We start from the raw sequence: 42079 nt of genomic DNA, 5'->3' as shown, positions 1-42079 counted from the left end.
ATCGAAGAACCCCGCATCCGGAGCCACCGACTCCAGCCCCAACGTCCGGGCGAACAACCCCGACACCGCGGTCAACGTGTCCGAAGCACCAGAGGTCTGCGGCGCGGCGGCGGGGGACGTGGCGACGGCTGCTTCGACCAGGGCCGCGAACTCGGCCGGGGTCTGCGCGTCGTACAGCACCGACGACTCCAGCTCCACCCCGAACGACTCACGCGCCAACGCCACCAACTGCGTCGCGACCAGCGAATCCCCACCCAGATCGAAGAACCCCGCATCCGGAGCCACCGACTCCAGCCCCAACGTCCGGGCGAACAACCCCGACACCGCGGTCAACGTGTCCGAAGCACCAGAGGCCAGCGGCACGGCGGCGGTCGGGGCTTCGGGGGCCGGGGATGCCTTGGGCGCGGCGTCCGGGGAGGCGGGGCCCGCGGGCTCCACGATGTAGCGCCGGCGCTCGAAGGGGTACGTCGGCAGTGCGACCTTGCGGCGCCGCCCGGCCCCGTGCACGGCGCTCCAGTCGACGGACAGACCGCCGAGCCAGAGCCGGCCGAGGGCGGTCAGCAGGGCGGCGCGGGCGCCGAGTGCACCGGCCTCCTCGGGCAGGACCGGCAGGACCGGCGGGACCGTGGTGCCGCGGTCCTCGGCCGGCGCGTCGGCGCCTGCCGCGCGGACGCGGATGTCTTCCGCGCGGGCGGGGGCACCCGCCGTGCGGACCGGGATGCTCGGGTCGCGGCGGGTGACGCCGCTGTGGCCGTCGGCCTGGGCCGCGGGATCGGCTCCGGCTCCGGCTCCGGCTCCGGCTCCGGTCAGGATGAGGCGCACCGCGTCCTCGACTGTGTACACCCCCGCCACGGTCTCGGCGACGAGCGTGCCGGTGCCGTCTCCCGCGACCGCCGCGGCACGGACGCCCCAGGACTGCCACAGCCGGCCCAGGGCCAGCTCGGTGGCGAAGACGTCGAGGGCCTCCGGGACCTCCGCCTCCGGGTCGGCCAGGGCCAGGCACTCCTCGACGGTGCGCCGGTACAGGGGGTCCGCGCGCAGGTCGCGGGTGGCGGCGAGGGTCGCGGTGCCGGGGAAGAACAGGGTGACGGGGCCGGCGGGGGCGGCGGCCGCGGAGTCGGCGAGGCGGCCGCGGTCCAGGCCGTCGAGGACGCGTACGGCGTCCGCTGGGCCGTCGACGACCGCGCAGCGGCGCACGGGCAGTTCGCGGCGACCGGTCTGCAGGGTCCAGGCCACGTCGGGCAGCGCGAGTCCGGGGCGGTCGCGCAGGTGGGCTGCGAGTCGGCCGGTCAGCGTGTCGAGAGCCGTTTCGGTGCGGGCCGACAGGACGAGCAGCTGGGGTCCCGGCTCCGCCGCGTCCGGTTCGGCGCCGGTGCGCGCCGGTTCCGGTGCCTGCTCCAGGACCACGTGCGCGTTGGTGCCGCCGATGCCGAAGGAGCTCACCCCGGCGCGGCGCGGGACGCCGCCGTCCGGGCGCCACTCGCGGACCTCGGTGACCACCTCGAAGGGGCTCGAGGCGAAGTCGATCCCGGGGTTGGGCGCGGTGTAGTTGAGGCTCGGCGGCAGGACGCCGTGCTCCAGGGCGAGCACGGTCTTGATGAGTCCGGCGGCCCCGGCGGCCGCGTCGGTGTGCCCGATGTTGGTCTTCACCGCGCCGATGCCGCAGAACCCGGTGCGGTCGGTGTCCTCGCGGAACGCCCGGGTCAGGGCGGTGATCTCGATGGGGTCGCCGAGCGGGGTGGCCGTGCCGTGCGCCTCGACGTAGGTGACGGTGTCCGCGTCGACGCCCGCGACGAGCTGGGCCTCGCGGATCACGGCGGCCTGTCCTGACACGCTGGGCGCGGTGAAGCCGACCCGGTCGGAACCGTCGTTGTTGACCGCGGAGCCGCGTAGCACGGCACGGATCCGGTCGCCGTCGGCCCGCGCGTCGGCGAGCCGCTTGAGGACGACGATGCCGACGCCGTCCCCGCCCACCGTGCCGCCCGCGGCGGCGTCGAAGGTGCGGCAGACGCCGTCCGCGGAGATGATCCCGCCCTCGATGTACGGGCTCTCCTTGGCCGGCACGCGCACCGCGACGCCTCCGGCGAGTGCCAGGTCGCAGTCGCCGGACAGCAGCGCCTGCACGGCGGTGTGCACGGCGACCAGGGAGGTCGCGCAGGCGGCCTGCACCACGACGGCGGGGCCGCGCAGGCCCAGCTTGTAGGCGACGCGGGAGGCCAGGTAGTCGGGGGCGTTGGCGACCAGGATCTCCATGTCGGTCACGGAGGGCAGTTCGTCCCGGCGCTCCTTGAGCAGCTGCGCGTACCCGGTGTCGGTGCTGCCCGCGTACACGCCGACGCGCCCGGACTGCCGGTCCGGGTCCTGGCCCGCGTCCTCCAGCGCCTCGACCGCGCACTCCAGGAACACCCGGTGCTGCGGGTTGAGCAGGCGCGCCTCGCGCGGCGAGAAGCCGAAGTAGTCCGCGTCGAACCACTCGGGGTCCTTCAGCAGGCCGCGCGCGGGCGTGTACTCGGTACCACCGCGGGGCGCGGGACGGCGCGGGAATCGGGTGACGGTCTCCCGCCCCCGCACGAGGTTGTGCCAGAACTCGTCGGCGTTCTCGGCTCCCGGGTACCGGCAGGCCAGGCCGACGACGGCGACCAGGCCGTCGTCCTGCCCGGCGTCCGCCCCGGCGCCGTCGATGCGGTCACTCGCCACGGCCGGGCCCTCCGAGTCCGGTGCGGGCGCGGCGCGCCGCGAGCCGGGAGCGGCCGCCCCCGGGGCGTCGTGCCGTGCGGCCGAGCGGCTCCCCGGCGCCGCCGTCCCCGTCCAGGTGTGCGGCGAGCCCGCGCACCGTGGGGTACTGGAACAGGTCCACGAGCGGCGGGGCCGCGCCGAGGCGGGCGGTGATGCGGTCCTGCACCATGTGCAGCAGGACGGAGTGCCCGCCGAGGTCGAAGAAGTTGTCCTCGGCCCCCACCTCGGGCAGTTCGAGGACCTCGCACCAGATGCCGGCGAGGACACGTTCGGTGTCCGTGGCCGGGGGATGGGAAATCACCGGTCTTCTCCCCTGTGTCGCGCGGATGTCTTGCGCCGGATGACGGGGGACGGCCGTGGCTCCGAGGGCCGCGCCGCCGTGCGACTGACGCACATCCTCGGTTGAACGCGATCCGTCACCGAAAGCATCGTCCGGCGGCCCTCTCCAGGAATTCCATTCCCGGTCTCATGAGCGGTCTATAGAACGCCCAAGGGGCGCCGCCCTCATGCACGACCGCGGGATTGACTCCTTCTCAGGAGGAGCGATCCGGTGGGCAACTGCGGATCGTTGCCGATGGTTGAAATAGGCCCGTACTGTTCCGGGCGCTGTCTTCCAGGGGAGGAAACTCATGACCGCGCAGACCATGACCGGCAGGCAGTTGCCGGAGTTCCCGCTCCGCAGCGTCGAACGGCGCACGGACGCGGCCGAGGAGTACGCGAGGCTGGCGGCCGGGGCCCCGGTCACCGAGGTACGGCTGCCCAGCGGCCGCCCCGCATGGCTGATCGTGGGCTATCGGGAGGTGCGTACGGCGCTCACCGATCCGCGGTTCTCCCGGAACGAGGCGGTCCGCGACCCGGGCGGGCACCTGCTGGCCGTGGAGGCGGTCGGCACGTCGATACTCAACCTGGACCCGCCCGCCCACACCCGGCTGCGGCGCGTGGCCGCACGCGGCTTCACCGAGGCGCGGATCGCCGCTCTGCGGCCCCGCATCACCGAGTTGGTGGGTGAGCTCCTCGACGACCTGGCGCAGCAGCACCCCGACCCCGTGGACCTGTGCGAGGGCTTCTGCAAGGTGCTGCCGGTGCGGGTCATCGGCGAGATCCTCGGGGTGCCGCCGGCCGACCGGTACCGGATCGAGAAATGGCGCGACGGCCTCGACGCGCCGATCACCGGGACCGGCGCGCCGGACACCTCGGCGCACACCGAACTCCTCGAGTACATCGACGAGTTGGTGGCCGAGCGGCGCGAGCGGCCGCAGGACGACCTGCTGAGCGTGCTGGCCCGGGCGGGCGAGGACGGCGAGGAGGAGGACGTCCTGACCGACCGGGAGATCGCCGCGCTGGGCGGCACCCTGCTGGTCGCCGGCTTCGAGAACACCGTGGCGCAACTCGGCCTGGTGCTGCGGGAGGTGCTGACCGGACCGAACGGGCCGCGCGGCCTGCCGCAGGACGACGAGGCGCTGGCGGCCGAGGTCGAGGAGCTGATCCGGCGGCTGCCGATCGGCGACTACGGCGGCACGCTGGCCCGCAAGGCGACCGAGGACGTCGAGCTGGGCGGAGTGTCCATCAAGGCCGGCGACATCGTGATCGCCGCCGTGCAGGCCGCCAACTTCGACCCGGAGGCCTTCGCCGACCCGCGTCGCCACGACCCGGTGCGCGACACCGTCGCCCACCACCTGGCGTTCGGCTACGGGGTGCACCGCTGCCTCGGCGCGCCGGTGGCCCGGATCGAACTCCAGGAGTCCCTCAAGGCGTTGCGTGACCGGTTCCCCGGAATGCGGCTCGCCGTGCCGGCCGAGGAACTGCGTTTCCACGAGGCCGCGATCAACCGGCGTCTGGTGTCCCTTCCCGTCGTCTGGTGATCACGCTCGTCACCGATTCCGGTCCACGGACAATTCGATGCCCGTCCGTGGCCGGTGAAATACGGCGATGCCCGTCCCCATGCCGGGACGGGCATCGCCGCTTGGGCATCGGCGGGATCATCCGCGAATGACGCCTTTGGTCCGCATCAGGAAATGCGCGAGATAGCCGTCGTGCGGAATTCCGGTGTCGGTCCAGTACGTGGGATGGTCGCCGATGTACACGTTCGCGATGCTCGGCTCGTCGAGGAACGCGTCGATCAGTTCGGTGTCCTGCGTGTACGCGCCGAGGATCAGGGTGTCGCGCAGCGGGGCCACGCCCTGCGCGCGCGACCAGGGGGCCACCCACACGCAGGGGAAGGGCAGTTCGGTGCCGGCGCGGTCGTCGTCGGCGCTGTCGAGCTGGTGGACGACGGGGCGGAGCACCGCGCTGCCGTCGCCGAGTTCCTCGACGAAGCCGTCGCCGCCGAGGTGGCAGCGGGCGTCCCCGGCGCGGTCCCGTACGTACTTCTCCAGGGCGCGCGCGGCGACCGCGGACTGCACCGGCAGGACCGCCCTCTCGTCCTCGGGCGGCAGGGCGGGCAGCGCCGCGAGCCGCTCGGCGATCGCCTCGGCGACCGGGGTCGGGTCGCCCTCGACCAGGACGGCCGTCGCGTTGACGCAGCCGGTGCCGCCGTGGTGGGCGATGGAGTCGACCACGGTGTCCAGGTGGGCGCGCCAGTCGGTGTCCGCGGTCAGCAGGATTTTGGACCGGCCGGGGGTCAGCGGCAGTACGGCCGGGTCGTCGGCGTACTGGCGGATGACCTCGTCGCTGCCGTACGCGAGGTCGGCGCCGCTCAGCAGCGCCTCGGCGGCGGCGTGGTCGGTGGGCAGCAGCACCACCTGGTCCTCGCCGAACCCGGCCATGCGCAGCGCGCTCACCAGGCGGTGCGGGGTGAACGGCTCACGGCGTGAGGGGCGTACGGCGACGCGGTAGCCGAGGGCGAGGGCCTCGGGCCACAGGGTGTGTGTGCCGGGGTGGTTGCCGGCGGCGTGCACGGCGAACACCTCGCCCCTGCGGGTCCACACGGCGCGCCCGGAGCGGGTCAGCGGGTCGCGCCAGTCCCCGACCGCGCCGTGCGGGCGGGCGTGCTGGAGGCCGCGGTGGAGCTGGGCGGTGCGGTGCAGTGCGGTGCGGGTGGCGGCGCGTACCACGGTCAGGGGGACGCCGGAGACCCGGCTGACCGCGTGCTCGTAGCCGTCGACGGTGAGGCCGCCGATGGTCTCGGTGGCGAAGATGCGTCCGGCGCGCACGATCGCGGCGATCCGCTCGTCCGCGGGCAGCGGGCGTGCGCGGCGCAGCGCGGCCATGGCCCGGTCGACGTAGACGGCCGGGGCGAGGGAGAGCTCGGCCACCGGCTGTCCGGAGACGTCGGCGACCGGGGCGCGGGTGCGGGAGCGGTACGGTCCCGAAGGCCCGAGGACGTCCAGCTGGATCGGTCCGCCGTCCGGCGCCGGCGCGCCGGGCGCCGCTGCCGGGGCCGTCGCGGGCGCCGCTGCCGGGGCGGTCGCGGGCGCGGGTGCCGTCGTCCGGGCGGGTGCGGTCGTCATCAGTAGACCCCCTCGATGACGGTCTCGTTCTCGAAGGTGGCGACCGGGGCGATGTCGGCGGCCGCGTCGCCGACCCGGCCGGGCAGCGCCTCGACGCGGGTGGCGAGGTCGCGCTCCAGGTTGTTGGGCAGGAACAGCGCCTTGGAGACGTGGTTCATGACCACCTGGCCGCGCTCCCCGTACGCCACGGGGCGGCGGGTGGCCGGGTCGACGACGGAGAAGGTGACGTAGGGCGAGAAGGTGTCGAAGACGCAGGCGTCGCCGGTGTCCCCGGCCCGCTGGCCCGCGATGCCGAGGATCATCGTGCTGCCGTAGTGCCCGTACAGGACGGTGTCCGGGAAGATCTCGGTGCGGTACAGGTGCAGGGTGTCGGGGTCGAGCTGGGTGCCTCCCCAGCGGATCGCCCGCACCTTGTCGTTGACGAGCTTCACCAGGTCGTCGCGGCGCACCAGGCGCTCCAGCAGGGCGGGGGTGATGGTGAGCACCCCGATGTCCTGGGTGCGCAGCACGAACGCCGCCTGGTCGATGACGTGTTCGGCGTATGCGTCGGCCTGGTCCTTGCGGCCCTCGGCAATGAGCTTCTTCACCCATCGCGGGTCGAGGTCGACCTGGAAGCCGTACCGGCCGTGGGTGGCCGCGGACCGGCGGAAGATCTCACCGACGATGTGCGGCCCGGAGGGAGTCAGGCCCAGCCAGTCCACTCCGCGCGGGAAGCCGTGCTCGTCCAGGTTGGCGTTGCTCCACTCGACCAGCCGGTCCAGCCAGTCGCGGGGGCACACCACGCGCTTGGGCGCGCCGGTGGTGCCGCCGCTCTCGTAGATGCCGACGATGTCCGGGCGGGGGCCGTAGCCCTTGGGGATCAGCTCGTGCACGGGGACCTTGCGCATCTCGTTCACGACGTTCGGGAACAGGTGCAGGTCGGCGTGGCTCTTGATGTCCCTGCGCGGGTCGAAGTCCAGGGCCTTGGCCCGCTGAAGCCAGTAGGGGGAGCCGGTCTCGGGGCTGAAGTGCCATTCCATCGCCGCCTGGACGAACTCGTCCGGGTCGGGGCGGCTGTCGAAGGGGAGCTCCAGCAGGGGGTTGACTGCGGTGGGCACGACGTCTCCTTGATCGTCTCACGGTGGGTGGGCGGGCGCGGCGGGACCGGTCAGCCGGGGGTGTGGAAGGCGCGGTCGTACCAGACGAGGGCCTTGCCCGGGGCGCTGGCCCGGGTGCCGCAGATCGCGCCCAGGACGAGGACGTGGTCGCCGGCCTCCACCACCTGGGTGAGCCGGCAGTGCAGCGTCATCAGGGCGTCCGGCAGGTACGGCAGTCCGGTGCCCGGCCACTCGGCGAAGGTCCCGTGGGCGAACCGGTCCTGGCCCTGCCGGGCGAAGCCGCGGGCGACGTCCTGCTGGTGCCCGGCGAGCACGTTGACCACGAACTCGGGTGCGGCCAGCAGGTCGTCGTGGCAGCTGGAGGTGCGGGCCAGGCCCACCGACAGCAGCGGCGGGTCCATGGACACCGAGGAGACGGCGCTGGCCGTGAACCCGCGCCGCCGTCCCACCGCGTCCACGGTGGTGACGATCGTGACGGGGGCGGCGAGCAGCGCCATCGCGTCGCGGAACTCCTGGTTGCCGATGAGGGAGGGCCGCGCGAGTGCCTCAACAGTCATGATTCACCTTCCGTCGCAAGCGGTCCGGGGCCGTCAGAAACGGTCCGGAGAGAGGAAGCCGGCGTCGATCGCCGCGAGCTTGTGCTGCACCAGGTCGGCGAGGAGCTCGCCGATGCCCGTGGCGTGCTTGAACCCGTGGGCGTTGCACCCGCCGGCGACCACGAGCCTGCTGTCCCCGCCGGGGCGTCCGATGACGAACTGGCCGTCGGGGGTCTTCGCGTACATGCAGACCGCGACCTTCGACGGCACGTCCGCGAGGCCGGGCAGCTTCTGGGGGAGCAGGGAGCCGAGTTCCGTCCAGTCCTCGGGGAGGACGGCGCGGTCGTCGGTCAGCGGGTCCAGCGGGGTGGGCACCCGGCCGTGCTCCTCCAGGCCGAGTTTCACGTCGTGCCCGTTCTCGGCGCCGTTGCCCCACAGCACCCGGCCGCCCTCGATCTCCCGCATGAAGACGGGCAGGTCGGCGAGGCCGAAGCCGTCCTCGTGGCCCGGCCGGGGGCGGAACCAGGTGATCGGCATCCGGTACGTCTCCACGGGCAGGCCGGGCACCAGGGAGCCGAGCCACGCGCCGGCCGCGACGACGACCTGGCGGACCCGCAGTTCGGTCTGGGCCGTGCGCACCAGCGCGCCGCCGGGCACCAGTTCGATCGCGTCGACACGGGTGCCGGTGTGGACCCGGGCCCCGGCGGCCCGGGCCAGGCCGACGGCGGCCCGCACCGACTCCTCCGGGCGCAGGATGCCGGCGGACGGCTCCCACACGCCGATGTGGTCGGCGGGCAGCGCGGCCTGCCGGGGGTAGCGCTCGCGCAGCCGGGCCGGGGTCAGGGTCTCCACCTCGATGCCGTGGACGCGGGCCGCGCGCAGGGTGCCGCCGGCGATGAGACCGTCCTCGGGGCCGATCAGCAGACCGCCCGCGGGAACGAACAGCTGCTGCCCGTGGGCCTGCTCCAGCTGGTGCCACAGCTCCAGGGAGCGGCGGGCCAGGGGGACCAGGTGGGGGTGTTCCAGGCAGGTGACGCGGAACATCCGGGAGCCGCCGTGCGAGGAGCCGAACGGGTGGCCCGGCTCGTGACGGTCGAGTCCCACGGCTTCGACGCCGCGCGCCGTCAGTTGCCACAGGGCCGAGGCGCCCCAGGCTCCCAGGCCCACGACGGCCACTTCCGCGTCCCACCCGGCCATGTCCCCTCCTCCTTCGGGCCGGCCACGGTCCGGCCGGCCGACGGCGTCCACCACACCACCCGGCGCGGGCGCCGGGCCTGAGTAGCCACCACTCATCCGGGTCTCCGGCCGGGAGGGCCGGGGGTGAGTACCGCCTGACGACCGCTCAGTTGAGTACCGCTCACTCACGCTGCCCGGGCGGGGCGCATGGTCCGATCGGCCCGGCGGGAGACACCCGCGCGTCGAACACGGGGAACGGCCCGCGACGGCGGAGCGGTCGCGGACCGGACGGATCGAAAGAGGGACCGCATGGAATTCCGGATCTTGGGCGCCCCGGAGGTGGCCGCCGGACCACGCGCACCGGGCGTGGCGCTCACCAGCCCGAAGCAGCGCACCCTGCTCGGTGCGCTGCTGACCCGGCCGGGCGTTGTCGTCCCAGCGGAGCGGCTGATCCGCGAGCTGTGGGGCGACTGCCCGCCCGGCAAGGCGGGCAACGCGCTGCAGGCGCACGTGTCGCGGCTGCGGCAGGCGCTGATCTCGGTCGAGCCGGAGCGGGCCAACACCCCGCGCCTGGTGGCCCGGGGCGCCGGATATCTGCTCCAGGTCCGCCCCGAGGAACTGGACCGCACCCGCTTCCGCAACGCCGTGGAGCGCGGCCGAGCCCTGGTGGCACGCGATCCGCGGGCCGCCTGGCGGCAGTTGCGCGACGCGCTGGCACTGTGGCGGGGGCCCGCCCTGTACGGCAGTGCGCGCGGACCGCTGTGCTCAGGGGTCGCCCGGCGGCTGGAGGCGGAGCGGCTGGACGTGCTGGAGCTGTACTTCGACTGCGGGCTGCGCGCCGGGCGCCACGCGGAGCTGGTTGAGGAGATCGACGCGGTCGCCCTGGCGCACCCGGGCCGCTCCCGCTTCCAGGAGCAACTGGCCCTGGCGATGCGCCGCGTCGGCGGCTACGACCTCCCCGCCGACGAGCCCGCTCCCGGCGAGGCCGTGACGCTCCCGGGCGGCCTCGCTTCCGGGCCGGAGGAGCCCGTAGCGGGCCTGCGGCAGCCCGACACCGCTGCCGGTGGCTTCGGGTACGGCGTGCGGGAGCCCGGGCCAGGGGCACCGAAGCCCGAGCCGCTCCTGGGCGCCGACCTCGGTTACAGCCGGGAGGAACGTGCACCGGACGTACGGGAATCCGAAACCGCCACTGGCGACTTCGGATTCGGTTCGCAGGAGCCCGGGCTGGGGCGGCGGGTTCCCGGGACCGTCCCGGGCGGCTCCGCGTTGGCACCGGGGAGGCCCGGGCCGGCCCGCTATGGCACCGGCCTCGGATCCGGTTCGCAAGTCCAGGCACCGGGCCGACGGGATGATGACCCCGCTCCGGGGAGCTCTTCGCCGGGTCGGCACGGTCGTCAGGCGGAAGCGGAATCCCCTTGGCCGGGCCCCGGCGGTCATCGGCCCGATCCCACCGCGGCGCGGCCGGACCTGCCCGGTCGGCAGCCCGACCCCACGGCCCTCCACCCGGACCCCAACGGACGTCGGCCACGTCCCACGGCCCCCCGACCGGGCCCCAGCGGTCGTCGCCCCGATCCCACGGGGTCCCGACCGAGCCCGAACGGCCACCGGCCCGATGCCACCACCTCCCGACCGAGCCCGAACGGCCACCGGCCCGATGCCACCACCTCCCGACCCAGCGCGAACGGACGTCGGCCCGACCCCTCGGCGCACCAGCCTCACTCGAACGGCCGCCCGTCCCAGCCCACGGGCGCTGGGTCGGACCGGCGGCAGCCGGCGCCCGATGCCGAGGGGCGCCGGCCGGTCGAGGCCGTCGGCAGCCCGGAAGCGCCCGCACGCGGCCCGGTCCCGGCCGGTCGGCGACCAGGCGTCCCGGGCGCACATGGACCGGCCGGAGCCGCTCACGGTGGCATCGGCGCCCGCTCCGTCGCCGTCGGCGGCGACGGCGACGGCGACGGCGACGGCGACGGCGAGAACGGGCGCTCCTCCACCACCGGAACCACCGCTCGTGTCCCGAGGGACCCCGGCGGCACGGACAGCCGTGCTCGGCGCACCGGCCACGGCATCGACCGTGCTCTCGGTGCCGTCCCGGGGTCCGGCACCACCGGGTCGGGCACCGCGGGCCGCTCCCCCGGTCACGTCGGCCCCCTGGCCGCCACGAGCAGCGGCACCGGGCGCGGGCTCGGAGGCGGAGGCGGACTCGCCGCTCCCGGCCCCGGTCGACCGCGAGCCGTGCCACGGCCCCCGCGGGAGCTGGCGACGGCGGGGCCCGGAAGTCGGGGTGTGTGGCTCAGCAACGGGCCGGAACCGGAGCGGGCCGCGGAGCGGCGGGAGCTGATCCGGCTGCGCGAGCGGGTCGCGCTGCTCGCCTCGCAGCAGAAGGAGTTGCAGGCCCAGGTGGAGCACCTCACCGCGCTTCTCGGCAGCCGGCTCCCGGCGCCCGTCCAGACCGACGCCCCGGGCGCGGCGCGGCAGCCGACCTGACCACCCGCACCACCGCACCACCGGCACCACCCGGAGCAAGCCCTCACCGCGGCACCGGCACCGGCGCCGCCCGGGGGCCTCCCCGAAGGGGCCCCAGCGCCCGCCCGTGCCGCCCTGGGGCCCCAATGGAGGGAGCCGCTCACCGCGTTCCTCGCCAGCCGGCTTCCGGCTTCCGGCGGCCGGCTTCCGGCGTCCGGCGACCGGTCAGGCCGGCACCGCGAGTGCGGTGCGGCAGCGGATCTCGGCGCCCGTGCCGTCCTTCGGCGCATCGTCCTGGAACGCCGGCATCACCTCGGCCGCGAACAATTCCATCGCGGCGGCCGCCCGGCCGTATTCCATGGCGCCCGGGTTGAACTGAAGGCTGAAGGAGAGATCCGTGCCGAACTGCTCGCGCACCGTCTCGATCTGGGCGAGCACGTCGGACGGATTTCCCGCCAGCACCTTGTTCGCCCCGAGCGCGGCGCGGAAGTCGTAATTCCGCGCCTTCTCCAGGAACTTCTCGTACCCGGGATAGTCCGCCGATCCCTTCTCGGCGAGCGGGGCGACGGCCTTCGCCATGTGGTTCACGTAGTTGCGCTCGTAGAATTCGCCCTGCTGGTACGCCGTTTCCCGGTCGGCGTCCACATAGCAGGTGAATTTGATCTGGATGCGGCGGGCCTTCGGGTCGTGCCCCGCCGCGTCCCAGGCCCGGCGGTAGTGGACCAGCATCGCGGCCAGCTGCTCGGCGGAGGTGACCGACGGCACGACCTGCAGGTGGTGCCCGGCGGTGCCGGCCGCCGCGCAGGACTCGGCGCTGGACGCCGAGGCGATGTAGATCGGCGGGTGCGGGTCCTGGTACGGCCGGGGCAGCATGGTGACCGGGCCGAACCGGTGGAAGCTGCCCTCCCAGACCAGGTTCTCCTCCGTCCACAGCCTGCGGATCGCCTCGACACCCTCGGCGAACCGGGCCCGGCTCTCGTCCATGGACACGCCGAACGCCTCGAACTCCGTGGGCAGGAAGGCGCGTCCGAAGCCGACGTCGAGCCGGCCGTGCGAGAGGTGGTCGAGCATGGCCAGCTTGCCGGCCAGCTTCACCGGGTGGGTGAAGGCCGGCACGCACGCCCCGGTGGCCAGCCGGATCCGCGTGGTGCGGGCGGCGGCCGCCGTGAGCAGCGTGATCGGGTCGGGGCAGTAACCGCCGTAGCCAGAGAAGTAGTGTTCGACGGTCTGCGCCTGGGTGAAACCGAGGGACTCGGCCAGTTCGATGAGCCGCAGCGTCTCCTCGTAGTAGGCCGTCGCCGTTTTCTCGGCCGGGTCGATGACCGGAAAGAAGTTCACACCGAATTCCATGACGACTCCCTGTGGTCGTGTATGCGTCCTCGTTCTTGGACTCGCCTTGCCACGCACCCCACATTGCCCCCGACACGTCATCAACTGTCAAGGAAGGAACGGTCGCTGATGTCAGGACGTCAGCCTGGAGTCAGCAAAGGCCCGGATTCCTTCCCCCACTCCCCCGCATCCCTAAGCTTCGAATGCAGTACGCGATCGGCGAGCAAGTCGAGCTGGCAAGAAGGGGATGACCATGCGGGGAAGTTATTCCGTGCCGTACGCGAAACGCGGAACCATACTCGGCGCGGCCGAGGTCGCGGCTCTCGAGGACGTCGTCGCCTCTGACGACGCGCTGACGATGGGCGCCTGGCGGGAACGCTTCGAGGAGCGCTTCGCCCGCCATGTGGGGGCCCGTCACGCCCTGTCGGTCACCAGCGGCACGGTTGCCCTGGAACTGGCCATCCATCTGCTGGACCTTCAGCCGGGCGACGAGGTCGTCGTCACCCCGCAGACGTTCCAGGCGACCGCCCAGCCGCTGCTCGGTTCGCCGGCCCGGGTGCGCTTCTGCGACGTACAGCCCGAGTCCCTGAACATGGACCCGGTCGTTCTGAAGTCCCTGGTCAACGAGCGGACGCGGGCGATCCTGCTGGTGCACTACGGCGGCTGGCCGGCCGAGATGGACGAGATCATGGCGATCGCCCGCGAGCGCGGCATCACCGTGATCGAGGACTGCGCGCACGCCCTCGGCGCCCGGTACGACGGACGGCGCCCCGGTTCGCTCGGCGACATCGGCTGCTTCAGCTTCCACTCCGCCAAGAACATCAGCACCCTGGGCGAGGGCGGCATGCTGACCTTCGACCGGGACGACTGGGCGGAGCGGATCGACCGGCTGCGGTCCAACGAGATCGACGGGGTCCTGACGGCGGTGCCGGAGCCGACCGGCCCGGCCCCGGAGCTGCTGCCCTGGATGAAGTTCACCTCCGGCGCCTACGAGCGGGTGGTCTCCGAGTTCCGCAGGCCGGGCACGAACGCGACCCTGTCGGAGGCCGCGGCCGCCGTGGGTCTCGTGCAGATGGACCGGCTCGACACCCTGGTGGCCCGGCGCCGCGCGATCGCCGCGCGCCTCGACGAGGTCGTCGCCGCCCACCCGTACACCCGCGTGCAGCGGCCGAGGCCGGGCATCCAGCACGCCCAGCACCTGTACACCTGCTTCCTGGACGGCCCGGAGGGCGCCCGGGAGCGCCTGGTGCACGGCCTCAACGCCCGTGGCGTGGAGGTGCAGTTGCGCTACTTCCCGCTGCACCTGCTGCCGGAGTGGCAGCAGCGCGGCCACGGTGCCGGCGAGTGCCCGGTCGCCGAGCACCTGTGGTTCCACGAGCACGTCAACCTGCCCTGCCACCCGGGGTTGTCCGACGCACAGGTCGACCACCTGGTGAACGCACTGGACGAGGCCCTGACAGAGGCGCCGGCCCCGGCGGCCGCCGCCCAGCCGGTCGGCGCGGCGCGCGGCTGACCCCTTCCCACCTCCCCTTCTTCCCGAGGAGCCCACCATGCCCTTCATCGACGTGAAGCTCTACGAGGACCGCCTCGACGAGCAGACCGAGGCCGCGCTCATCGCCCGCCTCACCGAGGCCGTCGCCGACGTCTTCGGACCCGGCGCCGCCGAACAGACCTGGATCGCCGTGCAGGGAGTGCCCCGCAGGCGCTGGGGCATCGGCGGCAAGCCCGGCTCCGCCGACCAGTAGCCGCCTGCCGAGCGTGCGCGGAAGGAGGACCGTGAGGTGAAGGTCGACGACATGTACCTGGCCGGCGTGGGCACCTATCTGCCCCCGGCCGTCCCCACCGAGCAGGCCGTGAAGGCCGGCTGGTGGGACGCCGACGCCCGGGAGGCGTCCGGCATCGAGTCGGTGACGGTGGAGAGCGAACTGCCCGCCCCCGAGATGGCGGTGCGCGCCGCGCGCACCGCGCTGCGCCGCTCCGGCCACCGCCCCGAGGACTTCGCGTCCCTGCTGCACACCGGCACCTTCAGCCAGGGCCAGGAGGGCTGGTCCGCGCAGCACTACGTGCTGCTGCACACCCTCGCCACGCCGATCAGCGCGGTCGAGGTGCGCCAGGGCTGTCTGGGCATGCTGTCCGCGCTCGGCATGGCCGCCGCGCAGCTGGCCGCCGCCCCGGGCAAGGACGCGGTGCTGCTGACCGGCGCGGACACCTTCTCCACTCCGCTGGTGGACCGCTGGCGCGCGATGGACCTGTTCGTCCTCGGCGACGCGGGCTCCGCCCTGGTGGTCTCCCGCCGCTCCGGCTTCGCGCGGCTGCTGGCGGTCGGCTCGCTGTCGGATCCGCACATGGAGTGGCGCCACCGCGACGGCCGTGTCCAACTGCCGCCGCAGCAGCCGCAGGAACGGCTGATGGACTTCCAGTCCCGTTCCGACTACTGGCGGCGCAAGTGGGCCGAGGGGCACACCCCGCCGGGCGGCAGCTGGCAGGAGCTGTGCGAGGAGGCCGTGCAGCGCACGCTCGCGGAGGCCGGGACCGGCATCGAGGACATCGCCCGCGTGGTCACCGTGTCCTTCACCCGGGACGCCCTGGAGGCGATGTTCCTCGAACCGCTCGGCATCGACATCTCCCGCAGCACCTGGGAGATGGGCCGCCGTACCGGCCACGCCAGCGTCAACGACCTGGCGATCGGCCTCGAGTACCTGTGGACCACCGGCCAGGTGGGGCCCGGGGACCGGGTCCTGCTGGTCGGGGCGACTCCGGGCATGGAGTGCGGCTGCGCCGTGGTCGAGATCACCGCGCCGTTCACCGGTGGAACGGACGCCGCGTCCGGGTGATCGCCGCCGACCGACCCACATCGAGTACGAGTTGAAGGAGACGACCATGCTCGACGGATGCACGCCCTGGCCGCAGGACGTCGCCGAGCGCTACCGCACCGAGGGCTACTGGCGCGGTGAGACGCTGCTGGATCTGCTGGACGAGTCCGTCCGCCGGGGCGGTGGCAGGACCGCCCTCGTCGGGCCGGGCACCCGGCTGACGTACGACGAACTCGACCGCCGCTCCCGGCGCATGGCCGCGGGCTTCCGGGCCCGCGGCATCAGGGCCGGGGACCGCGTGGTGGTGCAGCTGCCCAACACGCCGGAGTTCGTCGTGGTCTGCTTCGCACTGTTCCGCCTCGACGCAAAACCGGTGTTCTGCCTGCCCGCGCACCGCGCGGCCGAGGTCCGCCACCTGTGCGAGCTCTCGCAGGCGGTCGGCTATGTCTTCCCGGCCGAGCTGAACGGTTTCGACCACCTGGGGCTCGCCCGCCGGGTCCGCGACGAACTGCCCGCGTTGCGGCACCTGTTCGTGTACGGCGAGGACACCGCCGGCGTCGGCGCGGTGCCGCTCGCCGAGGTGGACGCCGAGCCGGAGGAGCTGCCCGGGCCGGACCCGTCGGACGTGGCGTTCTTCCTGCTGTCCGGCGGCACCACGGGCCTGCCGAAGCTGATCCCGCGCATCCACGAGGAGTACGCGTACCAGGCGCGGGCCGCCTCCCAGGCGTCCGGCCTGGGCGAGCGGGACGTGTACCTCGCGGTGCTGCCGGTCGAGTTCAACTTCACCTGGGGCTGCCCGGGCGTGATCGGAGCCCTTCAGCAGGGCGGCACGGTGGTGTTCGCCGAGGAGCCCACGCCCGACGTGTGCTTCGCGCTCATCGAGCAGGAGGGGGTGACGATCACCTCCGTCGTGCCCAGCGTCGTGCAGATGTGGCTCGACGAGGCCGAGTGGCTGGACAACGACATCTCCTCGCTGCGCACCCTGCAGATCGGCAGCGCCAAGCTGCACCCGGAGGTCGCCGCGCGGGTCGAGCCGGCGTTCGGCTGCCGCCTGCAGCAGGTGTTCGGCATGGCGGAGGGCCTGCTCACCTTCACCCGCGAGGGCGATCCGCAGGAGACGGTCCTGACCACGCAGGGCCGCGCGATCTCACCCGCCGACGAGATCCGCATCGTGGGCGAGGACGACCGCGAGGTGCCGGTCGGCGAGACCGGTGAGCTGCTGGCCCGCGGGCCGTACACGCTGCGCGGCTACTACCGGGCGCCGGAGCACAACGCGCGCGCCTTCACCGAGGACGGCTTCTACCGCAGCGGTGACCTGGCCCGGCTCACCGAGGACGGCAACCTGGTGATCGAGGGCCGCATCAAGGACGTCATCATCCGCGGCGGCGACAAGGTCCCGGCCGACGAGGTCGAGCGGCATCTGCTGACCCTGCCGGCGGTGGCGCGGGCCGCGCTGGTGTCCGTACCCGACACCTACCTGGGCGAGAAGACCTGCGCCTTCGTCGTGCCCCAGGGCACTCCGCCGTCCCTGGTCGAGCTCAAGGAGGCGCTGCGGGCCAGGGGCCTTGCCGAGTACAAGCTCCCGGACCGGGTCGAGTACCTCGGCAGCCTGCCGCTGACCGGGCTCGGCAAGGTCGACAAGAAGCGGCTGTCCGCGATCGCCCGGGGCGAGGACGCGCCCGAGGCCGCGAGCCTGCTGCCCGCCGGCTGACCACCGGCCCGCCGTCCCACCACCGAGAGGGAGGAACTCCCATGAACAGCACCACCGCAGCCGAGGACGAGGTGCGGGCGGCGGTCGCCGAGCTGCTCGGCACCGCCCCGCAGGAGGTCCCCGGCGACGCCCGTCTGGTCGACCTCGGGCTGACCTCGCTCCAGGTCATGCGGCTCGGCTCGCGCTGGCGCCGCGCCGGGATCCGGGTGAAGTACCAGGACCTGGCCGCCGAGCCCACCGTGAAGGCCTGGGCCCGGCTCGTCTCCGAGAACTGGAACTCCGGGAACTCCGGGAACTCCGGGAACTCCGGGAACTCCAGGAACAGGGAGAGGTGAGGACATCATGGCCACCCGAGTACGGAAATTCCGTGTCGACGGAACGGCTGCCCGGCTCGCCCGGCACCTGCTGGACGCCGACGTGGAACAGCTCGTCCGTTTCTCCTGCATCGGGGACGAGGTGACGCTCGACATCCCCGACACACATTTCCACGTACATCTGCGGGAATCCGAGGACTCCTTCCAGCTGCACTTCCGGATGACCCATGACGGTCCGGCGAAGGCGCGTTCCTGGTCCCGCCGGCTGCCCGTGTCGGCCGGGCTGCCCGGGATAGCCCGGTGCATCGCGGGCGACGTGCGCACCATGGCACGCGAGCTCGCCCCGCTCACGGCCGCGGCGGGGGTGTGAGCGCCATGACGACGGCTCTCTTCCCCCGCGCGCGGCGCGGCGAACTGCTGGTCGTGGGGCTCTGCTTCGCGGCGATCGTGTGCGAGGGCTACGACCTGATCGTGTACGGCGCGGTGGTGCCGGAGCTGCTCCACTACGAGCCGTGGCACCTGACGCCCACCGAGGCGGGCGCGATCGGCAGCTACGGGTTGTTCGGGATGCTGGTCGGCGCCCTGTGCGCGGGCGCGGTCGCGGACGTCCTGGGGCGCCGCCGCACCGTCCTGATCAGCGTGGCGTGGTTCTCCCTCGCCATGGCGGCCTGTGCGCTCGCCCCCTCACCCGGCTGGTTCGGGCTGTTCCGGGCGCTCGGCGGCCTGGGCCTGGGCGGGGTCATGCCCACGGCGATCGCCCTGACCGTGGAGTGCTCGGCGCCGCACCGGCGCAGCCTCAACAACGCGCTGATGTTCTCCGGTTATTCGGTCGGCGGGATCCTCGCCGCGGTGCTGGCGATGCCGCTGCTGCCGCGCTACGGCTTCCGCGTCATGTTCTGGATCGGGGTGCTGCCGCTGGTACTGGTGGTGCCGCTGCTGTGGCGGTACCTGCCGGAGTCGGCGGCGTTCCTGCGGGCCGAGGGCCGTCCGGCCGAAGCGGAGGAGGGGGCACGGCGCTTCACCGCCGGCCGGGCCGCGCCCACCGCGCCGGCCGCGGGCCGGGCCTCCGCGCGGGCGGTGACACTCGCCCTGTTCTCGCCCCGCCACCTGCGGGCGACCCTGCTGTTCGCGCTGACGAGCTTCTTCGGACTGCTCCTCGTGTACGGACTGAACACCTGGCTGCCCGAGATCATGAAGGGGGCGGGATACCCGCTGTCGGGGTCGCTGCTGTTCCTGGTCGCGATGAACGCGGGCGCGGTGGCCGGCTCAACTCTGCTCGCTCCGCTCGGCGACCGCATCGGCATGAAGCCGGTCACCGCGCTCTCCTTCGGCGCCGCCGCGGTGTCCATCGCCCTGCTCAGCCGGGCGACGTACGCGCCCGCGCTGTATCTGCTCGTCGCGGTCGCCGGGTGCGGCACGATCGGCACCCAGATCCTGGTCAACGCCTATGTGGCGCTGCACTACCCGCCGCAGATCCGGGCGACCGCGCTGGGCTGGGCGCTCGGGATCGGGCGGTTCGGGGCGGTGGCCGGGCCGGCCGTCGGCGGGCTGCTGGTCGCCGCGGACGTCGGTGCGGCGGTGAACTTCTACGCCTTCGCCGTGCCCGCCGTGCTCGGTGCCGGCTCGGTCCTGCTGCTGCCGGGCCGCCGCCGCACCCCGGCCGCGGCGCCCGCCGCGCCGTCCTCCGAGCCGGTGAAGGCGGCGGCTTGACGGCCCCGCCTCCCGGCCCCACGCGCCGGAACTCCTCGCCCGCCCGCCGTACCTGGCGGGCGGGCGGAGCGGGAGAGCTGACGGTCGGTGGGTGGAGGCCTCCGCCCGGGGTGCCGGGGACGGCGGTCCGGGCGGAGGCCCTCGTTCAGTCCGTCGGCGGCAGGGCCGGTACGGCCGCCGGTGCCGTGGCCTCCCTCTGGTCCGCCGCTGCGGCGGGGGCGGGCTGCCGGGCCGCCGCCGCGAGCAGCACCCCGAGCGCCATGGCCCCGCAGACCACGAGCAGGGCGGGCACGAGGGCCGCCACGAGGGAGTGGGACAGCACGGTGGACGCCAGGTCGGTGATCCTCCGGGCCAGTTCGGGTGAGGCGTCGCGGGCCAGCGCGGGAGCGGACCGGCCACCTCCGGCCGCGGCACCGGCCGCTGCCCCGGTCATCTCGTCCACGAACCGCCCGCGCAGCGGAGCGGGCAACGCGCGGGCCGCGTCGGCGGCTCGCGGGGTCACGTCCGCCAGCAGCCGGTTCTGCAGCACGGCGACCGCGACCAGACCGCCGAGCACGGAGCCGAACTGGCGGTTGCTGTTGAGGACTCCGGACGCGGCCCCGGCGAGCCGGTGCGGGACGTCGTACGTGGCCAGGGTCTGCATCGGCCCGAAGGTGCAGCCGACGCCCGCGCCCGCGACGGCGAACCCGGGCAGGAAGGCGTACCAGGGCGTGTCCACCTCGGCGATGAACGCCACCGAGCCGATGCCGGCGATGAACAGCACGAGCCCGGCGACCAGGATGTACTTGCCGCCGACCCGGTCCACGAGACGCCCGGCGACCGGGGCCACGGCGACGGAGACGACGGCGATGGGCGCCATCGTCAGACCGGTCTTGAGCGCGTTGTAGCCCAGCACCGACTGCAGATAGATGTTCAGCGGCAGGAAGACACCGACCGTGCACAGCGACACCAGGACGTTCACGCCGTTCATCAGCGTGTAGTTGCGGTCCTTGAACAGCTCGAACGGGACCAGCGGGGAGCGGCCCTGCTTGCGTCGCTGGTCGAGCAGGAACAGCAGCAGCACCACGGCACCGGCGGCGAGCACCCCCGGGATGGTGATCCAGCCGTCGACCGTGCCCCAGTCGTAGCGCTGGCCCTCGGCGAGGCCGTAGGTGAGCAGCACCAGGCCGACGGTGAGCAGCAGCACGCCGACTGGGTCCAGCGAAGCCCGGCGGCCGGGGCGCACGTCGGTCAGCAGCAGCGGGCCGAGCACCAGGACGGCCACGCCGATGGGCAGGTTGATGTAGAACACCCAGCGCCAGTCGGCGACGGTGATCAGCAGCCCGCCGAGCGTGGGGCCCGCGACGGTCGCCACGCCCGCGATCGCCCCCCACACGCCGAGCGCCGAGCCGCGCCGCTCCGCCGGGAAGACCGCGATGATGAACGTCATGGTCTGCGGCAGCAGCAGCGCCGCGCCCAGGCCCTGCACGAACCGGCCGGCGATCAACTGCTCGGTGTTCTGGGCCAGGCCGCACGCCATGGACGACACGGTGAAGAGCACCACGCCGCCGAGGAAGAGGTTGCGCGGCCCCCAGAGGTCGCCGAGGCGTCCCGCGGTGATGAGGAACGCCGCCACGGCGATGACGTAGCCGTTGATCATCCAGGCGATGTCGGCGAGGGACGCGTGCAGATCGCCGGAGATGCTCGGCACGGCGACGTTGATGATCGTCATGTCGAGCATGGTCATGAAGTAGCCGAGGGACAGCACCGCCAGCATGGCCCAGGGGTTGCCGCGCAGCTTCGTGTTCATGTGACTCCTTGGGAAGCGGTCCGGTGCGGGCGGCAGCGGCCGGACGCGTCGCCGCCGCCCCCGGCGGACCGAGTCAGCCGAAGAACGGCCGGTCGATGATCCACAGCCAGGTGCCGTCGGGCTGGCGGTGGGCCACCTCGGCACGGGCGCCACCGTCGTCGGTGCGCGCCGTCGTCAGGGCGTAGTCGCCGCTGCGCAGCACGGGCAGCACCGTGCCCGCGTCGAACTTGGGCTTCTTCGCCAGCAGTTGGGTGTAGACCGCGCGCAGCGCCTCGTGGCCGGTGGTCTCACGGCCCGGCGGGACGGCCACCACGGCGTCCGGCTCGTACAGCGCCAGCAGGCCCTCGACGTCCCCGGCGTTGCCGCGTTCGATGAAGAGCCGCAGCAGGTCCTCCGGGCTCTTGGCGGTTTCGCGTTCAGTCATCCGCGTACTCACTTTCCACATCGGTGTGCGAACGGCAGGCGGCAGCGGTGCGCGTGCGTGCCGGTGCGCACGGACCTGCCGTCCGGGAATTGTGACAGTGCATTCCGTTTCGGGGGCAGTGCGAAGTACTCACTTGCACAGCGGACTTGCACACGGAATAAGTCCGGCCGGGCGTTCGACTGCGTACATTGTCCGGGGACCCGGACGGGTCGTACGGTGCCGCGGATCCGAATGGCCTCCACCGAAGGAATTTCACCGCGATGACCGAAACCGTCACCTCGGAAGACACGGCTGAATTGCTTCCCGAATTCCCACTGCGTTTCGGCGAGGAGGAGTCCCGCACGGACGGAGCCCTGGCCTACGCACGCCTCGCGACCGGCGACCCGGTGACCCGGGTGCGGCTGCCCAGCGGCCGTCCCGCCTGGCTGGTCACCGGCTACCAGGAGGTCCGCGCCGTCCTCACCGACGCGCGGGCCTCGCGGCAGGCAGCCGCCCGCTCGGAGGGCGCGCAGGTCCTCGCCGTGGAGCGGGTAGGCACCTCGATCCTCACCCTCGACCCGCCGGACCACACCCGGCTGCGCCGGATCGTGGGCCGGGGCTTCACCGCGCGCCGCAGCGAGGCGCTGCGGCCCCGCATCGCCGAGATGGCCGGCGAACTGCTCGACGACCTCGCCGCCGGGCCGCGCCCCGCGGACATCAACGAGCGGTTCTGCATGCTGCTTCCGGTCCGCGTCATCTGCGAACTGCTCGGCGTGCCGCTCGGGGACCGGCACCGCTTCGAGGCGTGGCGGGACGCGCTGATCGCCCCGACCGGACCCGACCGGCCTTTCGACGCCGGTGCGCACCAGGCCCTGCTCGCGTACATCGGCGAGCTCGTGGCGGCCAAGCGCAAGGAACCGGGCGACGACCTGCTGAGCATCCTCGCCGCCGCCGGGCAGGGCCCCTCGGACAAGGACGACGCCCTGACCGATCAGGAGATCGTCGCGCTGGGCGGCACTCTGCTGGTCGCCGGGTTCGAGACCACCGTCGCTCAACTCGGCCTGTGCCTGCGGGAGATCCTGGCCCGCCCGGAGGGGCTGCTGAGCGTGCCCACGGAGCGCACGGAGCTGGCCGCCGAGGTCGAGGAGCTGGTCCGCCGGCTGCCCATAGGCAACTTCGGCGGCACGCTGGCCCGGCAGGCGACGGAGGACATGGAGGTGGGCGGCGTCCTCATCCGCGCGGGCGAGGTGATCGTCGCCGCCACCCAGGCGGCCAACTTCGACCCGGCCGCCTTCCCGGCCCCACTGGACCACGACACGGCCCGGGACAACGGCAGCCACCAGATGGCCTTCGGCTTCGGAGTGCACCACTGCCTGGGCTCCCCCGTCGCCCGCATCGAGATCCAGGAGGCGCTGCTGGCGCTGCGCACCCGCTTCCCGGAGATGCGGCTTGCCGTGCCCGACGAGGAGCTGCGCTTCGTGCCCGGCGCGGCCAGCAGGAGGCTGGAGCGGTTCCCGGTCACCTGGTGACCGGCAGTCCCCACCGGCGCCGGGCCCGGGAGGCTTCCTCCCGGGCCCGGTGGCCTGCCGGAGCACAGGGGTGGGCCCTGCCGCCCCCACGGACCCGCCAAAGCACGCCCTGCCGCGCCGAGCCCACGTGAGCCGTCCACCCCCACGGGCCCGCCGACGCGCACGCGTTGCCGGGCCGAGCCCGCGCGAGCCGTCCGACCGCCCGCACGGGCCGCCGACGCGCACGCCCTGCCGCGCCGAGCCCGCGCGAGCCGTCCGGCAGGGGGCCGGGCCGGCCGACGCGCACGCGCTGCCCGGCCGGCCCTGCGTGCGCCGTCCGACCGCCCGCGCGGGCGCCCACGCGCACACCCTGCCGCGCCGAGCCCACGTCAGCCACCCGACCGCCCCCACGGGCCCGCCGACGCACACGCGTTGCCCGGCCGGGCCCGTGGTTTGTGAGTGACGTCCACTCAAGAGACGGGCACTGCCCACGTGTTGTGCTGCTCTCCGCCGGTCACCGCACCGAAAGGAGGGCACGGGGTGAGAGCCGGACACATTCATCTCGCGGGCATCGGCACCTGGCGCCCGGCCACCGCGCACATTCGCCCACCGGGCGCCCTCGCCCGCCCCGGCGTCGCGCCCGCGGCCGGACCCGGGGCGACCTCCGGGTCCTGGAGGGCCACCCGGTACGACTCGGCGGCCCGGTCGTCCCAGACCGACCGCGACGACCCCATGGCCTGGCCGAAGACCGACCACGACAACACCGCAGCCTGCCCCGAGGCCGAACTCGGCGACACGGCAGCCCAGCCCGAAGCCGCCCACGCCGGCACGGCAGCCTGCCCCGGGGCCGACCCTGTCGACACGGCGGTCTGGTCCGGGGCCGGCCCCGTCGACACCACGGCCTGGTCCGGCCCCGAGGCCGCCGTGCGCGCCGCCCGGACCGCACTGAGGCGCGCGGGGCTGCCGTACGAGCGGTTCGGTGCGCTTCTGCACGGCGGCACCCTTCCGGCCGGCCCCGCGCATCTGTCGGTGCCGCACTACGTCCTGCACCGCACCCTCGGCCGCGCCGTCACCGCGGCCGAGCTGCGCCAGGGGCACCTCTCCCTGCTGTCCGCCCTGGGACTGTGCGCTCATCTGCTGCGCGCACCGGGCGGCAAGGACGCCGTCCTGATCACCGGTTCCAACCCGGCCGCCCCCGTGCCCGACACCCCGGACGACCTCGATGCCCGGGACGACCCGCACGCGCCGGCCACCGCCCCGGCCGCACCCACCGGCCACGCGCTCGTCGTCTCGCGGCTCGGCGGCTTCGCCCGCGTGCTGTCGGTCGCCGAGAACTGCGACCCCGGCCACTACGACCTGCGCATCCCGCCCGGCACCGGCTGGGCCGCGCTGCGCACCCGCACCGAGGACCAGGTCCTCGCCGAGGCCGGGGTCGCCCGGGGCGACCTCGCCGCGACCCTCACCGGCGCGTCCGGCGCGGGCGACCTGGTGCCGGCCCTGGAGGAGCTGTGCGCCACGGGCCGCGCGGCGCCCGGCGACCGGCTGCTGCTCACCGCCGCCACGCCGGGGCTGGAAGCGGGCGCCGCCGTCCTGGAGATCACCGCGGCCCTGCCCTGAGACCACTCCCGTGCCCGCACGGGCTGCGACCCACCTGAAGTTCCGTTCCCTACCCAGGAGGCCCGGACCATGGCGAACACCATTCCGCCGGTACCGCCCTATTCCCTGCCCACCCGCGCCGACCTGCCCGAGAACACCGTCTCCTGGACGGTGGACCCGCGCCGGGCGCTGCTGCTCGTCCACGACATGCAGCACTACTTCCTCAGGTGCTTCGGCGACCGCTCCCCGGGACCCGAACTCCTCGCCCACGCCACCGCCGTACGGCGCGCGGCGGCGGTCGCCGGGGTGCCGGTGGCGTACACCGCACAGCCCGGCAGCATGACACCCGCCGAGCGCGGCCTGCTCAAGGACTTCTGGGGCGAGGGCATGCGCGCGACCGCGGCTGACCGGGACATCCCCGCGTCCCTGGCGCCGGACCCCGGCGACACCGTCTTCACCAAGTGGCGCCCCAGCGCCTTCTTCCGCACCGGGCTGCTGGACCTGCTCCGCGACAGCGGACGCGACCAGCTGATCCTGTGCGGCGTGTACGCACACGTGGGCCTGCTGCAGACCGCCTGCGAGGCCATGGCGCACGACATCCAGCCGTTCTTCGTGGCGGACGCCGTCGCCGACTTCAGCGAGCGGGACCACCGCATGGCCGTGGAGTACGCGGCCAAGCGCTGCGCCATGGTCGTGACCACGGCCGACGTGTGCGACGCCCTGGCCCTTCAGACCACCGGAGCCCTGCGATGACGTACCCGGACCTGCTGGACGCGCTGACCGGTCCGACCCCGCCCGCGGCGTTCGCGCTGCTGCACCGCCCCGAGACGGCCGCCGAGCGGATCGACCTGCTCACCGGCACCCTGCACGAGGCGGACACCCTCGCCGAGGTGCCGCTGCCCGCCCCGGGCGGGCGCGCGCGCCACGAGGCGCTGGTGCTGCTGCCCTACCGGCAGATCGCCGAGCGCGGCTTCGAGGCGCCCGACGACGGGGCGCCGCTGACGGCGATGAGCATCGAGCGGCAGGCCTCGGCACCGGTCGGCGAGGTGCTCGACCGGCTCCCCGACGTGCCGCTGAGCGCCCGCGACCTGGGCTTCGACCTGGACGACGACGCCTACGCCGACGCCGTGCGCCGCGTCGTCGACGAGGAGATCGGCACCGGCGCCGGCGCCAACTTCGTCCTCAAGCGCACCTTCGTGACGCAGTTCGACCACTGGTCGCCGCAGGCCGCCCTCGCACTCTTCAAGCGGCTGCTGCGGCACTCGGCGGGCGCCTACTGGACCTTCCTGATCCACACCGGGGAACGCACCCTGCTCGGCGCGAGCCCCGAGCGGCACATCACCCTCGACGCGGGCACCGCCGTGATGAATCCGATCAGCGGCACCTACCGCTACCCGGAGTCCGGCCCGTCCGCCGACGGCCTCCTTCAGTTCCTGGCCGACCGCAAGGAGGCCAACGAGCTGTACATGGTGGTCGACGAGGAACTGAAGATGATGAGCCGGATCTGCGAGGGCGGCGGCCGCGTGGTGGGCCCCCGGCTGCGCGCCATGGACCGGCTCGCGCACACCGAGTACTTCGTCGAGGGGCGCTCCCGGCTCGACGTGCGCACCGTCCTGCACGAGACGCTGTTCGCGCCGACCGTCACCGGCAGCCCCCTGGAAAGCGCCTGCCGGGTGATCTCCAAGTACGAGCCGGGCGGCCGGGGTTACTACGCGGGCGTGGCCGCGCTGATCGGCCGGGACGCCGCTGGTGAGCGCGCCCTGGACACGGCGATCCTGATCCGCACCGCCGACGTGGACGCCGCGGGCACGCTGCGGCTGAGCGTCGGGGCGACCCTGGTGCGGGACTCCGACCCGTACGCGGAGGCCGCCGAGACGCGGGCCAAGGCGGCGGGCCTGCTGGCCGTGGTGCACGGCGACCCGGGCGCCACCGCGGCGGAGCCGGGCGAGGTGTCTCCGGCCGCGGCGGCCGCCCGCCGGCTGAGCCTGCTGCCCGCGGTCGCCCTCGCCCTCTCCGCCCGCAACGAACCGCTGGCTCCGTTCTGGCGCGCCGACCCGCGGCGGCGGCGGACGGCCGGCTCGCCGCTGGCCGGGCTGCGGGCCCTGTTCGTGGACGCCGAGGACACGTTCACGGCGATGGGCGCCGACCTGATGCGGGCCCTGGGGCTCGAGGTCGTGGTGCGCCGGTTCGACGAGGCGTACGACCTCGACGGCAACGACCTGGTCGTGGTGGGGCCGGGACCGGGCGACCCCCGGGACACCGCCCATCCGAAGATCGCCCACATGCGGGCGCTCACCGGGGAGTTGCTGCGCCGGGGCACGCCGTTTCTGTCGGTGTGCCTGGGCCATCAGATCCTCAGCTCGGTCCTCGGCCTGGAACTGGTCCGCAAGGACGTGCCGAACCAGGGCGTACAGCGCACCATCGACCTGTTCGGGCACCGCGAGGACGTCTACTTCTACAACACGTTCACCGCGGTGAGCGCGGCGGACGCGTTCCCCGGCCCGGCCGCCCGCCCCGGGCCCGTGGAGGTCGCCCGGGACCCGGCCACCGGCGAGGTCCACGGGTTGCGCGGCGCGGGCTTCGCGTCCGTGCAGTTCCACCCCGAGTCCGTCATGTCGCGGGCCGGCGTGCACACCTTCGAACGCCTGGTCAGCGGCCTGTTCCCGGCCCGTCTCCGTACGCCCCTCCCCTACTCGGAACGCGAGGAAGTCGCATGAGCGCCCTTCTGCCCCCGTCGTCCCTTGCCGTGCCCGAGGCCCTCCAGCAGCCGGTGTGGCCCGACCCCGAGGCCCTGCGGACCGTCCGGGAGCGGCTGCTGACCGCGCTGCCGCTGGTGCTGCCGACCGAGTGCGACGTCCTGCGCCGGCGGCTCGCCGCCGTCGCGGCCGGCAAGGGATTCCTGCTGCAGGGCGGCGACTGCGCGGAGACCTTCCGCGACCTGTCGCTCGGCACGGTCTCGCGCAAGATGGACACCCTGTTCGGTACGGCCGACGAGCTGAGCGAGGCGATGTTCCTCCCGGTCGTCGTCGTGGCGCGCCTCGCCGGCCAGTACGCCAAACCCCGCTCCCAGCCGGTGGAGACCCGGGACGGGGTGACCCTGCCGTCCTACCGGGGCGACGCCGTGAACGGCCCGGAGTTCACCGCCGAGGCCCGCACCCCGGACCCGCACCGGATGCTGCAGGTGTACGCGGCGGCCGGGGCGACGCTGAACGCCGTGCGCTCGCTGCTCACCGAACGGCGCACGGCCGTCGGGCAGCGGGAGATGTTCGTCTCGCACGAGGCGCTCCTGCTCGACTACGAGCGCCCGCTGACCCGGCCGGACGCCCGCACCGGCGACTCCTACGCGGGCTCCGGGCACCTGCTGTGGGTCGGCGAGCGGACCCGGCAGACGGACGGGGCGCACATCGACTACCTGTCCCGGATCCGCAACCCGGTCGCGGTGAAGGTCGGCCCGACGGCCACGCCCGCCGAGGTGCTGGCCCTGGTCGAGCGGCTCGACCCGGACCGGGAGCCGGGCCGGCTCACGCTCGTCGCTCGAATGGGCGCCGACCGGGTGCGGGACGCGCTGCCGCCTCTGGTGGAGAACGTCGCCGCGGCGGGCGGACGGGTGGTGTGGATATGCGACCCGATGCACGGCAACACCTACAACGCGCCGTCGGGGCACAAGACCCGGCACTTCGACGCGGTCCTCGACGAGGTCACCGGCTTCTTCGAGGTGCACCGGTCGCTGGGCACGCACCCGGGCGGCCTGCACCTGGAGATGACCGGCGAGGAGGTCACGGAGTGCGTCGGCGCCGGCGTCTCCCCGGCCGACCTGCCGCTCCGCTACGAGACGGCCTGCGACCCGCGGCTCAACCGCAGCCAGACGCTGGAACTGGCCCGGCTGGTCGGCGAGTTGGCGACCCCGGTGGCCGGGTGAGGCAACAGGCCCCAAGGGCCCCGGCCGGACGGCCGGGGCCCTTCATGGAGAGGACGGACGAGAGGGAGGGCTCACAGATGGTGGGCGAGCTCCGTGCGGGCGGTGACGCCGAGCTTCCCGTACACCCGGTGCAGGTGGTTCTCCACCGTGCGCACGGAGACGACGAGCCGGTCGGCTATCTCCTGGTTGGACAGCCGGGAGGCGGCCAGCGAGGCGACCTCGCGCTCCCGGGCGGTCAGCCGGGCCGTGCCCTGGGCGGGTTCCGTCCAGGACGCCGATGCGGGCGCCCAGGGCGGGAGTTCACCGTCGTAGGCGGCGAGGAGCTCCGCGCACCGCACGCGTGCGGCGCGGCCCCGGCGACGGCGGCCGGCCGCCTGGTGCGCGCGGGCGGCCTGTGCGGACGCCTCGGCGGCGAGCGGCGGCGCTCCGAACGAGGCGAACCGGTCGGCGACCGTGTCCAGCGCGTCGCCGTCGCGCCGGGCCAGGGCCCGGACGTGGGTGGCGAGCAGCGCCGGGTACCCGCCGTCGTCCTCGCGGACCAGCCGGGCGAGGTCCGTGGCGGATGCCGCCGCGTCACCGACCCGTCCCGCCAGGTGCAGGGCCGTGACCGCCTGCTGCAGGCGCCCGGCCGCGGCCGCTCGGGAGGCGACCTCGCGGGCGCGGCGCGCGGCGCCCGCGAGGTCGCCGGTGTACGCGAGGACGAGGGCGTGCTCCAGGGCGGCGCCGTCCACGGCGAGCGGGTAGGACACGGACCGCCGCTCGACCGCGCGGGCCTCGACGACGGTCCGTACGGCCTCGGTGTGCTCACCGGCCTCGGCGAGCGCACCGGCCAGCTGGGAGAGCGTCCAGGCGGGGGTGGTGAACCAGTCGGCGCGGTCGTCGCGGGCGCAGGCTCGCCGCAGCAGCGCGACGGCCTCGTCGTAGCGCCCGGCGCTGCGGTAGGTGCGGGCCCGCACCACCGCGCCGCGGATCTCGCCGCGGCTGCCCGCGCTGTCGTGGCGGATCCCGTCGAGTGCGGCGGCCAGCTCGGCGGTCCGGCCGGCGTGGAACGCGGCGCGGCTGGTCAGCAGCCGGGCCGCCAGCCGGTGTTCGGCGTCCCACCCGTCCATCCGGTCGCGCACCTGCCGCAGCAGCGCGAGCGCGCCGGCGGCGTCGCCGCGTTCGATCCGTGCCAGCGCCACGGGCGGCACGACCAGGGCGGCGGCGTCCGGGTCCGGGAGCCCGGTGCCGGCCGCGCCGCCGGTGTCGTCCCGCAGCAACTGCAGGACCGCGCGGGCGCCGAGCAGCGCGGGGTCGTCGGGGCGCCTCGCGGCGGCCGTCTCCACGAGCGCGGCGGCCTCGGGGACCCGGTGCAGGCCCCAGGCCAGGTTGAGCGCCCGCGCCGCCTCGTCCCCGGTTCCCCGGGCGAACTCCTCCTCCGCCTCCTGGTGCCGCCCCTGCCCGGCGAGCGCCCGCGCCAGCAGGGCACCGGGACCACCCCCGCCGTGGTCCCGGTCGCCCTGCGCCGCGAGTCCCAGGCGGCCGAGGCGCTCCGCGAGGGCGAAGTCCCGGCGGCGCAGGGCCGCGTCGGCCGCCGCGAGCAGCCGGTGCGGCGGGAGCTCGTCGCCCGCGGCGAGCCGCAGCGCGACCGTGCGCGGACCGTCGTCGGTGCGGCGGGCGCCGGTCGCCTCGATGGCCTCGGCCAGCCGCAGCCGCAGCCGCCGGGCGGTCAGATCGGGCAGCCCGGCGGTGAGCACGGGCGCGTACAGCGGATGGGCGAGGCGCAGCCGTAGCCGTTTGCCGTCGCGTTCGGTGACCACGATGCCGCGCCGGTTGAGGGACTCGGCGGCGTGGATGAGCTCCTCGACCGGTGCCAGACCGGCCTCCAGCGGTCCGGCGAGGGCGATCATCGCGGCGAGTTCCGCCTCCTCGTCGGCGAGCGGACCGAGCCGCAGCCGCACCATCTCGGCGAGCCGGTCGGAGGGCTCGCCGGCGAAGCCGTGCCACTGCCAGGTGTCGCCGTCGAGCCGCAGGCCGCCCTCGGCGAGCGCGGATTCGACGATCTCGCACAGGAACTGGGCGTTGCCCAGGGTCAGCGACCACAGCCCGTCCAGGCCCGGCCGGGCGATCCGGCCGCCGAGCCGGGCCCGCAGCAGGGCGTCGGCCGCGGCCGGGTCGAACGGCTCGACGGGGATCCGCTCGACCCGGCCCTCGACCCACAGCCGGGAGACGCCGTCCGGCAGCGGCATGCCGGACGGGGCCGCCCCGAGCAGGGCGGCCCGGCCGGCGCGGACCAGCGTGTACAGCCGCTCCGCCGCGCGCGGTACCAGCAGGTGCACGTCGTCGGCCCCGACGACGGTCCGACCCCCGCCGTCCGCCTCGCCGAAGTGCCGGTCCAGGTCGGTGGCGCGCGGGTCGTGCAGCCACACGGTGGTGTGCCCGGCGTGCCGTGCCGCCTGCATGGCGGCGGCGAGCAGCCGGCTCTTTCCGGTGCCGGGCTCTCCGACGAGGAGGGCGCCGCCGCGCTCCACCGCGGCGGCGACGTCCGCCAGTTCGGTCTCCCTGGCCGTGAGGGGCCATGCGGCGCCGGCGTACGGCGTGATCGGCATGGTGCGGTCACTCCTTGTCCGCTGGGTGCTCCGGTGCGGGCGCCGGCCGGGTGCCGGGCGCCCGTGGCGTCGTTCACGCCGGGTGTCAGGCCATGAGTCCGGCGCGGGCGACGATGACCGCGGAGCCGCCCACCTCGATCGACTCCACGTGGTCGGCCCGGCCGGACGCCGTGGCGAGCATGGTGGACAGGCGCCCCATCTCGACGCCCTGCTGGATCTCGATCTGCCGGCCGAACTCGACCAGGCCGTGCCGGGCCAGGTGCAGGGCCAGCGGGCCGGCCGCGGAGCCGGTCGCCGCGTCCTCGACGACGCCGTAGGCGGGCGAGAACATGCGGTTGCGCCACTGCGTGCCGGATCCGGCGAAACAGTTGGCGGCCATGTCCGGGAACTTGGCGAGCGCCTTGTGGTCGGGTTCGAGGGCGGAGAGCGCCTCGATGCTCTCGAGGCCCACGTAGACGTGCCGGGGGCCGTTGCGGTACGCGGTCACCGGCAGGGTGGAGGAGTCGAGGCCGAGGGCGGCGAGCAGTTCGTCGGCGTGCTCGTACACCTCCCAGGTCGGGATGGGCTGCCGCATCCGTGCCGAGACGATCCTCCCGTCGTCGCCGCGGTCGAAGACGAAGGGGATCACGCCCATCGCCGTCTCGAGCCGGAGGCGGTTGGCCCGGACCGACTCACCGAGCACGATGGCCGTGCCCAGCAGCGGATGACCCGCGAAGGGCAGCTCGTTGACCGGGGTGAAGATACGGATGCGCGCGTCGCCGCCCTCCTGGGGCGGCAGCACGAAGGTGGTCTCCGACAGGTTCATCTCCCGGGCGATGCGCTGCATCCGCGGGCCGGGTATGTCGGCCGCGTCCAGAAAAACGGCCACCGGGTTGCCCTCGAGACGCGTACTCGTAAAGGCGTCAGCCACCATGTAGGCGTGCATCATCCGTCCAATCGCGCGGGCGCCGGAGCCATGTCCGTCACCTTTCTGTCGTAGGGAGGGGGACGGCCCCGCACCCCGAGGTGCGGGGCCGGGGCGCGTCACGGCTGCAGGCGGCTCGTCGTCCAGCCCCGGTCGGTCCGCTGGTAGACCAGCCGGTGGTGCAGCCGGTCGGTGCGGGCCTGCCAGAACTCCACCGCGTCGGGGGTCAGCAGGTACCCGGCGAAGGACTCCGGCCGGGGCAGGGCGCCGAGCCCGGTGAGCCGGGCGGCCTCGGCGCGCAGCCGCTCCTCGTCGTCGAGGGGTTCGCTCTGCCGGGAGACCGTGGACATGGCGTGCGTGCCCACCGGGCGCACCGCCCACAGGTGGTCCGCCTCGGCGTCCGGCAGCCGCTCGACGGGGCCTTCGAGGACGATCTGGCGGCCGTTCTCGCGCCAGTACAGCACCGCGGACGCCCATGGCCGCCGGGCGAGTTCGCGGCCCTTGCGGCTGCCCGCGTGGGTGGTGAACACCAGGCCGCGGTCGGTGATCGTGTTGATCTGGACGGTACGGCTGGAGGGGCGGCCGCCCTCGTCCGCGGTGGCCAGCGCCATGGCTCCCGGCTCCCGCACCCCTTCTTCGGCGGCCGTGCCGAACCAGGTTCTGAGCAGCCCGATGGGGTCGTCGGGGAAGGGCGGGTCCACGGGCGTCTCGGTCACGTGCGCCTCCGTCGTGCTCATACCTGCAGCGCGCGGCCGAGGCCCGCGAGGCTGGAGATGCCGGCCAGCTCGTGGATGCCTTCCGCGACGGCCTCGATGTCGAACACCGCGCGCTGCGTGGGCGGGTAGCCGATGAGTTCCGCGGCGCTGCGCGGGTGCGGGGGCGCGGACGCGTCGGCCGATTCCCAGATGAAGACGGCGCCCCAGCGGTTGTGCTCCTGGTCGGCGATCCAGAATTTGTAGATCAGCCCGGGCTGGCGGTTCCATGCGTCGACGGCCTCGTCGCGCAGGAAGTTCCGCAGGGTTTCGATGGTCTGGTCGGATTCGCTCAGATCCCACCAGGCGACCATGGCCCTCATGACATGTGAACCTTTCTCGGGTGAGGCGGCGTGGGCCGCCGCCGTCAGTCGATGCCGCGCAGGATGTGCGTCTCGTGCGGCACGTCCTCGCAGCCGGCGAGCCTGATCGGCGCGCAGCGCGCCCAGACGTCCAGGCTCCGCGGCAGGCCGTACCGAGTGGTGCGCCGCGTGCGGCCAAGGGCCCGGCGGCGTGCAGCCTTTTCCTTCGGGGACACCACGACTCCTCGTCGCCGGGAACTCTTCGACGCGAACTCTTCGACGTTGGACTCTTCGACGCGGGCTGTCCGGCACGGACCTTCCGGCACGGGCCGTCCAGGGGGACTAGGTGGGAATTCCCTCCCGCCTGATCTGCGGGACGTCGATGCCGAGTGCGCGGAGCTGGTTGAACGGGTTCATGAATTCCCGGGCCTGCTTGATCTTTCCGTTCTCCAGCAGGAACGAGTGAATGAAGTGGTTCTCGTAGTAGCCCTCGGGATAGCCGGGGAACAGAATCTTCCCCTTGCCGTCGCACTCGACCCAGAAGCGGTTCGGGTCCTGCGTCTCGTAGATCTCGATGTTGTACCAGACCCAGTCGGGGAAGCACCGCAGTGACCAGACGGCGTGCTCGCCCAGGCGGTCGCGGCCGTGGATGGCGATGGGGCCCGGGGTGTCGGCCGTCCACAGACCGCCCACCCCGTCCTCCGTGAACAGGTGATGCCGCGTCAGGCGGTCCTGGCCCAGCGTGTGCATGTACGTCTCCACGGCGGCGCGGTTGGCGCGCCGCAGTTCGGCCTCGTCGGCGAAGACCGCGGTGTCGGCGGTGCCGTTCAGCTGTGCGGTGTCGGACACGGTGTCCTCCGGCGTCGTACGGACGGATGGGTGCTGCCGCCCGCCACCGTGGGACGGGTGTCTATAGCCGGGGAGCGCGCCGCCATATTTCGTCTATACGCGCGTGGCAACGTCCTGCCCACGCAGCTTCCTGACGCCCGGCCCTGCTGAATCCGGGCCGACCGTTCGCGCAGAATGCCGGAACGGAGACGACTCCGCCACGGGGCAAGGAGAGGGCAATGGAATTCCGGCTGCTGGGAAATGTCGAGGTGCTGGGCGAACGCGGCGCGGTCCCACTGCCGGGCGCGAAGGTGCGCACGGCGCTCGCGGCCCTGGTCCTCGCCCGCGGCTGGCCCGTGCCGGACTCCGCGCTGACCTCGGCGCTGTGGGGCTGGCACCCGCCGGACACCCGGACCGCGCAGCTGTACACCTACATGTCGCGGCTGCGGCGGCTGCTGGGTCCGTCGGTGCGGCTGGAGCGGCAGCAGTCCGGCTATCTGCTGCACGCCCAGGACGCCGCCGTCGACGTACTGGAATTCGAGCAGTTGGCGGCCGAGGGGGCGCGGGCGCTGCGCCAGCGGCAGTTCGAGCGGGCGAGCCGGCGGCTGGGGCAGGCGCTGCGGCTGTGGCGGGGGACGGCGCTCGCCGATGTGACGGAGCATCTGGCGGACGCGGAGCGCCCCCGGCTCGAGGAGGCCCGGGCGCTGGCCCTGGAGGACCGTCTGGAGGCGGATCTGTCGCTGGGCAGGCACCGGGAGCTGATCGCGGAGCTGACGGGCCTGGTGCACGCGTTCCCGCTGCGCGAACGGCTGCGCGCCCAGCTGATGACCGCGCTGTACCGCTGCGACCGGCAGAGCGACGCGCTCGCGGTGTACCACCACGGACGGCAGCTGCTCGCCGACGAGCTCGGTGTGGATCCGGGGCCGACGCTCAGCGCCGCGTACCAGACCGTCCTGAACAACGCCCCGGTCCTGGCGGTGCCGCCGGCCGGGCGCACCGCCCCGGTGCCGGCCGCGACGGCGAACGCGCCGGCGGACGCGCCGGCGATGCTGCCGCCCCCTGCGGACGACTTCACCGGTCGGCAGCGGGAACTGGCCGAGCTGGCCCGCCTGTTGCCGCCGTGGGACGAGGGCGAGGGGACGCCGCAGCGTCCACGGCGCTTCCTGCTGACCGGCATGGCGGGCGTCGGCAAGTCGACGCTGGCCGTGCAGGCGGCGCACACGGTCGCGGCCTCCTTCCCCGAGGGACAGCTGTACGCCGACCTGCGCGCGCCGGACGGCGCGCCGCGGGACCCGCGCACGGTGCTGTCCGAGCTGCTGCGGGCGCTCGGCGACGGCGCCGAGGACCTGGCGGGCGCCGCCCTGCCCGCGTATGTGCAGCGGTACCGCGCCCGTACGGCGGGCAAGGCGCTGCTGGTGGTCCTCGACAACCTGGTGGCGGAGCGGCAGTTGGAGCCGCTGCTGCCGGGCGGGACCGGATCCGCGGTGGTGGTCACCGCCCGGACGCATCCGGCGGCGGTCTCCGGCATACGCACGGTGGTCCTCGAACCGCTGCGCCCCGGCGAGTCGTTGACGCTCCTGGGGGCGATGGCCGGGGCGTCGCGACTGGCCCGCGAGCCGGAGGCGGCACGGGACCTGGTGGCGTTCTGCGAAGGGCTGCCGCTGGCGCTGCGTGCGGTGGGCGCCCGCCTGGCCGCCCGGCCGCGGCTCCCCCTGTCCTGGCTGGCCGACCGTCTGGCGGAACCCGACGTGAGACTCGGGGAGTTGCGGTACGGCGAGCTGTCCGTGGCCGCGAGCCTGGCCCACTCGCTGCACGGTCTCGACGACACCGCCGTCGCGGTGCTGCGGAGCCTCCCCGCTCTGGGCGGGCGTCCGTTCACCGCGGCGGAGGCCGCCGGGCGGGCCGGGAGCGCGGACCCCGTGTCGTTCGAGCAGGCCCTGGATCGGCTCGCCGACGCCCGCCTGCTGGACCTGTCGGCGATCGACGACCGGGGACAGCCGCTGTACCGCTGCCCCGGTCTGGTGCGGCTGTTCGCCCGCTCCCTCGAGGCACCGGCGACCGGCCAGACCCAGACCGGGACCGGGACCGGGGCACTGGGTCAGGCCCAGGCCCCGGCCCTGGCAGGGGCACCCCGTCAGGCACAGGCCCCGGCAGGGGCAGGCGCACCCGGTCAGGCCCTGGCAGGGGCAGGGGCACCCCGTCAGACCCAGGCTCTGGCCGAGGCACCCCGTCAGGCACAGGCCCCGGCCCTGGCCGAGGCACCCCGTCAGGCACAGATCCCGGCCCTGGCAGGGGGACCCGGTCATACCCAGACCCCGAACCTGACAGGCGCACCCCGTCAGATGCAGACCCCGAACCTGACAGGCGCACCCCGTCAGATGCAGACCCCGAACCTGACAGGCGCACCCCGTCAGGTGCAGACCCCGGCAGGGGCAGGCGCACCCGGCGCGGCCTGAGGGCGGGCCTGCGGGCGGTCCGTCCTCTCCTCACGTCCCGCCACGGTCGCTCCTCCCCCGCCGTCCGGGGGCCGCCCGCCCGGGCGACGGCGGCTGCGGGACGGGGGTGAGCCAGCCGCGGGCGGCGGCGAGGACACCCGCCTGGAAGCGGCTGCGGGCTTGCAGGCGTTCGAGGAGGTGCGCGGTGACACGGCGGCCGGTGCGCACCGATATCCCCAGCTTGCGGGCGACGACCTCGTCGGTGTGCCCGGCCGCGAGCAGTTCGAGGACCGCGCGCTCCTGGCCGGTGGGGCGTTCGTCGTCGGCCGGCTCCGGCTCGGGGTCGAGCGGCTCGGAGCGCTGCCACTGCAGCTCGAAGAGGGCGTTCAGGGCGGTGACGGCGGGGCCGCCGTCCAGGACCAGGATGCCCTCGTCCAGCTGGTCCGGATCGCGCAACAGCACGGCGGTGCGGCCGTCGAACAACGCCATGCGCAGCGGGAGTTCGGGCACCACGCGCACCTCGGCCCCGCTGCCCCGCAACCAGCGGGCGTGGGCGAGGGCGTCCCGGTCGCCGGCGAGGCCCGTCACGCAGAGGTAGCGGGCGCGCAGGCGGCGGCCGACCACTCCCTGCTCCAGCACGCGGGAGGCCTCCGGCGAGCTCTCCAGCCGCGGGCCGCGCGGCGCGAACAGCGCGAACTCGCGCTCGCAGCCGTACGCGTACCGCTCCAGCCGGGAGCGGACCGCGTCCTCGCCGGTGAACTGCCTCACCCCGCTGGGCCCGGTGCCCGGGGCCTCGTCCATGAGCTCGATCAGCATGCGGCTGATTTCGAACCGGGCCTCCGCGACGGCCTTCTGCCGCTCCAGCAGCCGCTGTTCCTGGCGGGCCAGCAGGCGCTGCAGGCTCAGCTCGGGGTCGACCAGCCGCATGCGTCCGGGCCGCTCCTCGGAGGGCCGCAGCAGCGCCAGGCGGATCAGCTCGTCCCACGCGTCCTCGATGCGGTCGGGCGCCCAGCCCAGGATCCCGGCCAGTTCCTGCCGTCCCAGCTGCGGAGTCCTGAGCATGACGCCGTACACGGCTGCGGCGTCCGGGCCCAGTCCGAGTTCGTCAAGCATCGTCGGTTCCTCGTCGGGGGGTGCGTCGGGTCGGAGGATTCGCGGAGGGGACGGAACGCGCGAGGGGCGCGGTCCGGGGGTGTGCGACCGCGGGGGTGCGGCAGTTGCACGTGCGGTGCGCCGACGGGCGCTCCGGCGGGTGGGCGGACCGCGCCTCCCGGTGTCCGTCGGGGACGCTTCGGCCGGGCGTCATCCGGCCCGGCCGTCCAGGCTGCGGGCCAGGTCGAGCCAGGCCTCGGCGCACTGCCGGGCCAGGCCGGCGGCGATGCCGGTGCAGTGCGGCGGGACGCTGTCGGCGAGCTGGCGGCGGCGCTCGGCGGGGACGGCGTGGGTGGCCATCAGCCGCAGCAGGTAGCGGCCGTTCTCGGTGAGCCGTACCGACGGGTCCCGGCTGAGGACCCGCAGCAGCTCGTCCCGCTCCTCGGCGGCCGGGCGTCCGGCCGCGCCGCGTCCGCCGCGGGTCCGCGCCGGGCGGCCCGCGCGGTCCGTGTCCCCGTCGACTCCCTCGGCCCCGTTGACCGTCCGGTCCTGCCCGGCCGTCTTGGCGGCCCGCCGCTCCCGCTGCCCGGGGGGCACGGGGTCCTCGCCCCGCAGCACCCGTTGGCGTACGTCCCTGACCGTGCCCGGCGAGATGCCGACCGCGGCGGCGACCGCACGCAGGGACGCCTCGGGGTGCGCCGCGATGAACGCGCCGGCCTGGCGGCGGGCCTCGGCGGTGCTCAGCGGGCGGACCCGCCCGTCGCGGCCCACGCGGACCGCGGCCTGCGGCTCGGGGCCCTCCATGCGCTGGCGGATCGCGCACACGGTGCGGGCGGACAGGCCGACCACCGAGGCGATGGCCCGGTCGGACCACTGGGGATGGGTGCGCAGGATGCGGTGGGCTGCCGCGGTCCGGTCGGCCGTGGACAGCGGCAGGCCGTGTTTGACGTTCAACTCGACGGCGAGCACGAAGGCGTCGTGCTCGGACCCGTCGAAGAAGCGCACCGGCAGCCGTTCCTCGCCGCGCAGGCGCGCCGCGCGCAGCCGGTGCATGCCGTCGACGACCCGCATCGTCGCACGGTGCACGATGACGGGCGGCAGGGTCGCCCCGGACCCGGCGAGCGTCCGCGCGTGCGCCGCGTCCTCCCCGCCCAGCCGCGGGGACGCGGCGGGGAGCAGCGACTCGATCGGGACGAGCTCCACGGGGGAGAGTCGGTTGTGGTGCGCGGCCTCGGGATCGGCCGTGTCCAGGAACAGGGCCGCGGAGTCCGCGAGGGTGAGCGGTAGCCCGCCGCCCGAGGATCCGATGGTCATGGCGCTGACCTGGACGGTGGTCCCGGTCTCCCGGATCGGTGCGCCTGTGTCGGTGGAGTCGGTGCTGCTCACGTGGCTGTCCCCCCGGTTCGGTCGGTCGTGCGGGGTCGCATCCAAGGAGGCGTACGGCGCCGGACGGGAGGTGCGGTCCCGGCCGGTGACAGACGTGTGGCGTTCCGCATGGTGCGTGTCCCCCTTCGGGGCGGCGGGGCCGCTCGGGGTTCGGGCCGTCCGCCAAGTCCCCGCATCCAGCATAATACCTTCGCGAAGGAATTTTATTGGAGCCGAGTGGCGCCCGGTAGGCGCGCGGCGAGTTCCGGGTCGTTCCCGACGATGACCGGGTGGCCGACCTCGGTGAGCATCGCCAGGTCGGAGACGTGGTCGCCGTAGGCGAAGCAGTCCCGCGGGTCGGCCCCGGGGTACCGGTCCAGCAGCAGCCGGACCAGTCGCCGCTTGCCCTCCCCGATCACCGGCCCGTCCTGAAGTTCGCCGGTCAGCACCCCGCCGCGCTCCTCCGGGCGGGCGCACAGCAGGTGCCGGGCGCCGACCGCTTCGGCCACGGGGTCGAGGAGCGCCGGGAACGACCCGGAGACGAGCGCGAGGACGGCGCCCCCGGCGCGGTGCGCGTCCAGGGCCGCGCGGGTGCCGGGGAGGAAGAACCCGGCCCGGCGCGACCGTTCGCGATACCAGCGGCGCCCCGCCTCCGCGACGGCGGCGGCGCTCTCACCGGCCCAGGCGCGGTAGTACCGGCGGTTCGCCTCCTCGCGGGACACCCCGGCGCCCGCCGCCGCGGCCAGTTCGGCGGCGAGGCGCCGGGCGTGCCGGACGCCCTGTGCGCCGTACCGCTCGCCCCAGTAGAACCCCAGGAAGTCGATCAGGCTCTTGCAGGCGACGAGCGTCTCGTCCACGTCACTGAACACCACCACCCGCACGGCGACGGCCCCGTCCGGCCGCTCCCGCCCGGGGTGCCCGAGCGGACCGGACGGCACCGGGTAGGTCGCGGGCCCACACGGGGGCGGAGACACCGGTGCGCTGCGGGGCGGCGCAGCGACCGCCGACTCCCTCGTCCCGTACGCGCCGCGGGCGCGGGCCTGCCCGACGGCGGTCCGCGGGGCCGGGCGCCCGCCACGCTCCGGGGCTCGCGTCCCCGTTGCCCGGTCGACCGTCTTCGCGGCAGCTCCACCCGTACGGCTCCCGACCGCCGCCACCGCCGGCGTCCGATCCCCCGTGATCATGCCTTCGTCACCTGCCCTCGGCCGCCAGAGCCGCCGTGCCGACGCGGGCATAGGCCTCCGCCGCGGGGCCGAGCCGCAGGGCGGCGTGCCCGGTGGCGGTGTGCACATCGCGCCAGGCGCGCTGGAAGTCGCCCGCCGCGTCGCTGCCGTGCGAGCCGCCGGTCCGGAACAGGCGGTCCACGGCGGCCACCACGAGTTCGGCTCCTACCGCGGCGTCCCGCTGGCCGTGCGCGACCGCGCCCTCGGCCCGCGGGTCCACGTCCGCCCGGCGCGCCACCTCGCGCAACAGCAGCCCGGCGGCGTCGAGTTCGGCGGAGGAGCGGGCGAACGCCTCCCAGACGGGAACGGCGGCGGAGGCCGCGCCCGTCGCCGCCTTGCCCAGCACCAGCTCGCTCCACAGGCGCAGGGCCCGCCGGGCGGCGCCCAGCGCCACCGCGACCAGCAGGACTCCGCCGACGAGCTGGGCGGGGGCGGCGTAGGGGGCGGGGCGTCCGGGTGTGGCGTCGCCGCTCATCATCGCGGCCATCTCGAAGGAGCGCCGGCGCGGTACGAACACCCCGTCCAGCGCGATCTCGTGACTGCCCGTCCCGCGCAGACCGACGCTGTTCCAGGAGTCGATGACCTCGACCTCGGCCCGGGGCACGGCGAAGACGAGCGCACGCGCGCGCCTGCCCGCGTCGGCATCCGCCGGCCGCTCCGGCGCGGCCACCAGCACCCAGTCGGCATGGTCCACTCCGCTGGCGAATCGCCATCTGCCGCGCACCCGCCAGCCGTCGGCCTCGGGCTCGGGCTCGGCGCTGCCCGTCGGCGGGATGACCGCCGCAGATATGCGCACGTCGGGCGTTCGGCCCCAGAGGTCCCGTTGCCCCTCCTCGGGCAGGAACGCGGCGAAGCGCCCGTGGCCCGCCCACAGCACCCCGCACCATCCGGCGGAGGCGCAGCTCCCGGCGACCTCGACGGTCGCGTCGAACAGCTCGGCGAAGCCGCCCTCGCCGCCGCCCCAGGTCCGGGGCACGAAGTGGCGGGCGAATCCCGCTTCGGTCAGCGCCCGCGCGGTCCGCGCGGAGATGTGCCGTTCCCGCTCGGCGTCGGCCGCGCCGAGCGAGGCGACCGCGGCGGCCGGGGCCGGAGCGAGCAACCCGCACCGCGGAGCGTCCGCCGCGATCAGGTCAGTGAGCTCGGTCATCCCTTGAACTCCTCGGATCAATGCGATTGTTTGAGACGGCCCGGACCATGACGAGGGCGTTCGGGCTACTAAAAATTCCTTCGCGAAGGTATCTTTAGCATGAACCAGCAGCCCTCGGAAGGGAAGAGGGATGACCGGAAAGCAAGCACGGTCACGGCTGACGTACGAACGCGTCCTGGACGCCGCGGCCGAGGAGTTCGCCCGGCAGGGGTACCCGAACACCAATCTGCAGCGGGTCGCGGAGCGCACCGGGCTCACCAAGGGCGCCCTGTACGGCCACTTCCCCTCCAAGGAGAAACTGGCCAGGGCCCTGGTCGAGCAGTTCGACGCGGCCCTGAGCACACCGGTCCATGACGAGGCGGAAGGCGACGACCGCACGGACACCTCCGGCGGCCCGGACGGCACCGCGCTCGGCAAGCTGCGCTCGCTCACCTTCTCGCTCGCCGACCGCCTCGAGAACGACATCCGCACCGCCGCCGCCCTCCGCCTCGTCATGGACCGCGCCCGGCGGACCGGGGAGCCCCCGACGATGCTGTCCCGGCTGCGGGCGCACGCCGTGGAGCTGGCACGGGAGGCCCAGCGGGAGCGGGACGTCGACCCGGAGCTGCCCGCCGAGCGCGTCGCCGACCTGCTGCTCGCCGTGCTGTTCGGCGCACACTGCACGGCCCCCGTCGTGAACTGGACGAAGCTGCCGGACCGGATCCGCGAGATGTGGGACCTCCTGGACCCGGCCCTGCGCGGACACCGGGCGGAACCCGGCTCCTGACCGGGAAGGGACGCCATCGTCCCGGGCCGGCCCGGGGCAGGCGGGCACGGCGGTGGCCGGCGTACGAGCGGAGGGAGAGCCAGAGGTCACCCTCCGCCCGCACCACCGCCCGGAACGTCACCCCACCTCCG

The 42079-nt window shown here is 74.4% G+C and carries 35 protein-coding genes; 16 read left to right on the top strand and 19 right to left on the bottom strand.

The genetic code is table 11. The features are described from left to right. Both ACIRC0_RS23765 and ACIRC0_RS23760 read right to left on the bottom strand, forming a co-directional pair. Positions 1 to 2697: type I polyketide synthase (locus ACIRC0_RS23765; protein ID WP_403618810.1), on the bottom strand; the 2697-nt coding region annotated here is incomplete at its 3' end. After that, a complete protein-coding gene (locus ACIRC0_RS23760) occupies positions 2687 to 3037 on the bottom strand; it encodes a phosphopantetheine-binding protein (RefSeq protein WP_200417448.1) in 351 nt (116 codons plus the stop codon). The genes ACIRC0_RS23765 and ACIRC0_RS23760, both read right to left, overlap by 11 nt. 328 nt (positions 3038 to 3365) lie before the next feature. Between ACIRC0_RS23760 and ACIRC0_RS23755 the strand changes: the two genes are divergently transcribed. Further along, complete coding sequence (locus ACIRC0_RS23755; protein WP_403618807.1) at positions 3366 to 4598, top strand: cytochrome P450; 1233 nt, start codon at positions 3366 to 3368, stop codon at positions 4596 to 4598. Positions 4599 to 4715: 117 nt separating this feature from the next. Here the strand turns inward: ACIRC0_RS23755 and ACIRC0_RS23750 are convergent, their stop codons facing one another. Genes ACIRC0_RS23750 through solA form a run of 4 tightly spaced genes read right to left on the bottom strand, consistent with a single transcriptional unit; the run spans position 4716 to position 9015 of the window. After that, on the bottom strand, positions 4716 to 6185 hold the full coding sequence (locus ACIRC0_RS23750; RefSeq protein ID WP_403618804.1) for an aldehyde dehydrogenase family protein: 1470 nt from the start codon (positions 6183 to 6185) through the stop codon (positions 4716 to 4718). Then, positions 6185 to 7282 (bottom strand): phenazine antibiotic biosynthesis protein, encoded by a 1098-nt coding sequence (locus tag ACIRC0_RS23745; RefSeq protein WP_403618801.1) that lies wholly within the window; start codon positions 7280 to 7282, stop codon positions 6185 to 6187. The genes ACIRC0_RS23750 and ACIRC0_RS23745 overlap by 1 nt, the downstream gene beginning before the upstream one ends. Before the next feature lie 50 nt (positions 7283 to 7332). Beyond that, on the bottom strand, positions 7333 to 7839 hold the full coding sequence (locus tag ACIRC0_RS23740) for a flavin reductase family protein (protein ID WP_403618798.1): 507 nt from the start codon (positions 7837 to 7839) through the stop codon (positions 7333 to 7335). A gap of 33 nt (positions 7840 to 7872) precedes the next feature. Then, on the bottom strand, positions 7873 to 9015 hold the full coding sequence (gene solA / locus ACIRC0_RS23735) for an N-methyl-L-tryptophan oxidase (RefSeq protein ID WP_403618795.1): 1143 nt from the start codon (positions 9013 to 9015) through the stop codon (positions 7873 to 7875). A gap of 288 nt (positions 9016 to 9303) precedes the next feature. Between solA and ACIRC0_RS23730 the strand changes: the two genes are divergently transcribed. Next, positions 9304 to 11475: a BTAD domain-containing putative transcriptional regulator gene (locus tag ACIRC0_RS23730; RefSeq protein ID WP_403618792.1), complete on the top strand. Its 2172-nt coding sequence runs from the start codon at positions 9304 to 9306 to the stop codon at positions 11473 to 11475. Positions 11476 to 11679: 204 nt separating this feature from the next. Here ACIRC0_RS23730 and ACIRC0_RS23725 read toward each other — a convergent pair whose 3' ends face one another. After that, a complete protein-coding gene (locus ACIRC0_RS23725; protein WP_403618789.1) occupies positions 11680 to 12804 on the bottom strand; it encodes an LLM class flavin-dependent oxidoreductase in 1125 nt (374 codons plus the stop codon). 232 nt (positions 12805 to 13036) lie between these two features. Between ACIRC0_RS23725 and ACIRC0_RS23720 the strand changes: the two genes are divergently transcribed. The 7 genes from ACIRC0_RS23720 to ACIRC0_RS23690 are packed head-to-tail and all read left to right on the top strand — an operon-like array spanning position 13037 to position 19331. Beyond that, on the top strand, positions 13037 to 14296 hold the full coding sequence (locus tag ACIRC0_RS23720; RefSeq protein WP_403618786.1) for a DegT/DnrJ/EryC1/StrS family aminotransferase: 1260 nt from the start codon (positions 13037 to 13039) through the stop codon (positions 14294 to 14296). Between the two features lie 37 nt (positions 14297 to 14333). Then, the gene (locus tag ACIRC0_RS23715) at positions 14334 to 14528 is read left to right on the top strand and encodes a 4-oxalocrotonate tautomerase family protein (RefSeq protein WP_403618784.1); all 195 of its coding nucleotides are present in this window, start codon (positions 14334 to 14336) and stop codon (positions 14526 to 14528) included. A gap of 36 nt (positions 14529 to 14564) precedes the next feature. Next, positions 14565 to 15617 (top strand): ketoacyl-ACP synthase III family protein, encoded by a 1053-nt coding sequence (locus ACIRC0_RS23710; RefSeq protein ID WP_403618781.1) that lies wholly within the window; start codon positions 14565 to 14567, stop codon positions 15615 to 15617. Positions 15618 to 15663: 46 nt separating this feature from the next. Then, positions 15664 to 17307 (top strand): (2,3-dihydroxybenzoyl)adenylate synthase, encoded by a 1644-nt coding sequence (locus ACIRC0_RS23705; RefSeq protein ID WP_403618778.1) that lies wholly within the window; start codon positions 15664 to 15666, stop codon positions 17305 to 17307. 41 nt (positions 17308 to 17348) lie between these two features. Next, entirely contained in the window at positions 17349 to 17642 is a 294-nt protein-coding gene (locus tag ACIRC0_RS23700) for a phosphopantetheine-binding protein (RefSeq protein WP_403618775.1), read from the top strand. A 7-nt stretch (positions 17643 to 17649) separates the two neighbouring features. After that, the gene (locus ACIRC0_RS23695) at positions 17650 to 17991 is read left to right on the top strand and encodes a hypothetical protein (RefSeq protein WP_403618772.1); all 342 of its coding nucleotides are present in this window, start codon (positions 17650 to 17652) and stop codon (positions 17989 to 17991) included. A 5-nt stretch (positions 17992 to 17996) separates the two neighbouring features. Continuing rightward, positions 17997 to 19331: an MFS transporter gene (locus ACIRC0_RS23690; protein ID WP_403618770.1), complete on the top strand. Its 1335-nt coding sequence runs from the start codon at positions 17997 to 17999 to the stop codon at positions 19329 to 19331. Between the two features lie 145 nt (positions 19332 to 19476). Here the strand turns inward: ACIRC0_RS23690 and ACIRC0_RS23685 are convergent, their stop codons facing one another. Further along, positions 19477 to 21120 (bottom strand): DHA2 family efflux MFS transporter permease subunit, encoded by a 1644-nt coding sequence (locus ACIRC0_RS23685; RefSeq protein WP_403618767.1) that lies wholly within the window; start codon positions 21118 to 21120, stop codon positions 19477 to 19479. A 73-nt stretch (positions 21121 to 21193) separates the two neighbouring features. Beyond that, positions 21194 to 21544, bottom strand: a complete 351-nt coding sequence (locus ACIRC0_RS23680) for a nuclear transport factor 2 family protein (protein WP_263229980.1) — start codon at positions 21542 to 21544, stop codon at positions 21194 to 21196. Between the two features lie 260 nt (positions 21545 to 21804). On the opposite strand from ACIRC0_RS23680, the gene ACIRC0_RS23675 reads away from it, so the two are divergent. From ACIRC0_RS23675 to ACIRC0_RS23655, 5 genes are all read left to right on the top strand, one after another. Beyond that, on the top strand, positions 21805 to 23052 hold the full coding sequence (locus tag ACIRC0_RS23675) for a cytochrome P450 (protein ID WP_403618764.1): 1248 nt from the start codon (positions 21805 to 21807) through the stop codon (positions 23050 to 23052). Positions 23053 to 23571: 519 nt separating this feature from the next. Continuing rightward, a complete protein-coding gene (locus ACIRC0_RS23670; RefSeq protein ID WP_403618762.1) occupies positions 23572 to 24648 on the top strand; it encodes a hypothetical protein in 1077 nt (358 codons plus the stop codon). A 69-nt stretch (positions 24649 to 24717) separates the two neighbouring features. Then, entirely contained in the window at positions 24718 to 25380 is a 663-nt protein-coding gene (locus ACIRC0_RS23665; RefSeq protein WP_403618759.1) for an isochorismatase family protein, read from the top strand. Then, positions 25377 to 27344 carry an anthranilate synthase family protein gene (locus ACIRC0_RS23660; protein ID WP_403618756.1) on the top strand — a complete coding sequence of 656 codons (1968 nt, stop codon included), beginning with the start codon at positions 25377 to 25379 and terminating at the stop codon, positions 27342 to 27344. The genes ACIRC0_RS23665 and ACIRC0_RS23660 overlap by 4 nt, the downstream gene beginning before the upstream one ends. After that, on the top strand, positions 27341 to 28546 hold the full coding sequence (locus ACIRC0_RS23655) for a 3-deoxy-7-phosphoheptulonate synthase (RefSeq protein WP_403618753.1): 1206 nt from the start codon (positions 27341 to 27343) through the stop codon (positions 28544 to 28546). Before ACIRC0_RS23660 ends, ACIRC0_RS23655 begins: the two co-directional genes overlap by 4 nt. 71 nt (positions 28547 to 28617) lie before the next feature. On the opposite strand, the gene ACIRC0_RS23650 is transcribed toward ACIRC0_RS23655, so the two are convergent. The 6 genes from ACIRC0_RS23650 to ACIRC0_RS23625 all read right to left on the bottom strand — a co-directional run bounded on the left by ACIRC0_RS23650 (position 28618) and on the right by ACIRC0_RS23625 (position 33941). Further along, a complete protein-coding gene (locus ACIRC0_RS23650) occupies positions 28618 to 31134 on the bottom strand; it encodes a LuxR C-terminal-related transcriptional regulator (protein WP_403618750.1) in 2517 nt (838 codons plus the stop codon). 85 nt (positions 31135 to 31219) lie between these two features. Further along, positions 31220 to 32062, bottom strand: coding sequence for a PhzF family phenazine biosynthesis isomerase (locus ACIRC0_RS23645; RefSeq protein WP_308437742.1), 843 nt, complete (start codon positions 32060 to 32062; stop codon positions 31220 to 31222). Positions 32063 to 32157: 95 nt separating this feature from the next. Continuing rightward, positions 32158 to 32754, bottom strand: a complete 597-nt coding sequence (gene phzG / locus ACIRC0_RS23640) for a phenazine biosynthesis FMN-dependent oxidase PhzG (RefSeq protein ID WP_403618746.1) — start codon at positions 32752 to 32754, stop codon at positions 32158 to 32160. Between the two features lie 17 nt (positions 32755 to 32771). Next, entirely contained in the window at positions 32772 to 33113 is a 342-nt protein-coding gene (locus ACIRC0_RS23635; protein WP_403618744.1) for a hypothetical protein, read from the bottom strand. Positions 33114 to 33157: 44 nt separating this feature from the next. Beyond that, positions 33158 to 33328 (bottom strand): hypothetical protein, encoded by a 171-nt coding sequence (locus tag ACIRC0_RS23630; RefSeq protein WP_403618741.1) that lies wholly within the window; start codon positions 33326 to 33328, stop codon positions 33158 to 33160. A 106-nt stretch (positions 33329 to 33434) separates the two neighbouring features. Next, complete coding sequence (locus ACIRC0_RS23625; protein ID WP_403618739.1) at positions 33435 to 33941, bottom strand: PhzA/PhzB family protein; 507 nt, start codon at positions 33939 to 33941, stop codon at positions 33435 to 33437. A gap of 218 nt (positions 33942 to 34159) precedes the next feature. Here ACIRC0_RS23625 and ACIRC0_RS23620 point away from each other — a divergent pair, with 218 nt between their 5' ends. Further along, positions 34160 to 36376, top strand: coding sequence for a BTAD domain-containing putative transcriptional regulator (locus ACIRC0_RS23620; RefSeq protein ID WP_403618736.1), 2217 nt, complete (start codon positions 34160 to 34162; stop codon positions 36374 to 36376). Between the two features lie 30 nt (positions 36377 to 36406). Here ACIRC0_RS23620 and ACIRC0_RS23615 read toward each other — a convergent pair whose 3' ends face one another. The 4 genes from ACIRC0_RS23615 to ACIRC0_RS23600 all read right to left on the bottom strand — a co-directional run bounded on the left by ACIRC0_RS23615 (position 36407) and on the right by ACIRC0_RS23600 (position 41182). After that, positions 36407 to 37468 (bottom strand): LuxR C-terminal-related transcriptional regulator, encoded by a 1062-nt coding sequence (locus ACIRC0_RS23615; protein ID WP_403618733.1) that lies wholly within the window; start codon positions 37466 to 37468, stop codon positions 36407 to 36409. Between the two features lie 189 nt (positions 37469 to 37657). Then, positions 37658 to 38833 (bottom strand): ParB/RepB/Spo0J family partition protein, encoded by a 1176-nt coding sequence (locus ACIRC0_RS23610; RefSeq protein WP_403618730.1) that lies wholly within the window; start codon positions 38831 to 38833, stop codon positions 37658 to 37660. Between the two features lie 203 nt (positions 38834 to 39036). Further along, complete coding sequence (locus ACIRC0_RS23605; RefSeq protein ID WP_403618727.1) at positions 39037 to 39750, bottom strand: HAD family hydrolase; 714 nt, start codon at positions 39748 to 39750, stop codon at positions 39037 to 39039. 253 nt (positions 39751 to 40003) lie between these two features. Then, positions 40004 to 41182, bottom strand: a complete 1179-nt coding sequence (locus tag ACIRC0_RS23600; protein ID WP_403618725.1) for an oxidoreductase — start codon at positions 41180 to 41182, stop codon at positions 40004 to 40006. 130 nt (positions 41183 to 41312) lie between these two features. On the opposite strand from ACIRC0_RS23600, the gene ACIRC0_RS23595 reads away from it, so the two are divergent. Continuing rightward, positions 41313 to 41948 carry a TetR family transcriptional regulator gene (locus ACIRC0_RS23595; protein WP_403618721.1) on the top strand — a complete coding sequence of 212 codons (636 nt, stop codon included), beginning with the start codon at positions 41313 to 41315 and terminating at the stop codon, positions 41946 to 41948. Positions 41949 to 42079 lie beyond the last annotated feature (131 nt).

This window comes from Streptomyces sp. NPDC093984, assembly GCF_044764595.1.
Lineage (GTDB): Bacteria > Actinomycetota > Actinomycetes > Streptomycetales > Streptomycetaceae > Streptomyces > Streptomyces cynarae.
This window is presented reverse-complemented; position numbering and strand designations above follow the sequence as displayed.

Excerpts from the sequence above, each read along its gene's own strand:
- ACIRC0_RS23755 (WP_403618807.1), top strand. The coding sequence starts at position 3,366 with ATGACCGCGCAGACCATGACCGGCAGGCAGTTGCCGGAGTTCCCGCTC.
- ACIRC0_RS23750 (WP_403618804.1), bottom strand. The coding sequence starts at position 6,185 with ATGACGACCGCACCCGCCCGGACGACGGCACCCGCGCCCGCGACCGCC.
- ACIRC0_RS23740 (WP_403618798.1), bottom strand. The coding sequence starts at position 7,839 with ATGACTGTTGAGGCACTCGCGCGGCCCTCCCTCATCGGCAACCAGGAG.
- solA (WP_403618795.1), bottom strand. The coding sequence starts at position 9,015 with ATGGCCGGGTGGGACGCGGAAGTGGCCGTCGTGGGCCTGGGAGCCTGG.
- ACIRC0_RS23730 (WP_403618792.1), top strand. The coding sequence starts at position 9,304 with ATGGAATTCCGGATCTTGGGCGCCCCGGAGGTGGCCGCCGGACCACGC.
- ACIRC0_RS23725 (WP_403618789.1), bottom strand. The coding sequence starts at position 12,804 with ATGGAATTCGGTGTGAACTTCTTTCCGGTCATCGACCCGGCCGAGAAA.
- ACIRC0_RS23720 (WP_403618786.1), top strand. The coding sequence starts at position 13,037 with ATGCGGGGAAGTTATTCCGTGCCGTACGCGAAACGCGGAACCATACTC.
- ACIRC0_RS23715 (WP_403618784.1), top strand. The coding sequence starts at position 14,334 with ATGCCCTTCATCGACGTGAAGCTCTACGAGGACCGCCTCGACGAGCAG.
- ACIRC0_RS23705 (WP_403618778.1), top strand. The coding sequence starts at position 15,664 with ATGCTCGACGGATGCACGCCCTGGCCGCAGGACGTCGCCGAGCGCTAC.
- ACIRC0_RS23700 (WP_403618775.1), top strand. The coding sequence starts at position 17,349 with ATGAACAGCACCACCGCAGCCGAGGACGAGGTGCGGGCGGCGGTCGCC.
- ACIRC0_RS23695 (WP_403618772.1), top strand. The coding sequence starts at position 17,650 with ATGGCCACCCGAGTACGGAAATTCCGTGTCGACGGAACGGCTGCCCGG.
- ACIRC0_RS23690 (WP_403618770.1), top strand. The coding sequence starts at position 17,997 with ATGACGACGGCTCTCTTCCCCCGCGCGCGGCGCGGCGAACTGCTGGTC.
- ACIRC0_RS23685 (WP_403618767.1), bottom strand. The coding sequence starts at position 21,120 with ATGAACACGAAGCTGCGCGGCAACCCCTGGGCCATGCTGGCGGTGCTG.
- ACIRC0_RS23680 (WP_263229980.1), bottom strand. The coding sequence starts at position 21,544 with ATGACTGAACGCGAAACCGCCAAGAGCCCGGAGGACCTGCTGCGGCTC.
- ACIRC0_RS23675 (WP_403618764.1), top strand. The coding sequence starts at position 21,805 with ATGACCGAAACCGTCACCTCGGAAGACACGGCTGAATTGCTTCCCGAA.
- ACIRC0_RS23665 (WP_403618759.1), top strand. The coding sequence starts at position 24,718 with ATGGCGAACACCATTCCGCCGGTACCGCCCTATTCCCTGCCCACCCGC.
- ACIRC0_RS23660 (WP_403618756.1), top strand. The coding sequence starts at position 25,377 with ATGACGTACCCGGACCTGCTGGACGCGCTGACCGGTCCGACCCCGCCC.
- ACIRC0_RS23655 (WP_403618753.1), top strand. The coding sequence starts at position 27,341 with ATGAGCGCCCTTCTGCCCCCGTCGTCCCTTGCCGTGCCCGAGGCCCTC.
- ACIRC0_RS23650 (WP_403618750.1), bottom strand. The coding sequence starts at position 31,134 with ATGCCGATCACGCCGTACGCCGGCGCCGCATGGCCCCTCACGGCCAGG.
- ACIRC0_RS23645 (WP_308437742.1), bottom strand. The coding sequence starts at position 32,062 with ATGATGCACGCCTACATGGTGGCTGACGCCTTTACGAGTACGCGTCTC.
- ACIRC0_RS23635 (WP_403618744.1), bottom strand. The coding sequence starts at position 33,113 with ATGAGGGCCATGGTCGCCTGGTGGGATCTGAGCGAATCCGACCAGACC.
- ACIRC0_RS23620 (WP_403618736.1), top strand. The coding sequence starts at position 34,160 with ATGGAATTCCGGCTGCTGGGAAATGTCGAGGTGCTGGGCGAACGCGGC.
- ACIRC0_RS23615 (WP_403618733.1), bottom strand. The coding sequence starts at position 37,468 with ATGCTTGACGAACTCGGACTGGGCCCGGACGCCGCAGCCGTGTACGGC.
- ACIRC0_RS23600 (WP_403618725.1), bottom strand. The coding sequence starts at position 41,182 with ATGACCGAGCTCACTGACCTGATCGCGGCGGACGCTCCGCGGTGCGGG.
- ACIRC0_RS23595 (WP_403618721.1), top strand. The coding sequence starts at position 41,313 with ATGACCGGAAAGCAAGCACGGTCACGGCTGACGTACGAACGCGTCCTG.